Below are 54,991 nucleotides of genomic sequence, written 5' to 3' on the forward strand. Positions count from 1 at the left end.
CGAGGTTTTTGGCATTTGACATTGTGCACGCTGTTGAGTTCTCAAGGAACGGACGCTCCCGGTGCCCCACCTTCCGGCGGCAGCTGCCGAGGCAACTTCCCAAACTTACCACCCTCTGCGCTGGAGTTCTGACGGCCCAGTGGCCATGCAGACCCGCTGCGTACTCCGTGAAGAAGTCGAGAGTGGGAAGGGTTTTCTATCCTAGACCCGAAGATCGTGGCTTTGCAACTGGAGTTGCGGGCCGGAATCTTCGGCGGCTTGCGCCTTCGGATTGTGTCCCACGTGAGGCCGGGAAGCTCTGCGGCTTTCCGCACCTTTGGGGTGACGAGTGATTACTTTACGCAGCCTTTCGGAGCCGCACCAAATCCGGTTGCGCCCCGGGCGTGTCGCGGGTCATTCGCCTGTGTTGGCGGGCGCGCAATACTCCGTGACGTGCGCCTGCACAGCCTCGATTTCCGCTACTGCCTGCAGGTCGAGGAGGTCTCCTGCTCGATGCGGCTCCGGAAGATTCGCGGCACTCGCGACGATCTGGTCGATCTGCGCGCTGGCCGACGTCACCTGCTCCGCGATGACCGCCGGCGCGAGAGGAACGAGGCCCTGCCACGACGCGGCATAGGCGGAGATCGCGGGGACGTAGCCGGCAGGGTCGTCTGCCGCGGGCCAACCGAAGTCCGCGGCATCCGTCGCCAGTACGGGCGATCCCGCCAAGGCCCCACAGAACGCGGCGCTCTCCTCGACCAGCGCCGCATGAGCCGCGGCGGCGGCTTGTGCGCTCTCCTCATCGGCGAGCTGCTTCTGCTGCTCAGACCAGAGGAAGACACCGGCAACGATGAACACGAAGGTCATGCCGACGGCCACCCAGAGTGAGGCTCGCGCAATGGCGGATGACCACCCTCGGTAGGCGCGACCGCGTGCGGATGCGACCAGGCCCAGCACGAACCCGACGGGCGGGAGCACGATCGAGGCGGCGAGGGCGATGCGGTCGAGGAGATCCACTTCCTGCGGAGTCTCGTGGGCTCGGGGGGCCAGCGGCCCGAGGACGGGGTGTCCCGGAGGGGATGCAGTTGCGGTGGTCGGCCGGGGGGTGTCCCCTGCCGACGGTATTGGCGCGAGGTCGTGCGATGGAGCAACGGCTGGGACGATCGGGGCCGACAACGCGACGGACGGGTTTGCCTCTGGCCGCGACGGCGAGCCTGGTGGGACCGGTGCGCCACCGAAGGGCGAGGTCGCCGGTGCTGCGGTGGGAGGCGTGGGCGATACCACTGGGGCGGCGACGGCGGGCGGCGAGTACAGCTCGGCCGCCGAGGGAGCCCGAGTCGGCGTTTCGGCGTCGGGGCGCGGGGGAACGGTGAACGCTGCCGGACGAAGACCATACGCCGCAGCATCCGGAAGTCCTGTACCGGGGTCGGCCCCGGCGGACGGGTCGGCGTGGGGCGCGTCCTGCGGGTGGGTGGACTTCGTCGGCTGCGAGAAGGGGCCATGCGACGCGAAGGCGTGGGTCACGGGAGGTACGGCGGGGCGCGGCGGTTCCTCGAGGGGTGGCGGCTGCAGGGGCGGCGTCGCGGACGCATCCGGCTGGGGAGTAGTCGGCGGGGCAGTAGTCGACTGAGCAGCAATTGGCGCGGAGGGCTGCGACTGAGCAAAGGGTCGCGCGGGCTCGGAGCCATACGCGGGCGGGGTGACGCCGGAGTACTGCGGCGGTGTCAGCGGCTCAGCTGCCGCAGGAGACGCCGGCGCGGGGATGTCGCGGAAGCGCGACGTGTCGACGGGAGCCGGCTCGTGAGCCGACGGTTCGAAGGAGCGGCGTTCGAAGCCCAGCGCCTCGAATGCGCTGAATCCTCCCGTGTCAGGGCCCACCGTCGGGGGCGTCGACTGCTCGCGGGAGACGGTCTCTCCCACCTCTGCGCGGGCGCTCTCGCGGAGTCGCCTGCGATCGCGACGAAGTCCGCCGTCGGGACTGCTCGGGGCACCAGTCCCCTGACCGACATCAGGCTTATCGTCCACGCTCTCCCCTCAAAAGTTCGCCCCATCCTAACGAGGCGAAACTGTGCTTACCGTGCGACGACGCCCGCAAGCGTTTTCTTGCCGCGACGCAGGACAGCGAAGCGAGAGAACAGGAAGCGATTACCGATCGCCTCCCCGACATCCGTCACCTTCACGTTGTTGCAGTAGACGCCGCCCTGCTCGATCGCCCGACGCGACTCACCCAGGCTCTTGGTGAGCCCTGTGTCGACCAGGAGCTGGGCGAGGGAGGAATCGACCGTCGCCTCGGCGCGTGGCAACTCCGCTAGGGCGGCGGTCAACGTGGGCTCGTCGAGCGCTGTGAGGTCGCCTTGGCCAAACAAAGCCTCTGCTGCGGCGATCGCGGCGTGCGTTGCCTCTGCCCCGTGCACGAGCGAGGTTACCTCGAACGCGAGGGTGCGCTGGGCCTCACGGCGGAAGGGCTCGGTTGCGACCGCCTCGGCCAGCTCCTCGATGCCTGCACGCGACAGGAAGGTGAAGACCTTGAGCCGGTCGATGACATCCGCGTCGTCGGTGTTGAGCCAGAACTGGTACATCGCGTAGGGGCTCGTGAGCGAGGCATCCAGCCACACGGCGTTGCCCTCGCTCTTGCCGAACTTGGTGCCGTCGGAATTCGTGATGAGCGGCGTGCCGATGGCGTGGACGCTCGCTCCCTCTGCCTTGTGGATGAGATCCGAGCCGCTCGTGAGGTTGCCCCACTGGTCGGAGCCGCCCGTCTGGAGCACGCAGTCGTACTTGCGGTAGAGCTCGAGGAAGTCCATGCCCTGGAGCACCTGGTAGCTGAACTCGGTGTAGCTGATGCCTGCGTCGGAATTGAGTCGGGCGCTCACCGCGTCCTTCTTGAGCATCGTGCCGACCCGAAAGTACTTGCCGACGTCGCGCAGGAAGTCGATCGCGGAGAGTGGCGAAGTCCAGTCGAGGTTGTTGACAAGGCGTGCCGCGTTCTCCCCCTCGAAGCTCAGGAATCGAGACACTTGACCCTGCAGGTAACCGACCCACTCGGCGACGACCTCTGGCGTGTTGAGGGTGCGCTCGGCCGTGGGCTTCGGATCGCCGATGAGTCCCGTCGAGCCGCCGACGAGGGCGAGCGGCCTGTGACCCGCCAACTGGATGCGGCGCAGCAGCAGCAGCTGCACGAGGTTGCCTAGGTGCAGGCTCGGCGCCGTCGGGTCGAAGCCGCAGTAGTAGACGATGGGCGGGCCATCCAGCAATTGCTTGAGCGCCTCGGCGTCTGTCGACACGTGAATGAGACCTCGCCACGACAGCTCGTCCCAGAGGGACTCGAATGAATCGTCGTTGCTCTGCTGCTCTAGATCCTGCGCGCTCGCTGACACTCGACCAAGGCTACCAGCGGCGAAGCGGCCGCCTCACGCACCCGACGAGTCGGCGAGGGTCGTGCGGTTGCGCCCGGATGTCTTCGAAACATAGAGCGCGGCATCCGCTCGCGACACCAAGCTCGCGAGGCCGTCGCCCTCGTTCCACTCGGCAACGCCCATCGAGACCGTCACCGCACCCGTGATTTGGATATCGCGGCCGCTAATCGCCAGGCGAAGTCGCTCCGCAAGAGCGAAAGCAGCCGCAGCGGATGTCTCGGACAGCACCAACAGGAACTCCTCTCCTCCCCAGCGAACGACCGAATCGCCCGCGCGCACCCCGCCGTCGAGGACACGCGCCACCTCAATGAGCATCTGGTCGCCCACCGCATGCCCGTGGGTGTCGTTGACAAGCTTGAAGCGATCGATATCGCACATGAGGACCGAGAATGTCGTGTGCGCGGCGTCCGATGCTGCCCGCACGCCGACAAGTGCCTCTTCGCCGCCACGGCGGTTGTAGAGCCCGGTGAGCGGGTCGCGCTGGGCTTTCTGGTGCTCGTCGAGCCTCTGCCCGATCTCCTGCGTGACGTCCTTCCCGACGTGGACGACATGACGCGTGCCCATGACGGGGTCGAAATACGACCGTCGTCGCGATATCGAGATAGAGGGCCCCTTCGCGCCGACCGCGCGTGCGTATGAGATTGCGGGCCGAGTTGCTCGGCTCGGCTATGGGTTGCACCGTCCGCCAGTCGAGGATCTCGATGTCGAGCACATCGGGACCCTGCCCCAACACGTCCTCGTCGCGGAGGCCGCTCAGGCGTCGAAATCCGTCATTGACAAAGACGATTCCGGTGTCGTCGGAGATGATGACGGAGTCATCGGAGAGGTTGACAGCCTCGAAAAGGGTGTCGCGCATCTGTTGGGCCCCGATCTCGCGCGAGGCATCCCTCTGCAGCCAGACGAAGTACTCCGGATGGCCATGCTTGTCATGAACGGGGGACATCGTCCAGTCGACCGCGTAGAGGGAGCCATCTGGCCGCACCTGCACCGTTCGGGACTCGTGCACGCGGCCCTCCGCGAACGCGTCGCGCACCTTGGCAAGGCGCACGGGATCGGCATCCGGCCTCGCAAACATGAGTGGCGACCTGCCCTCCATCTGCTCAAGCGTGTAGCCGGTGAGCCGCACGACCGCGTCGTTGGCGAAGAGGATGCGCGGCTTGCCGGTCTCCTGGCCGGCGTCGGTCACAAAGGCAGAGGTGGGGATGTGCCGTACGGCCTCGCTGATGACGGCAAGGCGAGTCTCGGTCGCGAAGACCCCCGGTTCGTGCACCATGCGGCCGACGGTACCACCGCCGGCCGCAGAGAGAACCCCCGCCCTCGCGGGCTACTGCGCGCGCTCGGGGCTGCGAAGCACGCTCGTCACGACGGGCCGAGTCGCGACGAGCGATAGGGCGACGAGCGCGATTCCGGCGACGAAGGCGAGAGCGATGACGAGCAGCGACGTGGGAGCGACGACGAGCGCGTACCCCGCGAGCGGGAAGACGAGCAGTCCGCCGAGTGCCGCCGACCCCAGCGAGACCCAGCACAACGGCACGAGGATGGCGCGAGCCCGCGCCTGCTCCTGCACCTCGCGCGGCATACCGACCCGGTCGAGCCCAACATAGAGGTCACGGCGGTCGAGCACGGCGGATGCCTGGTTCACCCCGACCGAGCAGGCGACCATGAGGAAGGATGCGACGAGGGTGATGATGATGCCCGTGCGCACATCGACGTAGAGCGCCAGCTCGTTGGCCGGTCCACCCTCCTCGATCAGGAACGAGACGCCGGTGCCACCCACGACCGCGACGAAACTGGTCATTGCAAGTCCGCTGACCTGACGCCACGCGACCTTGGGCGCCTCGAGGGTCGTGCGCGCGGCGATGAGGCGCGCTGCAGTGCGGGCGCGGGCGACCTGCAGCCGAGCGAAGACCCAGATGAGCCATGGGCCGACCAGGTTGAGCACGGCAACGCCGACCGCGAAGCTCGCGGCGATGGCCACCGCGACCGCTGTGTAGTCGGGCAGTACGCCGAAGCTCTGCAACACGACGACAGCGATGATGATGACGACTCCTCCGATGAGCCCGCGGAGCCAGCTCATGCGCGGCGCGCTCTGCTTCAGTCTCACGCCCAGCGGCGAAATGACAACCTTGCGAAGGCCGACGACAGCACTCACAGCAGCGAGCAGCACGATCCCGGCGATCACAACGGCGATGGTGAGGGGATTCAAGATGATCGATGCAGCGCCGATGGGCTCGCCCCCGAAGGGGATGAGCCCGACCAAGGGAGAGGTCGCAAAGTAGAGGATGACGCCCACGAGCGCGCCTGCCGCGGCGACCATGACCGACTCGAGGACTGTGATCGCAACGACGTTGCCGGGAGTCGCGCCGAGCAGGCGCAGGGTCGCCAGGCGGTCATCACGCCGACGCGCCGAGAGTCTGGCGGCAGCGCCACTCAGGCTCGCAAGCGGAATCACGAGCAGCGCGAGGGCGAGCCCGCTCAGCACCTGGTACGTGGCCGCATTCAACTCGTCGGGCCAGTTCCAAAACATCACGCCACCGCCCGCGACCGTGAGGAGCAGGGCGGAAGTGATGGCGAAGGCGACGCCGGGAAGCACGAGCGTCGAGACCGAATCGGCGCTGGGCCGGGCGAGCATCCACGTCAGGGTGACGATTGGGGCGCGGCGCCTCGATGGCGCGAGGCGCACTGGGGCGGGAGCGCGCACATCCGTCATGCTGCTCATGCCGTGACCTCCGAGACGGTCGCCGCAGCCCGGACATCGAGGCGGCCGTCGCGCAGCCGCACGACGCGCGAACAGCGGGCGGCGACATGGTCGTCGTGCGTGACGACGACGAGCGCACGGCCGTCTTCCGTCGCGGCACCGAGCAGTGCCGTCATCGTCTCCCCCGAGGTCACGGAGTCGAGGGCTCCCGTCGGTTCGTCGGCGAAGATGACCCTGGCACCCGTGACCTGGGCGCGCGCGATCGCGACGCGCTGCGCCTGCCCACCCGAGAGCTCACCGATGCGGCGTCGCTCAAGACCCCCGAGGCCGAGCCGGGCAAGCCACTCGACCGCGTGGGCCTCAGCGGTCGCCCGTGTGCGCCCCGCCAGGAGGAGGGGAAGGGCGACGTTCTCGACGACCGTGAGTTCGGGGATCAGCAGGCCCTGCTGGAACACGAAGCCGAACTCCTCGCGGCGCAGCCTCGACCGCTCTGACTCCGCGAGGGCATTCACGGCAATGGCACCGTTTGGCGTGTACACGACGACCTCGCCGCTCGTCGGCGTGATGATGCCCGCGAGCGCGTGGAGGAGCGTCGTCTTGCCCGATCCTGAGGGCCCCATGATGGCGACGGACTCGCCGGGATAGATGGCCAGGTCGACCCCGTCAAGGGCGCGCGTTCCCGGGTACGTCATCGAGACGCGCGATGCCGAGAGGAGAGGTGTTGAGACGGAAGAATTCATGCTTCCAGCCTCGCCGACACAGCACGCAACCACATCGGTCGGGCGGCGCATCCCGCATCATCCTCGCGATGTATTCCGGGGCTTCGGCACGTGCCGCTTGTAGGCCGAGGCCGCGGGGTCGACCGGGCCCCGCCACCGGGTCACCGTGCTGCTTCAGGGCGAGTGATAGCGTCGAATGATGGCAACGAGGCGCTGGATCTCTCTGTTCGCACTCTGCACACTCCTCCTGACCGGGTGCACCGCATCCGGCGCACTGAACGGCTCACCCGAAGCACTCGAATGCACCGTCATGTATCGCGCGGGCGAGGACGCCCAGCCCGAGCAGGCCACCGTGCGGGTAGAGCGCCAGATCGGCCCGGAAGGGGACACCGAATCGGTGACCTTCGGCGCTGAGACTGACGCAGAGGTGACCGTCTCGGTCAGCTACCACGCGAACTCGCCCGCTCACGGGCTAGTCCAGGCCTGGGTGACGTCGAACGACGGCGAAACGCACCGGGAAATCGTCGAGTTCGAAGGCGAGTACCCCGGCGGGCCTGAAAGGCGCCAGGACAGTGGAAATCGGCCAGTCGTCACGTACGTTTGCGACGCCGCTGGCTGACGACACACGCCGACGCAGACTCACGCCTTGCGGGGGACGCTGCGGCGATATGGAGAAACTGTCGGGTCGTTTGGAATCCAGAAGCGCCACGGGAAGGCATCCGTGCCGCCGGGCCCGGACACACCGGTTCTGGGGCCGCTCTGGTACTCCACGGGACCCTGCGAGAACTCCAGGCGAATATCGCCCGTCTCGAGGTCTTGCCCACCATCGCTGAGCATGATTCCCAGTGCGACTGTGAGCCTGCCGGGACCGCGGGCGAGATCGGCATCAGTCTTGCTGCTGTGACGCCGGGACCGAGCGGTTTCGACCCCGTCGATCACCTCACCAGCACGAAGGAGAACACCCGACGAGGTCCCCTCCGTGCCTGTCACGATGTTGGCACACGTGTGCATTCCGTACGTGAAATAGGTATAGAGATGACCCGGCGGGCCGAACATCACCGCGTTACGGGCAGTCTTGCCACGGTGTCCGTGCGAGCCCGGATCCTCAGCTCCCAAATACGCTTCGACTTCGGTGATCCGGATGGTCACGCCGCGGCCGATCAGGCGCGCCCCGAGGAGCTGCGGAGCCACGTCGGGAGACGGACGGGCGAGAAAGGAACGGTCAAACACGTGGTGCGCTTCAAGCTCCTCCGACATCACCGCACTGTCAGGTCGCGCACCCGTGCTGTGAGGGCGCCGAGTTGCTCCGCGACGCGTTCCGGTGCGGTGCCGCCGACACCGTTGCGGCTCGAGACGGCACCCTCGATCGAGAGGACCTCGCGCACCTGGCCCGTGAGGCGGGGATCGATCGACACATAGTCATCGTCGCTCGGCTCGTGCAGCTCGAGCCCGCGTGCCTCGCAGAAGGAGACGAGCGCACCGCTGATCTCGTGTGCCTCGCGGAACGGCACATGCTGGCGCACGAGCCACTCCGCGACATCCGTTGCCAGGGAGAAGCCCTGCGGCGCGAGCTCCGCCATGCGCTCGGTGTTGAACCGCAGGGTCGCGAGCATCCCCGTGAAGGCGGGCAGGAGGACCTCGAGCGTCTCGACGGAGTCGAAGACCGGCTCCTTGTCTTCCTGCAGATCGCGGTTGTAGGCGAGCGGCAGGCCCTTGAGCGTCGTCAGCAGACCCGTGAGGTTGCCGATGAGTCGGCCGGACTTGCCGCGCGCGAGTTCCGCGATGTCAGGGTTCTTCTTCTGCGGCATGATCGACGAACCCGTCGAGTAGCCGTCGTCGAGGGTGACGAAGTCGAACTCGCGCGTGTTCCAGAGGATGATCTCCTCCGCCAGGCGCGACAGGTTGATGCCGATCGTCGATGCGATGAAGGCGAACTCGGCGACAACGTCGCGGCTCGCGGTCGCGTCGATCGAGTTCTCGGTTGGCGCGGAGAGCCCGAGTTCCTTCGCCACGAGGGCGGGGTCGAGCCCGAGGGAACTGCCCGCGAGTGCCCCCGAGCCGTAGGGAGAGGCGGATGCCCGCACGCCCCAGTCCCGCAGGCGCTCGAGGTCTCGCACAAGCGGCCAGGCGTGAGCCAGGAGGTGGTGCGCGAGCAGCACAGGCTGCGCGTGCTGCAGGTGTGTGCGCCCCGGCATGATCGCCGTGGGGTGCGCATCCGCTTGGGCCGCGAGCGCATCGATCAGCTGCACGACGAGGTGGCGGATGTTCGCCGCGTGGTCGAGCAGGTAGAGGCGCACGAGCGTCGCGATCTGGTCGTTGCGGCTGCGGCCCGCCCGGAGCTTGCCGCCGAGTTCCGGCCCAGCGATCGTGATGAGGTGACGCTCGAGCGCGCCGTGGACATCCTCGTCAGACTCCTCCGCCGTGATCTGCCCCGACTCGACCTCGGAGGCGAGGCGGTCAAGGGCCGCGAGCATCCGCGCAAGCTCGTCCTGGTCGAGGTAGCCCGCCGCCGCGAGCGCCTTGGCGTGGGCCTTGGATCCGAGGATGTCGTAGGCCGCGAGCTGCCAGTCGAATTGGGTCGACTTGCTGAGGCGTGCGAGCTCGGGCGAGGGCCCGTCGCTGAACCGGCCGCCCCAGAGCGAGCCCGTGTTGGTCTCGCCCGCCATCAGCCCTGCACCCCGTTGCGCTCCAGGAGCCAGACGAGCAGCGCCTTCTGGGCATGCAGGCGGTTCTCCGCCTCGTCCCAGATGACACTCTGGCCGCCGTCGATCACGTCGGCCGTGACCTCGTAGCCGCGATCGGCCGGGAGGCAGTGCATGAAGATCGCATCGTCCTTCGCGAGCGCCATCAGCTCCGCATCGACTCGGTAGCCTCCGAGGAGCTTGACGCGCTCGGCCTTCTCCTCCTCCTTGCCCATGGACACCCAGGTGTCGGTCACGACGACATCCGCCCCCGTGACGGCCTCCTTGGGGTCATAGAAGCACTCGACCGAACCGCCCGTCGTTGCCGCGATCGCCACCGCGTCGTCGATGACGGACTGCGTCGGGTGGAAGCCCTCCGGTGCCGCGATGCGCACGTGCATGCCGGCCGTCGCACCCGCGAGCGCGTAGGACTGCGCCATGTTGCAGGCGCCGTCGCCGATGAAGGTCACGGTCTGACCCTCAAGCGCACCGCGGTGCTCGCGAATGGTCAGCAGGTCTGCGAGGAGCTGGCACGGGTGGAAGTCGTCGGAGAGCGCGTTGACGACGGGGACGGTCGTGCCCTCCGCCATCTCCTCGAGCCCAGCCTGGCCGTAGGTGCGCCACACGATCGCGGCAACCATGCGCTCGAGCACCCTCGCGGTGTCGGACGCGGTCTCCTTGCCACCGAGCTGGCTGTTGGCCGTGCTGATGATGAGCGGCACTCCCCCGAGGTCGGCGATGCCCACCGCGAAGGAGACGCGCGTGCGCGTGGACGACTTGTCGAAGATCACGGCCACGGTCTGCGGGCCCTCGAGGGGGCGTCGTGAGAAGCGCTCCGCCTTGAGAGCGACAGCGAGGTCGAGGATCTCGCGCTGCTCCGCCTGGCTCAGGTCGTCATCGCGAAGGAAATGCCTGGTCACTGTGCGGCCTCCAATGCCGTGCTGAAGAGTCTGCCGAACTCGTCGATCTCGACGTCGCCGACAATGAGGGGCGGCGCGATCCGCACACTGTACTCGTTCGCCGCGTTGACGATGAGGCCTGCTTCGAGCGCGGCCGCAGACACCTTGTTCGCCACCGGCTCCGTGAGGCCGACGCCGATCAGCAGGCCGCGTCCGCGCACCTCGTCGACGAGCGGGGAGCCCATCTCGCGGATCAGTTCCCGCAGCTGCGTGCCGCGCTGCTCCGCGTTGCCGATCAGGTCGGATGCCTCGATCTCGCCGAGCACGGCGTTGGCCGCCGCGGTCGCGAGCGGGTTGCCGCCGAAGGTGCTGCCGTGGTGGCCCCGCTTGAAGAGCTCGGATGCCTCACCGAAGGTCACGAGGGCGCTGATGGGCATGCCGCCCGCGATGCCCTTCGCGATCGTGACGGCATCGGGCTCGATGTCGAACTGCTGGTAGGTGAACCAGGTGCCCGTGCGGCCGACGCCCGTCTGGATCTCATCGAGGATGAGCAGCGCGCCGTGCTCCCGCGTGAGCTCGCGGGCCCGCACGATGAAGCCCTCCGGCAGGTCGACCACCCCGGCCTCGCCCTTGATGGGTTCGAACACGACGGCGGCGACGGTGTCGTCCATTGCCGCTTCGAGCGCCTCAATCGTGCTGTCGATGTGTTCGACGCCGTCGAGGAGCGGGCCGAAGGGATCGCGAAGGGCAGCCTTGCCCGTGAGGGACAGGGCGCCCATCGTGCGGCCGTGGAATGCGTTCGTGAGGGCGAGGATGCGGCGCCGCCTACCGCCGTCGTTGTTGAGTCGCGCGAGCTTGAACGCGGCCTCCATCGCCTCCGCGCCCGAGTTGCCGAAGTAGACGCGGCCGCGCTCCCCCGCCCCCGTGATGCGCTTGAGCCGCTCAGCGAGCTCGATCTGCGGGGGCGTCGCGAAGTAGTTGGAGACGTGCGCGAGCGTCGCGACCTGGCTCGAGACCGCGTCGACGAGCGCCGGATGCGCGTGCCCCAGCGAGTTCACGGCGATGCCGGCGAGGAAGTCCAGGTATCGCTTGCCGTTGGTTCCCCACACGTAGCAGCCCTCACCCCGCTCGAGCATCGTGAGGGGTGTCGCGTGCGAGCCCATCATGGCCGCACCGAACCTGCTGCTCCAGTCGTGATTCACCACTACCCTGCCTTCGCTGTCGAGTCGTTGTCGTGTGGGGTGGCGTCGGGCACGACCTCCGTGCCCACGCCGCTGCTGCGGAACACCTCGAGGAGGATCGAGTGGGCGACGCGCCCGTCGATGATCGCGGCCTTGTCCACCCCGCCCGCGACGGCTTCGAGGCAGGCCGTCATCTTGGGGATCATGCCGGACTCGAGCGACGGGAGCATCGCGGAGAGCTCAGACGCCGTGATCCGAGACACGAGCGAGTCGCGGTTCGGCCAGTCGGAGTAGAGCCCCGCGACATCCGTCAGTACCACCAGCTTGACGGCGCCGAGCGCGACGGCGACGGATGCCGCAGCCGAGTCCGCATTGACGTTGAGTGCCTGCCCCGGCACCTCGCCATCGGGTGCGACGGAGGAGACGACGGGGATCTTGCCCGCGTCGAGGAGGGCGTGGAGCACAGAGGGATCGACATCGACGACCTCACCGACGAGCCCGAGATCGACCTCTTGCCCGTCAACGACCGTGCCGCGCCGACGGCCGCGGAAGAGGCCCTGCGTCTCACCTGAGACCGGCTGCGCCAGGTCGCCGTGCTCGTTGATGAGGGCTGCGAGTTCCCCGCTGACCTCCCGCGTCAGCACGTCACGCACGACCTCCATCGCCTCGGGGCTCGTCACCCGCAGGCCGCCGCGGAATTCGCTCTCGATGCCACGCTCCTTGAGTGCGCGGGAGATCTGGGGGCCGCCACCGTGCACGACGACAGGACGGATGCCCACGTGGTGCAGGTAGACCATGTCGGCCGCGAAGGCCCGCTTGAGGTCGTCGTCAACCATCGCGTTGCCGCCGAACTTCACGACGATGATGCGGTCTCGAAAGAGGGTCAGCCACGGCAGGGAGTCGATGAGCGTCTGCGCCTGCACGGCGTTGAGGTCGGTCGGTTCGGCCATCAGCTTGAGTACGCGCTGTTCTCGTGCACGTAGTCGTGCGTGAGGTCGTTCGTGAGGATCATCGCGCCAGCATGCCCCGCGTGGAGTTCAAGCTGCAGCAGCACATCGCGACCGCTCAGGTCGACCTCCTCGCGCGGCCGGTCCGGGCCACCCTTCGTGCAGACCCGCACGCCGTTCATCGACACGTCGACGTTGTAGGGGTCGAACTCGGCCGAGGTCGTGCCGATCGCGGCCAGCACCCGGCCCCAGTTGGGGTCGTTGCCGAAGATGGCCGCCTTGAAGAGGTTGTTGCGGGCGATCGACCGTCCGACCTCGACGGCGTCGTCCTCGCTCGCGGCGCTCATGACCTCGATCACGATGTCGTGGCTCGCGCCCTCGGCATCCCGCTGCAGCTGGAACGCGAGGTCGACACAGAGCGACTGCAGCTGCACCGTGAACATCGACAGGTCAGGACGGACTCCGGATGCCCCGCTCGCCATGATGGTCACCTGGTCATTGGTCGACATGCAGCCGTCGGAGTCGAGCCGATCGAAGCTGATGCGTGTGGCCGCGCGGAGGGCCTCGTCGAGTTCGGCACTCGTGAGTTCAGCATCCGTCGTGATGACGACGAGCATGGTCGCGAGCCCGGGCGCGAGCATCCCGGCGCCCTTCGCCATGCCGCCGATCGTGTAGCCGTCGCCCCGCACCGTCGCGCGCTTGGGCCGGGTGTCGGTCGTCATGATGGCGCGGGAGGCGTCGTCGCCGCCCGTCGCGCTGAGCGCCTTCGCCGCGACATCGACGCCCGCGAGCACGCGGTCGCGGAAGGTCTGGTCACCCACGCCGATGAGGCCCGTCGAGCAGACGAGCACGTCACCCGCCGAGACATCGAGCGCCGTGCCGACCGCCTCGGCGGTCGCGTGCGTCGTCTGGAACCCGAAGGACCCCGTGAAGCAGTTCGCCCCGCCCGAGTTGAGCACGATCGCAGAGACGACACCATCCTGGATGACCTGCCGCGACCAGATGATCGGGTTGGCGACGGCCCGGTTGGAGGTGAATACGGCGGCCGCCGACTGCAGGGGGCCGCGGTTGACGACCAGCGCGAGGTCGAGTCCGCCCGAATCCTTGAGGCCGGCCTCGATACCGGCGGCTTCGAAGCCCGCGGGCTCGGTCACTCCCCCGACGCCACTCTCCACCGGCTGCCTCATGGCGCCACTCCGTTCGTCTCAAGACCCGTTGCCTCGGGCAGCCCGAGGGCGATGTTCATCGACTGCACGGCGGCGCCCGCCGTGCCCTTCACGAGATTGTCAATCGCGCTCACGACGACAAGCCGGTTGGCCGCCTCATCGACAGCGAGTCCCATGATCGCCGTGTTCGCGCCCAGCACGTCGGCCGTCTTCGGGAACTGCCCCTCGGGCAACACGTGCACAAAGGGTTCCGTGCCGTAGGCGAAATCCCAGGCGGCCCGAGCATCCGAAAGGCTGACGCCCGGTAGCAGCTGCGCCGTGCTCGTCGCGAGGATGCCCCGCGACATCGGCACCAGCACGGGCGTGAACGAGACCGTGGCGCCCTCCGCGCCGGCGACCGTGAGGTTCTGCACGATCTCGGGGGTGTGCCGGTGCGTTCCCCCGACGGCGTACGGCATGGCCGAACCGTGGATCTCGCTCGCCAGCAGGTGCGTCTTCAGGCTCTTGCCGGCGCCGCTCGTGCCGACCGCGAGCACCGAGACCAGGTCCTGCGGATGCACGAGCCCGGCCTGGATGCCGGGGGCCAGGCCCAGCGTGATTGCCGTGACGTTGCATCCGGGCACCGCAATGCGACGTGCGCCGACGATCCGTTCCCGCTGGCGCGAGCCGTCAGCGAGGAGAAGTTCTGGCATGCCGTAGGTCCAGGCACCGTAGAACTCGCCGCCGTAGAACTTGGTCCAGTCTGCCTCGGACGTGAGGCGGTGATCCGCCCCGCAATCGATCACCAGGGCGTCGTCACCGAGGTGATCGGTCAACTCCCCCGATTTGCCGTGCGGGAGAGCGACGAAGACGATGTCGTGGCCTGCGAGATTCTCGGGCGTCGTGTCGACGAGCGTCAGGTGCTCAAGCGAGCGGAGGTGAGGTTGCGCCGCAATGAGCGGCTGCCCGGCATTGGAGTGGGCGGTGACGGTGCTGATCGTGACATCCGGATGGTGAGCGAGAATGCGCAGCAGCTCGCCACCCGCATAGCCGCTCGCGCCGGCGACGGCAACGGAGAGGGTCATGGGTTCTACCTTAAATGAGGAACGGACGATGAAAGGCCGGAGGCGGCGACGCGGCGGCTGAGCGAACGGCTCAGCGAGGCGACGTCGCCGAGAGTCGGCGCACGCGGAACAGCTCGGGGCGACGCTCGCCGAGCAGGGTTCCACGGATCATGTCCACCCGAACACTGTAGCGCGTGCCCGGGTTCCTCACCGCTACTCGCGCAGGGTTGCCCCGAAACGCTCCGTCGCAACCGCGACGCCCGCGAGACGAGCATCGGATGCCTCGGCCGCCGTCAGCGTGCGGTCAGGCCCGCGGAACCGCAGCGCGAACGTGAGCGAACGACTGCCCTCAGGAATCCCCTGTCCGCGATAGTCGTCGACCAGCTGCGCACTCTCGAGCAGCGCACCGGCACCCTCGGTGAGCGCCGCAAGTACCTCGCCCGCGGGAACCTCGAGAGGCACCACCAGCGAGACATCCTGCGTCGCCGCCGGGTATCCCGAGATTGGCGAGGTCACGACCTCGCGGGCGCCGAGCTCGATGAGTGCGTCGAGGTCGAGCTCCAGGAGCGCGACAGTCCGCGGGAGGTCGAGATCATCGGCAATCGCCGGCAGCAACTCTCCCGCGATTCCGACGACGCGGTCGCCCGCGAAGATCTCGGCGGTGCGGCCCGGGTGGTACGCGGGGTGGTTGCCCTGCTCGACCCGGAATTCGACCGCGAGGGCGAGTGCGAGCTGGCGGGCCGCGTCGATGGCGTCCGACACGGATGCCGGCACAGCGCCGATGCCCGGCTGGCGCACAACGCGGTCGCCGAGGAACAGCGCCGCGATATGCCACGGCTGCGGCGGGATGCCGTCGTTCAGCGTCGCCAGAACCTCGTCGCCCGGGTGAGCGTTGCCGACGGGCAGCGCGCCGCTGCCGTAGGTGCGACCGGCCTCCGGCAGGAACACCGTGCCGACCTCGAACAGCGCCAGGTCGGTGAGACCGCGCGAGAGGTTGCGACGGGCCGTCTCGAGCAGGCCCGGCACGAGGCTGCGGCGCAGCAGCGGCACGCTCGCATCGAGTGCGTTCGCGAGCCGCATGGCCGGGGCATCGCCCGAGAAGCGCGCGTGCGTCGCCTCCGAGAGGAAGGGGTACGACTGCACCTCGGTCAAGCCATTCGCGGCGAGCATGTTCGACGCCGCGCGGCGCAGGCGCTGCGAGCGGGACAGACCACGACCGGGAGGGGCGACGGGCAGAATCGAGGGGATGCGGTCGTAGCCGACGAGTCGGGCGACCTCCTCCGCGAGTGTGGGCTCGTCGGTCAGGTCGGGGCGCCACGACGGCGGCGCCACGGAGAGCCCCCCGGCCACCTCCTCGAGGCTCGCGCCGATCGCCTCGAGCGAGGAGCGCACCTCCTCGGCCGTGTACTCGACGCCCAGCAGCGACGTCGTGAAGCCATCGCGCAGCATGATGGGCGAAGGGGCGGATGTCTCGAACAGCGTTGAGCCAAGGGTGTCGACCGTGCCACCCGCGAGCTCGACGAGAAGCTGCGCCACGCGCGCCGCGGCCGCCTCGGCAACCAGCGGATCCACACCACGCTCGAAGCGCTTGGATGCCTCGCTCGGCAGCTTGTGCCGGCGGGCCGTGCGCGCGATCGAAACGGGGTCGAAGTTCGCGGCCTCGATCAACACGTCGCTCGTGGCATCCGAGATCTCGGTCGTCGCGCCGCCCATGACGCCCGCGAGGCCGATCGGGCCGGACTCATCGGTGATCAGGAGATCTTCCGTGCTGAGCCTGCGCACCTGGTCGTCGAGCGTCGTGAGGGTCTCCCCCTGGGTCGCGCGACGCACCGTGATACCGCCCGTGAGCTTGGCGAGGTCGTAGCCGTGGATCGGCTGGCCAAGCTCGAACATGACGTAGTTCGTGATGTCGACCGCGAGGGAGATGGAACGGACACCCGCGAGCTTGAGTCGCGAGACCATCCAGGCCGGGGTCGGCCGGGTCGGGTCGATGCCGCGCACGACGCGCGTGACGAAGACCGAGCATCCGACGTTGCCGCGGATCGGTGCCTGGTCGTCAACCGTCACCGGGAAGCCCTCGTGCGTGGCCTCGACGAGTTCGAGCAGCTCGGGCGAGAGCGCGGGGTCGCGGAAGGCCGCCCCCGTCGAGTTGGAGTATTCGCGAGCGATGCCGCGGATCGAGAAGGCGTAGCCACGGTCGGGCGTGACATTGACCTCGACCGCATAGTCGTCGAGGCCGAGGAGCGCGATCGCGTCGGTGCCGGGCTCCGGGTCGAGGCCGAGCTCGGTCAGGCGCAGGATGCCGCCGTGCTCGTCGCCGAGGCCGAGCTCCTTGGCGGAGGCGATCATGCCGTCACTCACGTGACCGTAGGTCTTGCGCGCCGAGATCGGGAAGGGGCCGGGGAGTACGGCACCCGGGAGCGACACGACGACCTTGTCGCCGGCGAAGAAGTTGTGGGCGCCGCAGACGATGCCGCGCGGCTCCGCCTCCCCCACGTCGACCTGGCACCAGCGGATCGTCTTGCCGTTCTTCTGCGGCTCATCGACGAACTCGAGCACGGTGCCGACCACGATGGGTCCGCTCAGCTCGGCGCGGTGGATGTCCTCCTCCTCGAGCCCCACGCGCACGAGTGCGGCATGGAGGTCCTCGGGGGTCGAGCTTGCGGGGACCTCGACGAATTCACGAAGCCACGAGGCTGGGACGCGCATCAGACCACCATTCCGAACTGCTGCGAGAAGCGGATGTCGCCCTCGACCATGTCGCGCATGTCATTCATGTCGTTGCGGAACTGGAGCGTGCGCTCGATGCCCATTCCGAAGGCGAAGCCCTGATACTCCTCGGGGTCGATGCCGGCCGCGCGGAGCACATTGCGATTGACCATGCCGCATCCGCCCCACTCGACCCAGCGGGCGCCGCCCTTTGCATTGGGCTGCCACACGTCCATCTCGGCGCTCGGCTCAGTGAAGGGGAAGTAGTTGGGGCGCAGGCGGATCTTCGCCTCCTCGCCGAACATCGCGCGGGCGAGGTGCTCGAGCGTGCCGCGCAGGTGCGCCATCGTCAGGCCTTTGTCGATCGCGATGCCCTCGATCTGATTGAAGACCGGGGTGTGGGTCGCGTCGAGCTCATCCGTGCGGAAGGTGCGGCCCGGTGCCACAACGTAGACGGGCAGCGGGCGCTCCAGCAGAGAACGGATCTGCACGGGCGAAGTGTGCGTGCGCATCACGAGGTGCGAGTCGACCGGGTCGATGAAGAAGGTGTCCTGCATCGCGCGCGCGGGGTGGTCCTCATCGAAGTTGAGCGCGTCGAAGTTGAACCACTCGTTCTCGAGCTCGGGGCCCTCCGCGACCTCCCAGCCCATGCCGACGAAGACATCCGACATCTGCTCCATGAGGAGGGTGAGCGGATGCCGCGCCCCGGGAGTCCAGCGGGAACCGAGGGCCGTGACATCCACCGCCTCAGCCGCAAGCCGCGCCGTCTCTTCGGCCGCCGCAACCTCGTGCTCGCGCGCCGTGAACGCCTGGTTCACGCGGCCGCGGGCCTGGCCGACGAGCTTGCCGAGGGCGGCCTTCTGGTCGTTGGGCACGTTGCGCAGCTCGCCGTTCAGCCTGGCGAGCGCGGATGCCTCGCCGAGGTGGGCAGAGCGGACCGACTTGAGCGCGGCGGTGTCGCTGGCCTCCGCGATAGCGGCGAGGGCGGCATCCACCGCCTCGGCGACACTGGACTCGGTGATCAGGGGTTCAGACACGAGGCTCAAGTTTAGTCTGCCTCGTACCGAGCCCCCGTCTACTTGATCTCGCCCTGGTTGGTCGCTTGGACGGCCGGCGCGACCTTCGTGACCCTCGGGTTGCGTCTCGAGCGCACTTCAACCCACTTCGCGACCGCAGAGAGCGCGAGGCAGAGCAGGATGTAGATCGTGCCGAAGACGATCGTCGACGGGATGATCGGCGAGCCGTAGGTCACCTGCCCGCCGTAGAACTTGGCAAGGTACAGCAGCTCCTGGAACGTCACGATGAAGCCGAGCGCTGTGTCCTTCAGCACCACAACGAGCTGCGAGATGATGACGGGCATCATTGCGCGGATCGCCTGCGGGTACTGGATCAGCAGCATGACGGCGGACTTTCGCATCCCGATCGCGTATCCGGCTTCGGTCTGGCCCTTGGGCAGCGACTCAATACCAGCCCGGAAGACCTCAGCGAGCACCGAGCCGTTGTAGAGGGTAAGCGCGATCACAACTGCCAGGAACGGGGTCATGAACGTGACACCGAGCGGCGGAAGCCCGTAATACATGATCATCATGAGGATCAGCACGGGGATCGCACGGAAGAGCTCCGTGAAGAGCATGACCGGCACGCGGATGATCGCGTGATCACTCAGGCGACCGATCGAAAGCAGCAGTCCGAGCACGAGGCTCGCGACCGCTGCGACAGCGAAGGCTGAGAGCGTACGCAGCGTTGCGTCGATGATGTTCTGGTGAACGAGCGGGAAGGTGAAGATGCGCCACTTCTCCGCGGTGAACTGGCCAGTCACCGCGAGGCGATAGACGATGAAGCCGAGGATCGCCAGCACGACGAGCACGGTGACGACCGCGAGAATGCGGTTGCGCACGATCGCCTTCGGTCCGGGGACGTCATAGAGCACGCTGCTCATCGGGCCACCCTCCACTTGTTCTCGAGTCGTCGCTGCACGAGCGACAGGACCGTCACCAGCACGACGAAGATCGCGGCGACCCACAGCAGCACGACGATCGCCGGTTCGCCGCGCTCAGAGAGGTACGCGCGAATGGCGCCGGCCTCAAAGACAGAGAAGCCAGCTGCGACCGTCGTGTTCTTGAGGAGTGCGATGAATACGCTCATCAGCGGCGGGATGACCGCCCGGAACGCCTGCGGCAGGATCACGAGCGACATGGTCTGCCCGAAGGGAAGCCCGATCGCCCTCGCGGCCTCAGCCTGGCCCACGGGAACCGTGTTGAAGCCCGAGCGGATGACCTCGGCGACATACGTCGCCGTGTAGAGGCTCAGCGCCATCATTGCGAGCGTCATGTAGGAGAGGTTTCCGAGCTCAAGCTTCGGATAGCCAAAGGCGAAGAAGAACATGAGCAGGGTGAGCGGGGTATTGCGGATGAAATTGACGTAGACCGTGCCGACACCGCGCATGATCGGTACTGGCGAGACCCTCATGCCGCCGACGATCGTGCCGAGGATGAGCGCGGCAACGCCCGACACCACGAACAGGATGATCGTGTTCCTGAACGCGGGAACGAAGATGTCGAGATTGTTGATCAGTGGATCCACGTCAGCGACAGTCCTTTCGAAGTGCGGGAAACGGCGGGAAGGAATGGCGGCGCCGCCTGAGCGGCGCCGCCATCCGTTGAGGGCTTAGTAGTCCTCGATCTCAGGCTGCTCGACCTCGGTGCCGGACTGGCCGAGCGTCGCGTCGTAGATCTCCTGCCAGCGGTCGCCACCCTCGGTGAACATGTCGTTGATCTGGCCGCGGAGCTCGGAGCCCTTCGGCAGGCCAACGCCGTACTTCTCCACCGTGAACGGCTCACCGACGACCTTGAGGTTGTCGGGGTCCTGCGAGGCGTAACCAAGAAGGATCGCCTGGTCGGTCGTCACTGCGTCGACCTGCCCGTCAAGAAGCGCCTCGACACACTGCGAGTAGGTGTCGAACTCGACAGTCTCGGTGTCGGGGAAGTTGTCCTTGATGTTCTGGATGGGCGTGGATCCCGTCGCGGAACAGACCGTCTTGCCAGCAAGATCATCCTCGCTCTGGATCGTGTCGTCATCCGCGGCCACCAGGATGCCCTGACCTGTGATGAAGTACGGACCCGCGAAGTCAATCTGCTCCTTGCGGCTGTCGGTGATCGAGTAGGTGCCGACATAGAAGTCAACGTCGCCGTTCACGAGAGCAGACTCACGGTTGGCACTCGGGATGGCCTCCCACTCGATCTGGTCCTCGGCGTAGCCGAGCTCCTCGGCGACCCACTTCGCGATCTCGATGTCGAAGCCACTGCGCTCACCGGTCGCTGCATCGAGGTAACCGAGACCCGGCTGGTCCTCCTTGACACCGATCGTGATCGAACCCGACGCCGTACCCTCGCCATCGGTCGTGTCGCCGCCGTTGCCGCTGTCGCCCCCAGCGCATCCGGTCAGGACGAGCGCAGCCGCGGCGAGCGTGGCCACAAGTGTTGATCTCTTGTGCATGTTGTTCCTTTCGTAAGGAGTCGCGGCGAAGCGCGACTCCGCCCTGTGTGCAGGTCTCAGTGGGTCAGGAGCTTGGAGAGGAAGTCTTTCGCGCGGTCGCTCTTCGGGTTGCTGAAGAACTCCTCCGGCGCCGCCTCCTCGACGATCTCACCGTCCGCCATGAACACGACCCGGTCGGCCGCCTTGCGAGCGAAGCCCATCTCGTGGGTGACGACGATCATTGTCATGCCCTCGGCCGCGAGGTGCACCATGACGTCGAGCACCTCGTTGATCATCTCGGGGTCAAGCGCGGACGTCGGCTCGTCGAAGAGCATGACCTTCGGCTTCATCGCGAGCGAGCGCGCGATCGCCACGCGCTGTTGCTGACCACCCGAGAGCTGGGCAGGCATCTTGTCTGCCTGCACCGCCACGCCGACGCGCTCGAGAAGCGCACGCGCATCCTTCTCAGCCTCCGCCTTCGCCCGGCGACGCACCTTGATGGGGCCGAGCGTCACGTTCTGAAGGATCGTTTTGTGTGCGAAGAGGTTGAACGACTGGAAGACCATCCCGACATCGGCACGGAGCGCAGCCAATGCCTTGCCCTCCTTGGGCAGCGCCTTGCCGTCGATGCGGATCTCACCCGAGGTGATGGTCTCGAGGCGGTTGATCGTGCGGCAGAGGGTCGATTTGCCCGAGCCTGAGGGCCCGATGACCACGACGACCTCGCCCTTGTTGACCGTCATGTTGATGTTCTTCAACGCGTGGAAGTCACCGTAATGCTTCTCTACGTTCTCCAGGACGACGAGAGGTTCACCATGTGCCGCGTGAATCGGGTTGCTCGTGGTCTCAAAACTCGAGGTCATGTGCCCAAGGTAGTCCGGTGGGACCCTTGTCGGGGAGATCCGGCGCGCCGTTACTTGTTCGTAACCGATGAGCTCCGCTGCGCGAATGCGCTCTCATAGAGACAGACGGATGCTGCGGTCGCGAGGTTCATCGACTCTGCCCGCCCATAGATCGGCACCGAGACGGCCCGGTCAGCCAGGGCGAGGTAGTCATCGCTGAGGCCCCGGGCCTCATTGCCGAACAGCCACGCGGTCGGCTGCGACAGCACGCCCTCCTGCCGGGCGGCGAGCAGGTCGTCACCCTTGATGTCGGCGGCGAGGACGTTCAAACCCGCATCGCGCAGGCGCTCCCGCAGCGCGGGGAACTCCGCGCCCACCGCGACGGGGATGTGGAAGAGGGAGCCCGTCGTCGAGCGGACCACCTTCGGGTTGTAGAGGTCGACCGTGCGACCGCTGAAGATCACGCCGTCCGCGCCCGCGGCATCCGCTGCCCGGATGATCGTGCCCGCGTTGCCCGGATCGCGGACCTCCTCGAGCACGACCACGAGTCGCGGACCGTCAGACAGGAGATCCTTCACCGAGACGGGGAACTGTCGACAGACGGCGACGACGCCCTGCGGCGTGACCGTGTCGGCCATCGCCTCGAGCACCTGCTCCGTCACGAACTCGACCATGACATCCGCCTCCTCCGCCGCAGCAGCGAGGTCTGAGTGCCGCTCGAACGCCGTGGGCGTGGCGTACAGCTCCTGCAGGAGTTCGGGGCGCCAGGCAAGCGCCTCCGACACGGCCTGCGGGCCCTCCAAAAGAAAGAGCCCGGTCTCAGACCGGGCGTCTCTCTTGCGAAGTTTCGCTACGCCACGCACACGGGGTGAGCGCGGGTTGTCAAGCATGGCCTAAGTCTAGGCCGGGTGTGCGGCTATGCCGACACCTTGGGAGCCGACGTGTCGGCAGGCAGCGCCGCCTTGGCGGTCGCGACGATGGCCGCGAACGTCTTGGGGTCGTTCACTGCCATGTCGGCGAGCATCCGACGGTCAACCTGCACACCCGCGAGGCCGAGGCCCTGGATGAAGCGGTTGTACGTGAGGCCGTTGGCGCGCGACGCAGCGTTGATGCGCTGGATCCACAGGCGACGGAAGTCACCCTTGCGGGCACGACGGTCACGGTACGCGTAGACGAGCGAGTGGGTGACCTGCTCCTTCGCCTTGCGGTAGAGGCGCGAACGCTGGCCGCGGTAACCGCTGGCGCGCTCGAGGATGACCCGACGCTTCTTGTGGGCGTTGACGGCCCGCTTTACTCTTGCCATTTTCTCTGTTCCTTAGTTCCGAATGCGGGGGCGGCTCAGCGGCCGGCCTTGCCAAGAAGGCGCTTGATGACCTTCGCGTCCTGGGGTGCCAGCACCTGGTCGGCGTTGAGGCGGCGCTTGCGCTGCCCCGACTTGACCTCGAGGTTGTGGCGCATGCCGGCCTGCTGCTTCATGACCTTGCCGCTACCGGTGACCTTGAAACGCTTCTTGGCCCCTGAGTGGCTCTTCTGCTTAGGCATCTCTCTCCTTGTTCACTGTCGTGCTTCATCACGCCCGTGCGGGCGAAGACTGGGGGTACGGACTACTCCGCAGGCGTTGCCTCGCTGGACTCGTCCTTGGCCTCGCGGGGCTCCTTGGACGACGCCTTGCGGGCATCCGTCTCGATCTTGATCTCGGCCTTCGTCTTGTGCGGGCCGATGACCATGACCATGTTGCGACCGTCGATCGTCGGGGTGGACTCGACCGTGCCGAGCTCCGCGACATCCTCCGCGAAGCGCTGCAGGAGGCGTACACCCTGCTCGGGACGCGACTGCTCGCGACCACGGAACAGGATCATGGCCTTGACCTTGTCACCCTGCTTGAGGAAGCCCTCGGCGCGCTTGCGCTTGGTCTCGTAGTCGTGCTTGTCGATCTTGAGCCGGAAACGAACCTCCTTGAGGATCGTGTTCGACTGGTTGCGCTTGGCTTCCTTCGCCTTCTGCGCCGTCTCGTACTTGAACTTGCCGAAGTCCATGATCTTGACGACCGGAGGCCGGGAATTGGGAGCAACCTCAACCAAATCCAGGTCGGCCTCCTGAGCGAGGCGCAGGGCCTCCTCAATGCGGACAACGCCGACCTGCTCGCCCCCGGGGCCAACGAGACGGACTTCCGGGACGCGGATTCGGTCATTCGTTCTGGGATCGCTGATGCGGTCCTCCTCATGTACTCGTCTGCGAAAACTGTGTGCCTGGCCTGCGGCGGATGCCGTGGCGACGAGAGGGAGGATTCACCCAGAGAGACCCCGCACAGGATGCGGAACTGCACTGGCACGGCACCCTTCAGTACTACCGACGAGCACGAGGTGCGCGTCAGCGGGGTGCCAACAACCCGGTAACCTTTAAAGCACGGCGGTCAAGCGCGGGTGGGAGAATCTCCACTTTCGTATCCGGAACCGACAACGGTTCCAGAGCCCGGACGATTCTAGCAGAGGAAATCTTGATGAGCGATACCCCGCGTCCCGGTGGACACGAGGCCCACGACAACGACATCTACGACATGCCGGCCGGCGCCGCACGCGACATCGCCGATGTGCCTGCAATCGAGGTCATCAACACTGTGGCCGTGCATCTCATGAGCGCCGCGGCCGTCAAGTGCGGCCTCGCTGACAACCCCGACACCGAGACGGACCTCGATGAGGCCCGCAAGCTCATCACTGCCCTCGCGGGACTCATCACGGCCGCTGCCCCCGACCTCTCCGACTCGCACGCGCGGCCGCTGCGCGACGGGCTCCGTTCATTGCAGCTCGCCTTCCGCGAGGCATCCGCATTCCCCGACGCACCGGGCAAGGGCCCGGGCGAGAAGTACACCGGCCCGGTCTCCTAGGCTCAGCCCGCAGCGGGCACGACGCGGACAGCGAGGGAGTCGACCCCGAGGGCAATTCCCTCGCTGCGTGACCACCGCTCCTGCAGGCGCGACAGCAGCTCCTGCAGTGCACGTTCGTCGAGGCCGGGCTTGAGCGCCAGCTCGACGAGCAACTCCGGACCCTGCAGCCGCGCCGCGGGATCGCCCGCCCGCAGCGTCACCGCCGCGACATCCGCTTCTGACGCGACGGATGCCTCGAACTCGCCAATGATTGCTGTGCTGTCGAACGGCGCCAGCCACGGCAGCGACTGGGCTACCGCCCAGAGCGCCGGCCGGCGGATGACGAACTCCGTCTCGCTCGTGGGGTCGACAACGACGAGCTCGGTCGACTCATCCGCCGCCGCAAGCGCCACCCGCACCGCGTCAGCGGGCACGGGTCGAGCCGAGGGATTCCATGCCTGCATGGCCGCCACCGAGCTGAAGACGGGAAGCACATTGCGCCCGTCTGGGCCAGCGACCGTCACGATCGCAAGGTCTGCGCTCTTGTCGACCGTCACGCCGTGCTCGTTCGTGCCCGCCTCGCCAAGCGACGCAACGAGCGGGATGAGAAGACGACATCCGCGGATCGCGTCGACGACCTGCGCGGACGAGGTCTCCCCCCGCCGGAAGGAGGAGATGGCGGCGATGAACTCGGCCGGCGCCGAGCCATCGTCATCGGCAAATGGGGTCTCGCTGAACGAACGGCCCGCCCAGGGCTGGCCGGCCGAATCGGTGCCGCCGATGTGGTGGCTGTGTGAGGGACCCGCGGTCACGCGCCCGCGACGTCCAGGGCCTCGGCGAGGGTGAAGGCACCGTTGTAGAGGGCCTTGCCGACGATGGCACCCTCGAGTCCGAGCGGGACGAGCTCCCGCAGTGCGATGAGGTCATCGAGGCTCGAGATGCCGCCGGAGGCGATGACGGGCTTCGGAGTGTGCTCGAGCACCTGGCGGAGGAGATCGACGTTCGGCCCCTGCATGGTGCCGTCCTTGGTGACATCCGTCACGACGTAGCGCGCACATCCGGCCTCTTCGAGACGGTCCATGACCGACCAGAGGTCGCCGCCATCCTGGGTCCAGCCGCGGGTCGCGAGGGTCGTGCCGCGCACGTCGAGCCCGACAGCGATCGCCTCGCCATACTCCGCGATGACATGCGCTGCCCATTCCGGGTTCTCGAGAGCCGCCGTGCCGAGGTTGAGCCGCTTCGCGCCAGTCGCCAGCGCCGCCTCGAGAGAACGGTCATCGCGGATGCCACCGGAGAGCTCGATGTTGAGCGAGCCACGCACCTGGCGGATCACCTTCTTGATGATGCCGTGATTGTCTCCGCGCCCGAACGCCGCGTCGAGGTCGACGAGGTGGATCCAGTCGGCCCCCTGATTGGCCCAGGCCTCGGCGGCCGCGACCGGATCGCCGTAGCTGGTCTCGCTGCCGGCCTCGCCGCGCGTAAGACGCACAGCCTTGCCGTCAGACACATCGACGGCGGGGAACAGGGTCAGGCCGGGTGTCGTGTTGAACTCGCTCATCATGGGCTTTCTTCGGGGGCATGCCAGGGGAAGGAAAAGAAGGCTCGCGCTAGGGCGCGCAACAAGTCACCGATACTACTCCGGAAGCCAGCGGCGGCGAATTCGATGACTCAGAGCGTGCGAAGCCAGTTGCTGAGCACGCGGATGCCCGCGCCGCCGGACTTCTCGGGATGGAACTGCGTCGCGCTCAGCGGGCCATTCTCAACCGCCGCGAGGAACCGTCCGCCGTGGTCGGCCCACGTGAGTCGCGCAGCCGGGAAGGGCGGCATCGCGTCGATGCCCCACTCCTTCGCCGCGTAGGAGTGCACGAAGTAGAAACGCTCATCCTCGACACCGTCGAAGAGCACCGAATCCTCGGGCACCTCGACGCTGTTCCAGCCCATGTGGGGAACGACGGGAGCGTCGAGCTCGTCGACCGTGCCCGGCCACTCCCCCAGCCCCTCGGTCGTGACGCCTCGTTCGACGCCCTTCTCGAACATCACCTGCATTCCGACGCAGATCCCGAGCACGGGGCGCCCTCCCGCAAGGCGACGATCGATCATCTCGCCGCCGCCGACCTTTTCGAGCGCCGCCATGACGGCGGAGAACGCACCGACTCCCGGAACCAGGAGGCCGTCGGCCTCGGCGACCCGCTTGGGGTCAGCCGTCAGCTCCACGTCAGCGCCGGCGAGCTCCAGGGCCTTGACCGCGGAGTGCACGTTGCCGCTGCCGTAATCGAGTACGACGACACTGGGCTTGACGAGACTGGGCTTGGACGCGAGCGTCACAGAGCACCCTTCGTCGACGGCACCCCGCTCACGCGGGCATCCCGCTCGATCGCCTTGCGCATTGCGCGCGCGAAGGCCTTGAATTCGGCCTCGGCAATGTGGTGGGGGTCGCGGCCGCCGAGCACGCGCACGTGCACCGTCAGCCCAGCGTGGAACGTGATGGCCTCGAACACGTGGCGGACCATCGACCCCGTGAAGTGGCCTCCGATGAGGTGGAACTCAAACCCCGCGGGTTCGCCCTCGTGCACGAGGTAGGGCCGACCGGACACATCGACGACGGCACTGACAAGCGCCTCGTCGAGTGGCACCATCGCGTCGCCGAAACGCGAGATTCCAGCCTTGTCGCCGAGTGCCTGGGCGAGCGCCTTGCCCAGCACGATGCCGATGTCCTCGACCGTGTGGTGCACGTCGATCTCCACGTCGCCCTTGGCGCGCACCGTGAGGTCGATGAGCGAGTGCTTGGCGAAGGCCGTCAGCATGTGGTCATAGAAGGGCACCGAGGTACTGATGTCGGCGCGCCCCGTGCCGTCGAGGTCAAGTGAGAGCTCGACGCTCGACTCGCTCGTCTGGCGCGTCAGCTGCGCGACACGACGACCCGATGTTTCGGCCTGCTCTGCCATTGCTGCATCCTCATCTCGCGGCATCGCCGACGTGCGGCGAGCCAATTGGGGTGGGCGAATGCCCGCATCAAGTCTAGCGAGCGGCGGACGCTGCGGCCGCGGTGTTCACCGAGCGCCGAATGATGCTCCGCCGAGGGCGCGGAGCGCGTCAAGGAACAGCGTCGTCTCGCGCTCGGTGCCAGCCGTCACCCGCAGGTGGTGCGGGATTCCGAGGTCACGGATGATGATGTCGCGTTGCAGTAGCGCCTCGAAGAGCGCGTGGGGTTGGTGGACTCCCCCGAACAGCACGAAGTTCGCCTCGCTCGGCCAGACCGTGAAGCCCAGTTCGGGCAGCTCCCGCAGGAGTCGATCGCGCTGCCCGCGGATGTCACCAACCATCGCGAGCATCTCGCTCGTGTGGTCGAGCGCCGCCACCGCCGCTGCCTGGGTGAGCGCAGAGAGGTGGTACGGCAGGCGCACGAGGCGGATCGCATCGCAGACCGCAGGATCCGCGATCATGTATCCGACGCGAGCACCCGCGAAGGCGAAAGCCTTGCTCATGGTGCGAGAGACGATGAGCCGCTCGCGGCCCTCGAGCAGTGAAAGCGCCGAGAGCGATCCTTCAGGTGCGAACTCCGCGTAGGCCTCGTCGACGACAACCATCCCGTCGGTCGCGTCGTATGCAGCCACGATCGTGTCGAGGGAGACGGGCGTGCCGGTCGGATTGTTGGGTGCACAGAGGAAGACGAGGTCGGGCTTCGTCTTCTCGATCCACTCCGTCACGAGCGTCGGCGAGAGTTCGTAGCCGGGATCGCGCTCTCCCGTAACCCAGGTGGTGTCCGTGCCCGCGGCGATGATCGAGTGCATCGAGTAGGTCGGAGGGAAGCCGAGCACGGAACGCCCGGGGCCTCCGAAGGCCTGCAGCACCTGCTGGAGCACTTCATTCGAGCCGTTCGCCGCCCAGATGTGCTCAGGGGTCGCGCCGTGGCCGACATAGCTCGCGAGGCGCTCGCGCAGCGTCGTGAACTCCCGGTCGGGATAGCGGTTGATGCCGATGAGGGCCTGCGCGAGTGAGGTGACGACGTCGTGCGCGACACTCTCCGGAATCGGATGGGTGTTCTCGTTGACGTTGAGCGCCACGCTCACCTGCTCCTGGGGAGCTCCGTACGGAGTCAGCCCGCGGAGGTTGTCGCGAATGGGGAGGTCTGCGAGTGATGCCACCGCCCCATTCTAGGAGCGGGCGAACCGAGCCTGCTCAGTAGCGAGCGGGGACGAGGAGTTCCTGGCCGGGCACGACGTCGAGCGAGTCGAGCTGGTTCACCTGCACGAAGGATGCGATCACGTCGCGCGGGTCGGCGTCGGGTGCGACCTCGCTCGCGATCGACCAGAGCGACTGGCCGGATGAGACGGTCACGGCTTCAAGCGGAGCGCCCGCCGTGCCGCTCGCGGTCGCCATGCCGCCGTTGAGGCCGAGCAGGAGCGCCGCGATGACGAGAGGGGTTGCAGCGAGCGTCGTGAAGACGACCCGGCCGCGCCGGGTGAGGCGAAGGCGAGGGCGGGCGGCGATCGACTCGACCGGGCGCAGCCTCGGGTACTCGCGGGTGGGTGATGCGGTGGTGCTCATTGCTGACTCCTTTCGCCGTCGTGCTGCCCAGTTGGCCGCTGTGGCCTCGGGAGAAGGTTCCGCACCCGGCACTCGGCCGGGAGCGCCGGGGTGCGGAACTTTGTACCGAACATATCTTCGAATTGGTCGAAGCGCAAGCACCGGAAATCCAGAAGATTCCGCGATATATACCGCGACACACTCGAACAGATGTTTGTATCTGGGCATCCAGGCGGATACAGTTTCGATTGTTGAGAGACAGCACACCAGCACCCACCGACATTCGGATCGCGTGACGAGGAGACCATGGACGAGAAGCCCTCACCCCGCAGGCGCAAGAGCCTCAGCGAGAAGCAGCTCGCCATCCTCGAGTTCATCCAGCGCGCGGTGTCGACCAAGGGGTACCCGCCGAGCATGCGTGAGATCGGCGATGCCGTCGGCCTTGCGTCACTCTCAAGCGTCACGCACCAGTTGGGGCAGCTGGAGCTGAGCGGTTACCTCCGCCGGGACCCCAACAGGCCTCGCGCGATCGAGGTGCTGATCGACCTGCCACAGAACGACCGCAGCGAGAGCCCCGACGACGCGATCCTGTCGGTGCCGCGCGGCGACGCGGCAATGGTCCCCTTGGTGGGACGTATCGCGGCCGGTGTTCCGATCACGGCCGAGGAGCAGATCGACGAGGTGTTCCCCGTGCCGCGGCAGCTCGTCGGCAAGGGCGAACTCTTCATGCTCAAGGTCGTCGGAGACTCGATGATCGACGCCGCCATCTGCGACGGCGACTGGATCGTCGTGCGGCAGCAGAAGACTGCCGAGAACGGTGACATCGTCGCGGCGATGCTTGATGACGAAGCCACCGTCAAGGTCTTCCAGCAGCGCGACGGTCACACGTGGCTCCTGCCCCGCAACAGCGCCTTCGCCCCCATCCTCGGCGACTACGCCGAGGTGCTCGGCAAGGTCGTCGCTGTCCTCCGGGCGGTCTAGCGTCTCCCCCGTGCGGCGGTACCCGGAGGCGTAGCCCGCTTCGCGAAGACCATCCGTGCGATGGATGCCCCAGCAATGCGCGGTGCCCTAGCGTGAATGCCGCGGGACGACAGTCCCTGCAAGACAACAGAGAGGGGCACCTTGATCAAGGCGACAGCGCTCACGAAGCGCTATGGAAGCCGAACGGCGGTCGACAATGTCGACTTCACCGTGCGGCCCGGCACGGTGACGGGCTTTCTCGGCCCGAACGGTGCCGGCAAGTCAACCACCATGCGCATGATCGTGGGGCTCGACAAGCCGAGTGCCGGCAGTGTCACCGTCAATGGCAAGGCGTACCGCGAGTACCGAGCTCCCATGCGCGAGGTCGGTGTACTGCTCGACGCCAAGGCTGTGCACACGGGTCGCAGCGCCTACAAGCACCTGCTTGCAATGGGGGCGACGCACGGCATCGGCAAGGCCCGCGTGCAGGAGGTCATCGAGCTGACCGGCCTCGCGAGCGTCGCGCGCAAGCGTGTCGGCGGTTTCTCCCTCGGAATGGGGCAGCGACTCGGCATCGCGGCTGCGCTGCTCGGCGACCCGGCGACGCTCATCCTCGACGAGCCCGTCAACGGCCTCGACCCGGAGGGCGTGCAGTGGGTGCGCAAGCTCGTGCGGCATCTCGCCGCCGAGGGACGCACTGTGCTGCTCTCCTCCCATCTCATGAGCGAGATGGCACAGACCGCCGACCACATCATCGTGCTCGGGCGCGGCCGCGTGCTCGCCGACGCGCCCGTCTCCGACATCATCGCGGGCGCCGGTGGCTCAACCGTGCGCGTGCGCACACCGCGTCCCGAGCTGCTGGCCCAGGCACTTCCCGATGCGCAGCAGACTCCGCTCTCCGACGGTGCAATCAGCCTGAACGGCGTCACGGCGGAACAGGTCGGCGAGGCCGCTGCCGTCCACGGGGTCGTGCTCCATGAGCTCACGCCCGTCGCGAGCTCACTTGAAGAGGCCTACATGGCCCTCACCCAGGACGAAGTCGAGTACCGCGCCGGTGGCGCCGTGCCCGTGGGAGGTACCCGATGACCGCGACATCCGTCTCCATCCCGCGGGGCGCACGACTGAGCTTTGGCGGCCTCGTGCGCTCCGAGTGGATCAAGTTCACGAGCCTGCGCTCGACCTACTGGAGTTCCGGCATCATTCTCCTGCTGTGGGTGCTCCTCGCGCTGCTGCTCTCATCCGTCGCCAACTTCTCGGCGATCGATCCCATGACCGGTGAGGACCTCCCCGCCACCGATGAGACTCGCCAGAGCGCGACGATGTCGGCGGTCACGAGCGGCGTCATGTTCGGGATGCTCGTGGCGGGCATCCAGGGCGTGCTGAGCATCTCGGGCGAGTACTCGACGGGCATGATCAGGTCGAGCCTCGCGGCGGCACCGGGGCGTCTCAGCATGTACGCGGCCAAGGGCGTCGTGACGTTCGTCTGGATGTTCCTGCTCGGAGCGGTCAGCGTGCTCGCCGCCTACCTTGTGGCGATGCCGTTCCTCAGCGCGGACGACATGCTCGCGCCCCTCGGGGCCGAGGAGCTGCTGGCCATGCTGGGTGCCGCGACCTTCCTCGGCTTTGTCGGGCTCTTCGGTCTCGGCATCGGCACCCTCGTCCGCTCGGGCGCGGGCGGGATCGCGATCGTCGTCGGCGTGCTGATGGTGCTGCCGATGGCGCTCGGCATCTTCTCCATCTGGATCGAATGGATCTCAGATGTCATCCCCTACATGTTCGACTCTGCGGGCAACGCCATGATGACGATCCCAGGCGGCGAGGCCACCCCGACGCCGACCGGGATGATGTCGACACTCGAGCCGGGCATGGCCACGCTGGTCGCGCTCGCGTGGACTGCCGCCAGCCTGCTGCTCGGAGCACTCGCTCTCAAGGGGCGCGACGCCTGATCATGCAGGAGCGCGTGCGGGGCCCCGGTCGGTTCGTCGACCGGGGCCTCGCCCGTTCGCGGCCGCAGAGGGCGGCGACAGCCAACTAGGAACTCGGCGTCGACTCGCCCCGGACTGCCACGTCCACCGCGCGCAGCTGGGAGGCGAGTTGCCCGTCAACCATGGCGTGAAGCTTCGTGCCGTGCTCACCATACGTCGACGCGAGCACGCGCCCCCGGTCGTGCGCGAGCGCGACGAGGTCTCCCCTGTCAAAGGGCACGACGACCTCGATCTCTTCAGCAAGATCGGGCAGCACGTCCTGGATGCGCGCGAGGAGCTCCTCCACGCCCTCCCCCGTGCGTGCCGACACGAAGATACCGTCGGGCTCGAGGCCGCGAAGCAGCAGCCTCTGGTCGTCATCCGCCAGGTCGGCCTTGTTGAAGGCGACGATCTCGGGGATGTCCCGCGCACCCACCTCGCCGATGACGTCACGCACGGTCGCGAGCTGGCTCGCGGGATCCGGATGCGAGGCGTCGACAACGTGCACGATGACATCAGCCTCGGCGACCTCCTCGAGCGTCGAACGGAACGCCTCGACGAGCTGGTGGGGCAGGTTGCGGACGAAGCCGACCGTGTCGGTCAGCGTGTAGTTGCGACCATCGGCCGTCACTGCCTTGCGCACCGTCGCATCCAGCGTCGCGAAGAGGGCGTTCTCGACGAGCACGCCGGCCCGCGTGATGCGGTTGAGCAGGCTCGACTTGCCCGCGTTGGTGTACCCCGCGATCGCCACGCTCGGCACCGCGAAACGGTTGCGGTTCGCGCGCTTCGCCTCACGCGCCGGCTTGAACTCCTTGATCTGGCGCCGAAGCTTCGCCATGCGGGAATGGATGCGGCGACGGTCGAGCTCGATCTTCGTCTCACCCGGACCGCGGCTTCCCATGCCCGCCCCGGCGCCACCCACCTGGCCACCCGCCTGGCGGGACATCGACTCGCCCCAACCGCGAAGACGCGGAAGGAGGTATTCAAGCTGCGCGAGCTCCACCTGGGCCTTGCCCTCGCGGCTCTTGGCGTGCTGGCTGAAGATGTCGAGGATGACGGCCGTGCGGTCGATGACCTTGACTCGGATGACGTCTTCCAGGGCCCTCCGCTGGCTTGGGGACAACTCACCATCGACGATCACGGTGTCGGCGCCGACCGCGGCGACGACATCCCGCAGTTCGTGCGCTTTGCCCTTGCCGAAGTAGGTGCTGGGGTCGGGCGTCGCCCGCTTCTGCAGCAGCCCGTCGAGCACGACAGCACCGGCCGTCTCGGCCAACGCGAAGAGCTCCCGCATGGAGTTCTCCGCCTCCTTGAGCGTGCCCTGCGAGTAGATGCCGATCAGGACGACCTTCTCGAGGCGCAGCTGCCGGTATTCGACCTCTGTGACGTCTTCGAGCTCGGTCGAGAGGCCGGAGACCCGGCGAAGCGCCTCGCGCTCCTCGCGGTCGAACTGCTCGCCATCCGTCTCACCGGTCGGGGCAGCGCCCGGATCTGATTGGAGCGCCTGGGCACGTTCACTCGTGAAGATCGTGGAACCTGCAGGTCGGGTCGCCGCGTTGGCCAATACGCGCTCGATGACATCTTCGTCACGACGCTCTTCAGATTCAGCTTCAGTCATTGGGTTAACCCTAGCTCCTCGCTATTCGATAGGTTTCTCTCCATGGCCAACGAGCACTACTTCTCCGCTGAACCGGAGAGTGAGCTCAAACTACGCCCGCTGACTGTGAACCTCGCGGGGTTGCCCCGCACACTCACGACCGCGGGTGGAGTATTCAGTCCCGATCGCATCGACGTCGGCACCCAGGTGCTTCTCGCCAACACTCCCCCTCCGCCGCCGGGAGGGCACCTGTTGGATCTCGGCAGCGGTTGGGGCCCCATCGCCCTCACCATGGCGCTCGAATCACCTCACGCGACCGTCTGGGCGGTCGACGTGAACGAGCGTGCGCTCGACCTCGTGCGCCGGAATGCCGAGGCCCTTGGTCTGTCGAATGTGAACGCAGTGCTGCCCCAGGATGTTCCCGACGACGTGATCTTCATGGGCATCCGGTCGAACCCGCCCATCAGGGTGGGCAAGAACGTGCTCCACGACATGCTGCTGCACTGGCTGCCGCGGCTCGAGGCTGCGACCGACGCCTGGCTCGTCGTGCAGAAGAATCTCGGTTCCGACTCGCTGCACCGCTGGATGGAGGGCGCACTGCCCGCGGGCTTCACCGTCACGAGGGCGGCCACGAACAAGGGCTTCCGCGTGCTGCGCGTTCGCCGACGCTGAGGGCGTCAGACGCTCAGGTCACCCTCGAAGACAAGCACCGCTGGACCGCTCAGCGAGACGTGCTCGCCATCCTCAGCCGCCCACATCCGCACGCCGAGTGATCCGCCCGGCACGTCGACGCGCCAGTGGTCGGGGGCACCCGCCCCTGCCCAGTGACGCGTCGCCAGCGCAGCCGCCGCGGCACCCGTGCCGCAGGAGAGCGTCTCGCCGCTCCCACGCTCGTGCACCCGCATTGTGATGCGCCCGACACCATCCACGACGAGCGGGTCGTGCGGCACGACGAACTCGACGTTCGCCCCCTCCGGCGCCTCCGGCTCGAGGACGGGCGGGGCCGAGAGGTCCGCAGCATCCAATTCCTCCTTCGACGACAGCGCCACGACGACGTGCGGGTTGCCGACGTTGATGCCGAGAGCCGGACGGGCGACGGGCACGCCTGCGGTGCGGACAAGGGGGTCGGAGCCGTCGAGGCGCCAGCGGCCGAGGTCAACCTGGAATCCGCGCTGGTTGCGCTGGAGGTCACGCACGCCGGCCCGCGTGCCCACCGTCAGGGTGTCATTGCGGCCAAGCTCGACGAGGCCGTTCGCCGTGAGGTACTCCGCGAAGACACGGATGCCGTTGCCACACATCTCCGAGGGCGAACCATCCGCATTGTGGTAGTCCATGAACCACTCGGCAGCCTCATCCTCTGCGAGGGCAGCCGCCCCCTCCGGAAGCTTGGACGAGCGGACCGCCCGGATCACACCATCGCCCCCGACACCGAAGCGTCGGTCGGCGATCGCGGCGAGCTGCTCGGGGCTCAGCTCGATCGTGCCGTCTGGGTCGGCGAACAGCACGAAGTCATTGCCCGTGCCGTGCCCCTTGGTGAAATGGATCTCAGGCATTGTCCAAGGATACGTGCGCGGCTGCGCCTGCCAGTGCGTGGGCAGCCGCGGCATCGGCCCGCTCGGGGTCGTCGTGCTCGAGCCACAGCGCCGAACGATAGCGGCGGAACCAGCCCACCTGTCGCCGTGCGTAGCGCCGGGTGAGCGCCTGCGTCTGCTCGATCGCGGCGTCGCGGGAGAGCTCGCCCCGCAGTTGGGCGATCGCCTGCGCGTAGCCGATGGCGCGCTGTGCCGTGACGCCGCGCTCGATTCCGGCGGCCATGAGCGACTCGACCTCGTCGAGCATGCCGGCGCGCCACATGCCCTCCACCCGCGCATCGAGTCGCTGCACGAGCACGTCGCGCGGCGCAGTGAGGCCCAGGATGCGCGTGTCCGGCCACCAGGGTGCGTCCTCGGGCAGGCCCGCACCGAAGGGCTCCCCCGTGATCTCGATCACCTCCAATGCCCTCACGATGCGTCGCCCGTTGTGTGGCCCGATCGACTTCGCCGCGTCGGCGTCGTGCTCCTGCAAGCGACGGAAGAGCACGCCGGGCCCGGATGCCTCGAGCTCGGCCTCCAGGCGCTCGCGCACGCCAGCATCCGTTCCGGGGAAGCGGAAGTCGAAGAGCACCGAGGAGATGTAGAGGCCCGAGCCGCCCACGAGGATCGGCGTCGCGCCTCGCTCCGCGATCTCGGTCACGGCCGCGCGTGCCTGCTCCTGGAAGGCAGCGACGCTCGCCTCCTCATCGACGTCGAGCACGTCGAACATGTGGTGCGGGATACCTCGACGCTCCCCCGGGGGAATCTTCGCCGTGCCGATATCCATGCCGCGGTAGAGCTGCATGGCGTCGCCGTTGACGATCTCGGCCGAGCCACCGGCATCCGCGATCCGCTCGGCCAACTCGAGCGAGAGTTCACTCTTGCCCGTGCCGGTCGCGCCGACGATCGCGATCAGGGGCGGCTGCTCGGCCACAGTGCTCAGCGCTCTCCGTCAGCCGAGTCGTAGATCGGCACGGTCGCCACGCGGAGGGAGGGCAGGCCCAGTGAGACCCGGCCCGGCGTGCTCGTGCCTGTCGGCGCCGGCACACCGCACGACGCTGCCTCCGCACGGTCCCAGGCATCGCCGGAACGGGTACGACGGATGCTCGGCGCCGTTCCCGGGGCGGAATCCGCGATGAGGTAGAACGGCTTGGCGTCGCTCACGACGACCGTCACGATGTCACCGGGCCGCGGCGTCGGCGAATCTTCGGGAAGCGCGAAGTGCACGAGGCGGCTGTCCTCGGCGCGACCGGAGAGCCGGTGCGTCTGCGCGTCCTTCGTGCCCTCGGCCGAGACCATGACATTGACCGTCGTGCCGACGAGCTTCTGGTTCTCCTCCCAGGAGATGCGGTCCTGCAGCTCGACCAGCCGCTCATACCGCTCCTGCACGACTGCCTTGGGCACCTGGTCGGGCATCGTGGCCGCAGGGGTGCCGGGTCGGATGGAGTACTGGAAGGTGAAGGCGGAGGCGAACCGCGCCTGCTCGACCACTCGAAGCGTCTCCTGGAAGTCTTCCTCGGTCTCGCCCGGGAAGCCGACGATGATGTCGGTCGAGATCGCGGCGTGCGGGATGCGATCGCGCACGCGGTCGAGGATACCGAGGAATCGCTCCGAGCGGTAGCTGCGCCGCATCGCCTTGAGGATGCGATCGGAGCCCGATTGGAGGGGCATGTGGAGCTGTGGCATGACGTTGGGCGTCTCCGCCATGGCGTGGATCACGTCGTCGGTGAAGGCGGCAGGGTGCGGACTCGTGAAGCGCACGCGCTCGAGCCCGTCGATTTCTCCCGTTGCACGGAGCAGTTTGCTGAAGGCCTGGCGGTCGCCGAACTCGACGCCGTAGGAGTTGACGTTCTGGCCGAGCAGCGTGACCTCGATCGCGCCGTCGTCGACGAGCGCCTGGACCTCGGCAAGGATGTCGCCGGGACGGCGGTCCTTCTCCTTGCCGCGGAGGGCAGGCACGATGCAGAAGGTGCAGGTGTTGTTGCAGCCCACGGAGATGGACACCCAACCGCTGTGGGTCGATTCGCGCCGCGTCGGGAGCGTCGAGGGGAACACCTCGAGCGACTCGAGGATCTCGATCTCGGCCTTGCCGTTGTGCCGCGCACGCTCGAGGAGTGTGGGAAGGGACCCCATGTTGTGCGTGCCGAAGACGACATCGACCCAGGGGGCCTTCTCGAGGATGACGTTCTTGTCTTTCTGGGCGAGGCAGCCGCCCACCGCGATCTGCATGCCCTCATGGCGGCGCTTGATCGAGGCGAGCTGGCCGAGGTTGCCGTACAGCTTGTTGTCGGCGTTCTCCCGCACAGCGCAGGTGTTAATGACGACGACATCCGGCTCAGTGCCGTCGGCCCGCACGTAGCCCGCCGCTTCGAGCGAACCGCTGAGCCGCTCGGAGTCGTGGACGTTCATCTGGCACCCATAGGTGCGCACCTCGTAGGTGCGCGGCGATGTGCTCTGGGGCGATGCGGGAGACGGAGCGAGCGAGGTCATGATCACGCTAGCCTAACGCCGCTGGGCCGCCCCGGTGGGGCGCTCAGGAGCGCTCGAGGGTCACCGTGAGCGTCCGCTCGCTCAGCGTCGAGGTGGCCGTCGCCTCGAGCGTGTCGGCGGATGCTGCGTAGTCGGCCCGGTAGACGAGATCACCGTGCACGGCGTCGACGTGCACGGTGATCGTGAGCACTCCTGCGTCGAGCTGCCAGGTGTCGCGCGGGTCGTGCCACTCGCCGTCGTTGAAGGCGACGACGACCGTGTGGTCGGGCTCGAGCGTGAAGGAGGTACGGTCGCCCGCACTGTCCATCCCCCGCCACGAGGTGCCGACGAGGGATTGCTCCTGCAGCGTCTCTTCAGAGACCACGCTGGGCGAGGGGGGTTGCGGACTTGCGGACTCGACGGCGGGAGGCATCGTCGAGCATCCGGCGAGGGCAGCGACCGCGAAGCCGCACAGGATGGCCCGGCCCAGATGCGTAGCTCGGCCCGGTTGCATGACCCCATGGTAGTCGCGGGCTGTTGCGTGGACCTCAGCGGAAGCGGACGCCTCCCGGACGGGAGCGCGGAGAACCGAGAGCCTGGTCGACGGCGTCGCGGATGACCTCGGACGAGTAGCCCTTGCGCTGGAGGAAGCCCGTGAGACGGCGCTTGGCGGTCTCGTGATCGTAGGACTGCAACTGGGAAGCTCGCTTCTCGGCGAGTTCGATGGCACGTTCACGCTCGTCATCCCGCCCAAGTGACTCGAGGGCCGCGTCGATGATCTCCTGGTCGATGTGCCTGCGCCGGAGCTCCGCCACGATCCCCTGCCTGCCGAGCCCCTTGCGTTCGTGCTGCGTGCGCACGAGGGTCTCTGCGAGGGCAGAGTCATCGACCAGCCCGACAGACTCGAGCCGAGAGACCTCGTAGTCGATCGTCTCGTCGTCAAGGTCCCTGGATCGAAGGAGATTCTCAACCTCCCAACGAGACATGTTGCGACGGCCGAGCCCCGCAAGGCTCACGTTGGACGCGCGCTTCGCCTGGCGCTCAGGAACCGGCGGCGCCTCGTCTGGGGCCTCATCGACCCCCGGCACCGCCCACCCTGCGTCGGCGGCGCGGGCGCCGGGGAGGTAGGCGACGGGGGCGAGACGCTCGCCCCCGTCACCGCTGCTCGGGGACACTACGTCAGGCCCCTACGGCCTTGCGGCCGGCGACCTTGGGCGCGATCGGCTCGACGTTGTCTGCCGGTGCTGCGGCAGCATTCGGGTCTTTCGTGATGCCGAGCTTGACGAGGATCTTGTCTTCGATCTCCTTGGCAACCTCGGGGTGCTCGATGAGGTACCGCCGGGAGTTCTCCTTGCCCTGCCCGAGCTGGTCACCGTCGTAGGTGTACCAGGCACCCGACTTGCGGACGATGCCGTGCTCGACGCCGAAGTCGAGCAGACTGCCCTCGCGGGAGATGCCGACGCCGTAGAGGATGTCGAACTCGGCCTGCTTGAAGGGCGGCGCCATCTTGTTCTTGACGACCTTGACCCGCGTGCGGTTTCCGACCGCGTCGGTGCCCTCCTTGAGGGTCTCGATGCGGCGGATGTCGAGGCGAACCGAAGCGTAGAACTTGAGCGCCTTACCACCCGCAGTGGTCTCGGGGCTGCCGAAGAACACGCCGATCTTCTCGCGGAGCTGGTTGATGAAGATCATGGTGGTGCCGGTCGAGTTGAGACCACCCGTGAGCTTGCGGAGTGCCTGGGACATGAGTCGCGCCTGCAGGCCCACGTGGGAGTCTCCCATCTCGCCCTCGATCTCGGCCCGCGGCACGAGTGCGGCGACGGAGTCGATGACGATCAGGTCGATCGAGCCCGAGCGCACGAGCATGTCGGCGATCTCGAGCGCCTGCTCACCCGTGTCTGGCTGGGAGACGAGGAGCGAGTCGATGTCGACGCCGAGGGACTTGGCGTACTCCGGGTCGAGCGCGTGCTCCGCGTCGATGAAGGCCGCGATGCCGCCGGCGCGCTGCGCATTGGCGATTGCGTGCAGCGTGAGCGTCGTCTTACCCGAGGACTCCGGGCCGTAGATCTCGACGATGCGGCCGCGGGGCAGGCCGCCGACGCCGAGCGCGACGTCGAGGGCGATGGAACCGGTGGGGATGACCTGGACGGGTGCACGATCGTCACTGCCGAGGCGCATGACCGAGCCCTTGCCGAACTGCCGGTCGATCTGCGCGAGTGCGGTGTCGAGTGCCTTCTCGCGGTCGGCTGCTGATGCCATTGTGAAGCTCCTGTCGTTGCGCACGCCCGGAATGTCTTCGGCCGTGACGAGGTGATGTGCCTGTCTTCTGTCGCCTTGCAGGAGGACCGATGGTGCAAGGTCCGACTGCGTACGACAAGGCTGGTTGTCGGCGTATCGCCAGCACCACAGACACTAGGAGGCACCACCGACAGTCATCGGGGGTGCAGCCGAAAGTGTGAGAACTGCCTTCGATCCACCGCTGTGAAGGAGCCTACTCTCGACCGAACACATGTTCGAGTAGATGTTCGGCGTGTCGTCCCTGAGATCCGAGCCGATGTGCTCCGGTCAGGGCTCGCGCAGACGGCCGACGCCGTGCCACCGGTCCTGGGGCACGTCGGATGCCTTGCACAGGGCAACCCAGATGTCGCGCGGGGAAGCGCCCTGGCGGAGCGCGACCTCGCCGGTGACGCCGCCGAGCTCGGTCAGCACCAGGTCGTGCACGAGCATCCGGCCATAGGCCTCGCCGAACTCCTCGCTGACGGCGATCCAGAACTCACTCAGGCGCACGATGCCCCCGGGAACGGCAGGGCGAAGAGACTCAGCGGACCGCCATGTCTGGCTCGATGGACGACTCGAACCCGTCGCGCGAGAACTCGCGCTTGAAGGCGCTGCCGAAGTCTTCCGGAACAGTGTCGGGAATGACATTGAGGCCCTCGATGATCGCCATGCGATCACCGACCTCGTGCATGATGACGGAGATCGGAGTGTCAAGCGCTTCTGCGACTGAGGCGAGGATCTCGGAGCTGGCCTCTTTCTGACCGCGCTCCACCTCACTCAGGTAGCCGAGCGCCACACTGGCTCGACTGGCAACCTGACGGAGGGTGTGCCCCTTCTGCAGGCGGAAGTCCCGCAGAACGTCCCCGATTTCCTGACGAACGAGAACCATTGGACCCTCCCCAAAATGTACGTGACTGGAAGCCTAGCGTGGGTGAAACTCTAGTCATCGCAGTCTGTGCGGTGCTTGTGAATGTACCTGCTGTAACCGGATCGTAGCGAGGGGTATTCCCAGAAACGATCAGCGGAGTCGCTCGAGCACCGCCAGCACAGCGGCATCCGCTGCCTGGCGACGGATGGCGTCGCGGTCACCCTCGAACTCGTGGGCCGAGACGCGGAGGTCGGAGTCGATCGCGACGCCGATGAACACAGTGCCCGGCTCCCGGCCGTCCTGCCAGTCTGGGCCCGCGACGCCCGTCGTCGAGACCCCGATGTCGGCGGGCACGCCATCGACCGCGAGCACTTCACGAACGAGGGATGCCATCTGGCCCGCGACATCCGGATGCACGGCCCCGTGCACATTGAGTATCGAGGCGTCGACGCCCAGCACGCTGCGCTTGAGTTCGGTGTTGTACGCGACCACCCCGCCCAGCACGGTCGCGGATGCCCCGGGCGTCGCGATCAGGTCAGACACCAGGAGGCCGCCCGTGAGCGACTCCGCAACGGCGATCGTGAGCCTGCGCTCGATCAGCAGCTCGACGAGTTCGCCGGAGGCGCTCACGCCGCCCTCCCCTGCCGCGCCTTGAGGAGATAGTCGAGGCCCGAGAGGAGGGTCGCCGCGACCGCGGCCGCCATGAGCACGCCGTTGACCCAGTGGATCCAGTCCCCCACGACCGTCCACAGCGGCACCAGGAAGAAGGAGATCGCGACCGACTGCAGCACGGTCTTGAGTTTGCCGCCGCGCGAGGCCGGGATGACCCGGTCCCGCAGCATCGCGACCCGGTAGAGCGTGATGCCGATCTCGCGGACGAGGATCACCGCGACGACCCACCACGCGAGCTCGTCGAGCAGGGCGAGGCAGACCAGCGCGCCTCCCGTCAGCAGCTTGTCGGCAATCGGATCCATGAGCTTGCCGAAGTCGGTCACGAGATTGCGTCGGCGGGCAATATGCCCGTCGATGCTGTCGGTCGCGATACCGACGACGAAGACCGCAGCAGCGGCCCAGCGGAGCGGCGAATGTGTTCCCGCGTCGGCCAGGAGCATCCAGAAGAACAGGGGCGCCATGAGGATGCGCACGATCGTGATGATGTTCGGCACGTTCAGGACGCTTGCCGGCGTGTCTCCCGCGCGAATGACGCGGCCACGCAGTGAATCGGGGAGCCCCACGTGCGTTACTCCCTGTCGGTCAGCTGCCAGGCATCCTCGTTGCCAGACGCCTCGACCTCATCGTAGCCGCTCGTCATGGCAGCGACAGGGTCTTCGGCGTGCGAAGCCTGAGCGGAGGGGACGGCGGGCGCGGCCGAGGAAGCCGGCGGCTCCTCCCCGCGCAGGCGCGCCAGCACGCCGGGGAGCTGCTCGGGCGTGACCAGCACGTCGCGCGCCTTGGACCCCTCCGAGGGGCCCACAATCTCGCGGGACTCCAGGAGGTCCATGAGGCGCCCCGCCTTGGCGAAGCCGACACGGAGCTTGCGCTGAAGCATCGAGGTCGAGCCGAACTGCGTGCTCACGACGAGTTCCGCGGCCGCGAGCAGCACCTCGAGGTCATCGCCGATGTCGCTGTCGATCTGCTTCTTCTCGGCAACCTCGGTGACGTCCTGCCGGTATTCGGGCCGCGCCTGCTGCGTCACGTGCTTGACGACCGCGTTGACCTCGTCTTCGCCGACCCAGGCACCCTGCACGCGGATCGCCTTGTTGGCCCCCATGGGGAGGAACAGGGCATCGCCCTGGCCGATGAGCTTGTCGGCACCGGGCTGGTCGAGGATGACGCGGGAGTCGGTCATGCTGCTCACCGCGAACGCGAGTCGGCTCGGCACGTTGGCCTTGATGAGGCCCGTGACGACATCGACGCTCGGCCGCTGCGTCGCCAACACGAGGTGGATGCCGGACGCGCGGGCGAGCTGCGTGATGCGCACGATCGAATCCTCGACGTCGCGAGGTGCGACCATCATGAGGTCCGCAAGCTCGTCGACGACGACGAGCAGGTAGGGGTAAGCCTTGAGCTTTCGCTGGCTCCCCTCCGGCAGCACGATCTCGTTGTTGATGACCGCAGCGTTGAAGTCGTCGACGTGCCGGTAGCCGAAGCTCGCGAGGTCGTCGTACCGCATGTCCATCTCCTTCACGACCCACGCGAGCGCCTCAGCGGCCTTCTTGGGATTCGTGATGATGGGCGTGATGAGATGCGGAATACCGGCATAGGGCGCGAGTTCCACCCGCTTCGGATCAATGAGCACCATGCGCACCTCGGATGGCTTGGCGCGCATGAGGAGCGAGGTGATCATCGAGTTGACGAACACCGACTTGCCCGAACCCGTCGAACCGGCGACAAGGAGGTGAGGCATCTTGGCGAGGTTGGCGACGACGAAGCCACCCTCGACATCCTTGCCCACACCGATCGTCATGGGGTGACGGCTGGCGGTGCTCGCCTTCGACCGCAGCACGTCGCCGAGGGAGACGATCTCGCGGTCGGTGTTGGGGATCTCGATACCGATCGCGCTCTTGCCGGGGATGGGCGAGAGGATGCGCACCTCGTTGCTCGCGACCGCGTAGGAGAGGTTCTTGCTGAGCGCCGTGACGCGCTCGACCTTCACGCCGGGACCCAGCTCGATCTCGTAGCGCGTCACCGTCGGACCACGGCTGAATCCCGTGACCTTCGCGTCGACCGAGAACTGTTTGAGCACCTCGGTGATCGCTGCGACAACATCGTCGTTGACCTGCGACCGCGACTTGGGAGGCGTGCCCTGCTTCAGGGTCGACGATACGGGGAGCCGGTAGGGTGCCTGCGGACGCTCGGACTCTGCGTCGAACTCCCCCTGGCGACCCTTCTCCGACGCCGTGTCGCTGAAACCGGGAAGGAGCTCGACGGCAGAGTCGCCGTCGTCGCGGATGCCCGTGCCCTGGCCAGCGGCCGGCGGCACCTCACCCGTGAAGCGCTTGACCGCATCCTCCGCCTTCGCGAGTTCCTCGAGCAGCTCGACGCCGCCGAAGGGGTTCTCGGTCACGGGAGGCGCATCCGTCGGCACGATGTCGGTCTCGTTGGCGCGCGCAACGACGGGGCTGTCGAAGGCGGGATCGGTCTCGCGCTGCGACTTGTTGCGGCGCCACCAGGGCAGCGTTGCCGCCTCCTCGGGGTCGATGCCCAGGTCGCCGAAGTCTGTGATCTCGGTTGTGGCATCCGCCTTCGAACGTTCCGCACCCTCGGGGAGCTGCTCGCCGAAGAGGTAGGCGTAGAGCTCGCGGAAGCGGCGACCGATGCGGTTCGGTGGCGTCTTGGTGATGATGAAGATCGACAGCAGGAGCAGTACGCCCATGAGCGCGACGCCCAGCCAGGCGACGCCGAGCTGCACGAAGGGCTGGCCCGCGATCCAACCGAGGATGCCGCCCGCGTAGGCGAGCGCGACAGGACCGTCGGTCGGCTGCGGCGTGCCGCCGAAGATGTGACACAGGCCACTCACGCTGACGAGGAGCACGGCGAGCCCGATGCCGATGCGGCCGTTGTCATTGACGGAGGCCGGATGCCGGAAGAGCCACAGCGCGAAGAGCACCATGATCACCGGGAGCGCGTAGGCGACCCTGCCGAAGAGCCCGCCGAAGGTCCAGGCGTCGAGCGCCATCGCGACCGGGTCATTCGGCATGAACCACTCGACCACGGCGCCCGCGATCGCGAGCAGGAAGATGAAGAAGGGCACGCCGTCGCGGCGCTCCTCCTTGGCGAGCGTCTCGCGCCCGAAGAGGCGGGCGGCAGCGCCCACGACGTGGGCGGCACCGAGCCAGGCGCTCGTGACGACGCCGCGCTCCGGCGCAGGTGGCTGCGCGGGGAGTTTCTTCGTTGCCGCCGTGCGCGCGGGAGCCTTCGCGTTGCGCGCCGAAGCGTTCCGCGCGCGCGACGTCGACTTGGTGCTCGTAGCCATGCGACCACGGTACCTGCGGCCACCGACGAAGGCCGGTTAGGGGTGCGGCGTGGTCGGGATACCGCTCTAGGCCTCGATCACGACCGGGACGATCATGGGCCGGCGACGGTGCTGCGTGTTGACCCAGCGGCCGACCGTGCGACGGATGACCTGGCTGAAGGCGTGAGCGTCGCGCGTGCCGTTCTCGGCGGCCTCCGCGAGGGCCTTCACCACCTGTGGCTTGACGGCGTCGAACACGGCCTCGTCCTCCGCGAAGCCGCGGGACTGGATCTCCGGCCCGACGATGACGCGGCCCGTCTGTGCGTCGATCGCGGCGAAGATCGAGATGAAGCCCTCCTCGGCGAGGATGCGGCGATCCTTGAGGTCGGCATCCGTGATCTCACCGACGGTCGAGCCGTCGACGTAGACGTACCCGAGGTCGAGCTGGCCGACCACGGTCGCCTCGCCGTCGCGCAGGTCGATGACCGTACCGTCCTCGGCGATGATCGTGTTCTCCTCCGGGATGCCCGTCTGCACCGCGAGCTGCTGGTTGGCGACCAGGTGCCGGTATTCACCGTGCACGGGAAGCACGTTCTTGGGCTTCAGGATGTTGTAGCAGTAGAGCAACTCCCCCGCGCTCGCGTGGCCGGAGACGTGCACCTTGGCATTGCCCTTGTGCACGACGTTGGCGCCCAGCTTGGTGAGACCGTTGATGACGCGGTAGACCGCATTCTCGTTGCCCGGGATGAGGCTCGACGCGAGGATGACAGTGTCTCCCTTGCCGATCTCGATCTTGTGCTCGAGGTTCGCCATGCGGGCCAGCACCGCCATGGGCTCGCCCTGCGACCCCGTGCTCATGTAGACGATCTTGTCGTCTGGCAGCTGGTCGGCCTTCTTCTGGTCGATCAGCACCCCCTCGGGCACCTTGAGGTACCCGAGCTCGGCCGCGATGCCCATGTTGCGCACCATCGACCGGCCCATGAAGGCGACCCTTCGCCCGTTCGCGTGGGCGGCATCCAGCACCTGCTGCACGCGGTGCACGTGGCTCGAGAAGCTCGCCACGATGACCCGGCGCGGCGCCTTGGCGATGACCGACTCGAGCACGGGACCGATGCCCCGTTCGGGCGCGGTGAAGCCCGGGACATCCGCGTTGGTGGAGTCGGGGAGGAAGAGGTCGACCCCCGCCTCGCCGAGGCGCGCGAAGGCGCGCAGGTCGGTGATGCGGTCATCGAGGGGCAGCTGGTCCATCTTGAAGTCGCCCGTGTGGAGGACGGTGCCGGCGACGGTCGTGATGTGGACGGCGAGGGCATCCGGAATCGAGTGGTTCACGGCGACGAACTCGAGATCGAAGGGACCGAACGTCTCCTTCTGCCCCTCCTTGACCGTGAGGGTGTACGGCGTGATGCGGTGTTCCTTGAGCTTCGCCTCGATGAGCGCGAGCGTGAGGTTCGAGCCGATGAGCGGGATGTCCTGCCGCAGGCGCAGCAGGTAGGGAACGGCGCCGATGTGGTCTTCATGGCCGTGCGTGAGCACGACGCCCAGCACGTCGTCGAGTCGGTCGCGGATGGGTGTGAAGTCGGGAAGGATGAGGTCGACGCCGGGCTGGTGCTCCTCGGGGAAGAGCACGCCGCAGTCGACGATCAGGAGCTTGCCGTCGATCTCGAAGACCGTCATGTTGCGGCCGATCTCGCCGAGACCGCCGATCGGGATGACCCGGAGCGTTCCTGGCTTGAGCTTGGCGGGTGCGTAGATGTGTGAGTTCATGGCGTCCTGTGGTGTCGCGGCCCGCAGGCCGATGGAAGGGCCGCTAGCCCCCGGTATGAAGTTGTGGGTCGCTGCTTGGTCAGCGAGTCGTGCCTGCCACCTTGGGCAGGGCACCGCCGGCCGCCGCGTTGCGGTCGGGACGGAAGTTGCCGAGGTCGAGACCAGGGATGTCGCCGACGAGCGCGAGCTCGTCTTCGATCACGGCGGCCTCGAAGTCCTCCGGGCCCACGAGGGGCAGCCGCACGCGAGGAGAGCCGATGCGCCCGAGACCGTGCAGGATGTACTTGGCTGCGACCGTGCCCGGGACGTGGGTCATCGTGGCGCGGACAAGGGGCTCGAGTGACTTGTGGGCGACAGTCGCGGTGGTCAGGTCACCAGCGTTGACCGCGTCGACGATGACGCGGTAGGGGGCGGGCGCAATGTTCGCGGTGACGCCGATGAGCCCTGTCGCGCCGATCGCCAGGTGTGGCAGCACATTGGCATCGTCGCCCGAGAAGTACATGAGATCGGTCTGGTTGAGCACCCGACTGACCTCCGAGAAGTCACCCTTGGCATCCTTGACCGCGAGGATGTTGGGGTGCTGCGCCGCTCGCAGAATCGTCTCGTAGCGGATGGGAACGCCCGTGCGGCCCGGAATGTCGTAGAGAATGACGGGAAGATCCGTCGCATCGGCGATGAGGCGGAAGTGGGTCAGGATTCCGGCCTGGGTCGGCTTGTTGTAATACGGCGTGACGATCATGACGCCATCAGCGCCAGCCTTCTCGCTCGCCTTGTAGAGCTCGATCGCGTGTGCTGTCTCGTTGGAGCCACCACCCGTGATGATCTTGGCGCGATCACCCGCAACCGCCTTCGCCACCTCGACCAGGCGAATCTTCTCAGGGTCGGTCAGGGTGCTCGTCTCACCGGTCGTGCCCGTGACGACGATGCCGTCCGCTCCCCCGCTCACGACATCATCGATGTGCTTCTCGACGTCATCCCACGCGACCTCACCGTCTGCCGTGAAGGGCGTGACGAGGGCTACCAGTACCTGGCCGAAGGGATTGTCGAGAGAGCTCACACACCGAGATTACCGCTCGCACGCGGCATCCGAGCCATCGAGACGACACCGAGACCAGTTTCAATAGTTCCAAATATTCATATATAGTGGATGCATGAACCTGCCAACCTCCGATCTGCCCGTCGCCCAGGTCAAGGCAGAGCTCTTCAAGGCCATGGGCCACCCCGCCCGTATCCGCGTGCTGGAGGCACTCTCTGAGGGCGAACGAACCGTCGGCGAGATCGCCGGCATGGTCGATCTCGAGATGTCCACACTGTCGCAGCAGCTCGCGGTGCTGCGCCGAGCGGGGGTCGTCACGACCAGGCGGCAGGGCAACAGCATCCACTACGCGCTTCGGGACGAGCGGATGTCGCAACTCCTCGCGATCGCGCGGCAGATCATCGTGAGCAACCTCCGCGACTCCCGCGAGATGCTCGAGAGCCTCGACCGCAGGCCATGACGGAGCAACAGCCGAAAGGGCGAGGGCGGCTGCGCTCACTACTGCCCGGCCCCGCAGACCTGCACGCGGCCCGCCGGTCCCCCGGGCGTGACCTCGTCGCGGGCCTCACGGTCGCGGTCGTGGCCCTGCCGCTCGCGCTCGCCTTCGGCGTCGCATCCGGCCTTGGAGCAGAAGCGGGACTCACCACCGCCGTCATCGCGGGCATCATCGCGGCCGTCTTCGGCGGCAGCAACCTGCAGATCTCCGGCCCCACGGGGGCCATGACGGTCGTGCTGCTGCCCGTCGTGCACGACTTCGGCGCCCAGGGCGTGCTACTCGTCGGCGTCATGGCCGGCATCATCCTCGTCGCGCTCGCGGTGTCGGGCATTGGCCGCGCCGTGCGCCTGCTGCCGACCTCGCTCATCGAGGGCTTCACCGCGGGGATCGCGGTCGTCATCGTGCTGCAGCAGGTTCCCTCCATGCTGGGGCTCGACCCGGGCGAGGGAGAACAGGTCTGGGCCATCGCTGGCGACGCTGTGGCGCGATGGACCACCGACATCGACGTGACACCCCTGCTCATGACGCTCGGGGTTGCGGCGGTCATCCTCCTCGGCGCGAGGCTCCTCCCCGCGGTTCCCGCCTCGATTCTCGTGATCATCGTTGCGACGCTCATCGCGGAGTTCTTCGACCTCGGCCTGCCCACGATCGGCGCGATTCCCGCGGGCATCCCCGCCCCCACTGCTGACTTCATCGACCTCTCCGCCGTTGCAGCCCTCATCCCCTCGGCCCTCGCGGTGGCCGCCCTCGCGGCCCTCGAAAGCCTCCTCTGCGCCACCGTCGCCGACTCCATGAGCGTCAACGAACGGCACGACCCCGACCGTGAACTCCTCGGTCAGGGCCTTGCCAACATCGCGGTGCCCTTCTTCGGTGGTGTTCCCGCGACGGCAGCGATCGCCCGCACCGCGGTCAACGTGAGGGCGGGCGCCCGCTCACGCATCGCCGCAATCACGCACTCCCTCGTGCTCCTGGTCGTCATCTACGCCGCCTCCGGCCTCGTCGGCCACGTTCCACTCGCCGCGCTCGCGGGCGTGCTCCTCGCGACCTGTGTGCAGATGATCGGCTTCGGGTCGATCTGGGCGTTCGTGCGCGCGACGCGGGCCGACGCGATCGTGCTGATCCTCACCTTCGCCATCACGGTCGCGGTCGATCTGGTCACGGCCGTCGTTGTCGGCGTCATCGTTGCCGCCCTGCTGGCCCTCGGGAGCGTCTCGCGCAGCGCCCGCCTCGAGCAGGTACCGCTCGAGGAGGACCGTGGCGACCACAGCGCGGAGGAACTCGCCTTGCTGTCGGACCGCATCGTCGCCTACCGCTTCGACGGGCCGCTGTTCTTTGGTGCCGCCCACCGTTTCCTGCTCGAGCTCACCGGCGTCTCGGATGTCGATGTCGTGATCCTGCGGATGTCGCGCATCTCCACACTCGACGCGACGGGCGCGACGATCCTCGACGACGCCGTGCGGCGCCTCGAGGCCCGCGGGATCGCGGTGCTCATCTCGGGAGTGGACCCCGTGCACAGCCGCGTGCTGCGCACGCTCGACGTCGCGCCCCACCTGCGGGAGACCGGCAGGGTGTTCGAGCACACCCCGCAGGCGATCACCTATGCACGAGAGCTCGTCGCTGGGCGTTGACGAACGCCCTGCAGTTCGGCACGACTTAGGCGCGCTCGTAGCTCACGAAGCGGTAGGAGAGCCCCGAACGGGACTCGTGCCAGCCCTCCTCGGGGTCCGACCGCACGACCTTCCACTCCGGCCCGATCACGGGGGCCTTGGCGTCGCCCTCGAAGACGGCCCTGATCTCGGTCACCTCGAGCCGCTCGGCCTCGTCGATCACGGCAGCATAGATCTCGCCGCCGCCGATGACCCACGCCATGTCATCCGGATCGACGTCGTCAGCGGCCATGACGAGCGCGTTCGCGACCGAGGGGGCCGCCTCGGCGCCCTCTGCGGCCCATCGGCTCTGGCGCGTCACGACGATGTTGCGTCGACCCGGCAGCGGGCGGAAGCGCGGTGGGAGGGAGTCCCAGGTCTTGCGGCCCATGATGACCGGCCCGCCGAGTGTGACCCGCTTGAAGCGTGCGAGGTCTTCCGGCACGTTCCACGGCATGATGCCGTTGCGGCCGATGATGCCGCCCTCCGCCTCGGCCCAGATCAGGCCAATCCTGGGGTTCGTCATACGGCAACCGCCGCCTTGATCGCGGGGTGGTGCTGGTAGTTCTCCACCGTGAAGTCCTCGTACTCGTAGTCAAAGATGCTTTCCCGCTGCCCCGCGATGCGGAGCGTCGGGGAGGCATACGGTTCCCGCGTGAGCTGCTCGGTTACCTGGTCGACATGGTTGTCGTAGATGTGGCAGTCACCGCCCGTCCACACGAACTCACCGAGTTCGAGGCCCGTCTGCGCCGCCACCATGTGCGTCAGCAGCGCGTAACTGGCGATGTTGAAGGGTACGCCGAGGAACATGTCGGCGCTGCGCTGGTAGAGCTGGCACGAGAGCTTGCCATCGGCGACATAGAACTGGAAGAGCGCGTGGCACGGCGCGAGCGCCATCGAGGGAACGTCGGCAGGGTTCCATGCCGACACGATCAGACGCCTCGAATCGGGATTGCTGCGGATCTGCTCGATCACCTCGCTGATCTGGTCGATCTGCTCGCCGCTCGGCGTCGGCCAGGAGCGCCACTGCACACCATAGACGGGACCGAGTTCGCCCGCGGCATCCGCCCATTCGTCCCAGATCGTGACGCCGCGCTCCTGCAGCCAGCCGACGTTGCTCTCGCCCCGAAGGAACCAGAGCAACTCGAGCGCGATCGACTTGAAATGCACCCGCTTGGTCGTGATGAGGGGAAAGCCCTCGGCGAGGTCGAACCGGATCTGTCGGCCGAACACGCTTCGCGTGCCCGTTCCTGTCCGATCGGATTTGTGGGTGCCGTTGTCGAGGACATCGCGGAGGAGGTCCTCGTAGGGTGTGGGGATCGTCGCGCTCATCGGCTTGATGCTACCTCTCGCGATCGTTGCGGGCGAGGGCGATGGCCCTTCGCACCGCCTGGCGTGCGCGTCGGCGGTCGCCGCTCGCGTCATAGGCCAGGCCAAGGCGCAGCCAGGACTGCCACGACTCGGGAGAGGCCTCGACCTCGGCCTTGTAGGCGGGGAACGCGGCATCCGCCGCTTCGCGGATCGGCCGACCGCTCGCGCGGACCGGCACCGAGTGCTCGGGCAGTCGGCCCTCGTGCTCCAGGCGTGCCAGGAGACGTTCGCTGCGCACCCCGAAGAGCACCTCGCTGACGAGCCCCCACACTGCGATCAGGGGCAGCACCGCGAGGGCCGCTCCCATCACGGCCGCGACGGCATCGCCGCTGAGGATGAGGGTGACCGCCAGCTGGCCGACCGCCCAGATGTAGAGCACGAGGAGGGCCGCCATGACGACGACGCCGAGCTTCTTGACCACGATCAGGCCTCGTCAGCCGTGAGCGCACCGAGGTCGAGCAGGTGCTCAAGCCCGACGGTCACACCGACCGCATCGGGGAGGGCCGCGAGCGCGAGTCGGATGCCCTGCTCGTAGGCGGCGGGCGAGATCGTGTCGTGCACGACGCTCAGGAGCTCCCCCGTGCCGCCGAAGATGACCTCCTGGCGGGCGACGACCCCGTGCAAGCGCAGGCTGTGCACGGGGATGCCCGCCACCTGCTGGCCGCGAGCGAGCTGGTCGATGTGCGGCGCCTCGACGGGCCCCTGCGACCTGCGCGCCTTCGCCATGAGCTCGGCGGTGCGCACGGCCGTGCCGGAGGGCGAGTCGACCTTTCCGGCGTGGTGGGCCTCCAGGATCTCGATCGAGTCGTAGAAGCGGGATGCGACCATCGAGAGCCTGGTCGCCAGCACAGAGCCGAGCGAGAAGTTGGGGATGATGATGACGCCCGCCTCGGGCGCCGCTGCGAGCGCGCCACTGAGGCCCTGGATGCGCTCCGCCGACCAGCCCGAGGTGCCGACGAGCACCTTCCGCCCGTGCTGCACCGCGAACTCGACGACGTCGGCGCTCACGTCAGGGCGCGTGACATCGACGACGAGGTCGGCCGCGAGCATCTCCTCGAGGGATGAGGACGAGTTCATGGACGCCACCAGCTCGAGGCCGGGCTCCTGCTCGACGATGCGTGCGATGAGTGAGCCCATCCTGCCGTTCGCGCCGACGACGGCGACCTTTGATGCCATGGGGCAAATCTACCAAGGACCGCCCGACGTCGATCTCGGCTCCTAAGCTGGAGGCATGCCCGTCTTCCGCGAAGCGAGCGTCGCCGACGACGACGCCCTCGCCCTCCTGACCGAGTATTTCTCCGCCCGCGCGGAGTCATTCCCCGCCGGCCCGGAGGCGTACCGCACGGTCTTCCCCTCCCCCGACGACTTCGTGCCGCCGCGAGGCGTGTTCCTGATCGTCGAGGGCGAGGACCTCGCAGGGGACGCCGCGGATGTCGGATGCGGTGGCATCCGGCGCATCGCCCCCTCTGAGACGGGTGCGGCCCGCTTCGAGGTCAAGCACCTCTACGTGCAGCCGCACACGCGCGGCACCGGGCTCGGAGCGGCCCTCCTCGCAGAGCTTGAGCGGCGGGCCGTCGAACTCGGCGCCGACGAGGTCGTGCTCGACACGAACGCGAGCCTCGAGTCAGCCGCCCGCCTCTACAGCAAGGCCGGCTATCAGACGATCGAGCCCTACAACGACAACCCCAACGCCAACAATTGGTACGGGAAGGCCGTGCGCGACACCCCTCAGTAGGGCTGGTCGACGGGCAGCCCCGTGCGCAGCTCCGGCGGGAGATGGCCCAGGTCGTTGTGCGTGATGAGCTCGGGAGCCTTCACGGTGCGGACCCGGATGATCGTGAGCCCGCAGTTCGCCTGGTTGATGCCCATCCATCGCCACGAGGAGGCGGAGAAGACCTCGCGCACGAAATTAGCGATCACGAAGTTGTGCGTGATGAGGAGCGTGTGACGGTCTTCGAGCGACGGGGTCATCCACTCGCCGATCGCGTCGGCCATCTGGGCCTCGCCTGCCTCGATCTGCGCCTCCGTCACGGAACCGAAGAACGGCTCGAAGGCGGCGGGCATGTCTGCGCCGGGCCCCGAGGGCACGCAATCGAAGAGAAGAGCAGACGGCTCTGAGGTGATGCCCGGGAGGCGCTCCGTGATGGTGTTCGCCGTGTCCTCTGCCCGCTGCAGCGGCGAATGGAACACGCTCGTGAACGGAACCCCGCTCAGTCGATCAGCGATGAGCGTCGCCTGACGCTTTCCACGCGCCGAGAGCGGCCCGTCGGGGAGGCCGTGCTCGGCGTCCTGTTGCTCGCCGTGACGGACGAGATAAATGAAGTGGGACATCGTCGTCTCACTCTCCTTCGATTGTGGTGAACTGCGGGCGGGTTCGAGCGTGGATGCCCTCGAAGGTGGCGTCGTCGACCCGGCCGACCGCCGCGAGCGCGACAGGGCCTCGCGACAATTCGTCGGCCAACTCGGCCACCGCATCCGTCGTGACGAGAGAGAGTCGACGCAGCGCCTCATCGAGGTCGAGGAACTCGCCGAGCATGATCTCTGCCCGGCCGAGCCGCGACATCCGCGTGTCTGAGTCCTCAAGGGCGAGGGCGGATGCTCCTGCCAGCTGGCCGAGGGCACGATCGAGTTCGCCCTGGGTGATGCCACCGCTCGCGACGCCGCGGAACTCATCGAACATGAGCTCGGCCACCGTGCCTGCCTTGGCGGGAGAACAGGCGGCGAAGAGGCCGAACACGCCCGCATCGGAGTAGCTCGAGGCGAAGGAGTACACGGCATAGGCAAGGCCCCGCCGTTCGCGCACCTGCTGGAACAGGCGAGACGACATGCTGCCGCCCAGCACCGAGTTGAGCACCGTGAGCACGCTGCGGCGGTCGTCGCTCGCCGGTAGTGCAGGGACGCCGAGGTAGAGGTTGACCTGCTCGCTCGGACGCTCGACCACGAGGCTCCGCGCCTGGGGAACCCAGGCACCTGCGGCAGGCGGGCGCCTGGGGGCGGAGGCGCGCTCGACGCCCAGGTCCCACCCGCCCGCCGACAGGTGACGCTTGACCGCCGCGACCAACTCGTCGTGGTTGACCGCTCCCGCGACCGTCACGACGAGGTCGTGGGGCGCGTAGTGCGCGCGGTAGTGCGCGTGCACGGCATCGCGCGAGACGGCGGCAATCGTCTCGGGGTTACCGCCGATGGGCCGGCCGAGCGGATGCTCGCCGAAGATCGCCTCGTAGAATCGCTCGCCCGCGTAGTCGCCGTTGTCATCGTCGGCCATCGCGAGCTCTTCGAGAATGACGCCGCGCTCGGTCTCGAACTCGACAGGGTCGAGAAGAGACGAGGTGATCATGTCGGCAAGCACCTCAACTGCCATCGGCAGGTCGGTGTCGCGCACCTTCGCGTAGTAGCAGGTGTATTCCTTGGCCGTCGCGGCATTGTGTTCGCCGCCAACCTCGTCGAAGGCGACGGCGATGTCGAGCGCGCTGCGAGAGCGGGTGCCCTTGAAGAGGAGGTGCTCAAGGAAATGCGTCGAACCGACCGCGTGCGGCTCCTCGTCGCGCGAGCCGACCGCCACCCAGAACCCCACTGTGGCGCTGCGAGCGGACGGCACCCGCTCCGTGAGGATGCGCAGGCCGGATGGCAGGACACTGCGCCTGACGAGGCATCCACCTGCCGCCTCGTAGGTCTGATCTCCCGCCGAGAGGGGTAGCTGCATCGCGCCGTTCATCACTTCGAGCCTACGGCACGTGCTTCGCACGACGTCCCCGCTCCGCCCCGCGCTCGCGATTGTCCGGGTGCGAGCAAATGCCCCCCGGAAACTGGGAAATGTACCCCGGAACGCCGACATACAGAGCTGTCTGTCCCCGTCGATCTTGCTAGCCTGAA

At 67.5% G+C, this 54,991-nt stretch carries 57 protein-coding genes and 1 pseudogene; 9 read left to right on the plus strand and 49 right to left on the minus strand.

Annotated elements, in window-relative coordinates; all coding sequences use genetic code 11:
- Nucleotides 1-393: 393 nt before the first annotated feature.
- The 6 genes and pseudogenes from ACIQK7_RS00005 to ACIQK7_RS00030 form a co-directional block, all read right to left on the minus strand.
- The gene (locus tag ACIQK7_RS00005) at nucleotides 394-996 is read right to left on the minus strand and encodes a hypothetical protein (RefSeq protein ID WP_403019954.1); all 603 of its coding nucleotides are present in this window, start codon (nucleotides 994-996) and stop codon (nucleotides 394-396) included.
- A 1,055-nt stretch (nucleotides 997-2,051) separates the two neighbouring features.
- Complete coding sequence (gene tyrS / locus ACIQK7_RS00010; protein ID WP_403019957.1) at nucleotides 2,052-3,356, minus strand: tyrosine--tRNA ligase; 1,305 nt, start codon at nucleotides 3,354-3,356, stop codon at nucleotides 2,052-2,054.
- A gap of 33 nt (nucleotides 3,357-3,389) precedes the next feature.
- Nucleotides 3,390-3,959 (minus strand): GGDEF domain-containing protein, encoded by a 570-nt coding sequence (locus ACIQK7_RS00015; RefSeq protein ID WP_403019959.1) that lies wholly within the window; start codon nucleotides 3,957-3,959, stop codon nucleotides 3,390-3,392.
- A gap of 190 nt (nucleotides 3,960-4,149) precedes the next feature.
- A pseudogene (locus tag ACIQK7_RS00020) lies at nucleotides 4,150-4,668 on the minus strand (PAS domain-containing protein); the annotation flags it as partial.
- A gap of 51 nt (nucleotides 4,669-4,719) precedes the next feature.
- Nucleotides 4,720-6,114, minus strand: coding sequence for an FtsX-like permease family protein (locus ACIQK7_RS00025; RefSeq protein WP_403019962.1), 1,395 nt, complete (start codon nucleotides 6,112-6,114; stop codon nucleotides 4,720-4,722).
- On the minus strand, nucleotides 6,111-6,833 hold the full coding sequence (locus ACIQK7_RS00030) for an ABC transporter ATP-binding protein (RefSeq protein WP_403019963.1): 723 nt from the start codon (nucleotides 6,831-6,833) through the stop codon (nucleotides 6,111-6,113). Before ACIQK7_RS00030 ends, ACIQK7_RS00025 begins: the two co-directional genes overlap by 4 nt.
- A 178-nt stretch (nucleotides 6,834-7,011) precedes the next feature.
- Between ACIQK7_RS00030 and ACIQK7_RS00035 the strand changes: the two genes are divergently transcribed.
- Nucleotides 7,012-7,431, plus strand: coding sequence for a hypothetical protein (locus ACIQK7_RS00035; protein WP_403019965.1), 420 nt, complete (start codon nucleotides 7,012-7,014; stop codon nucleotides 7,429-7,431).
- A gap of 20 nt (nucleotides 7,432-7,451) precedes the next feature.
- On the opposite strand, the gene ACIQK7_RS00040 is transcribed toward ACIQK7_RS00035, so the two are convergent.
- The 17 genes from ACIQK7_RS00040 to infC form a co-directional block, all read right to left on the minus strand.
- Nucleotides 7,452-8,069, minus strand: coding sequence for a DNA-3-methyladenine glycosylase (locus tag ACIQK7_RS00040; protein WP_403019968.1), 618 nt, complete (start codon nucleotides 8,067-8,069; stop codon nucleotides 7,452-7,454).
- Nucleotides 8,069-9,478 (minus strand): argininosuccinate lyase, encoded by a 1,410-nt coding sequence (gene argH, locus ACIQK7_RS00045; protein ID WP_403019970.1) that lies wholly within the window; start codon nucleotides 9,476-9,478, stop codon nucleotides 8,069-8,071. The genes ACIQK7_RS00040 and argH overlap by 1 nt, the downstream gene beginning before the upstream one ends.
- Nucleotides 9,478-10,413, minus strand: coding sequence for an ornithine carbamoyltransferase (gene argF / locus ACIQK7_RS00050; protein WP_403019971.1), 936 nt, complete (start codon nucleotides 10,411-10,413; stop codon nucleotides 9,478-9,480). Before argF ends, argH begins: the two co-directional genes overlap by 1 nt.
- A complete protein-coding gene (locus ACIQK7_RS00055) occupies nucleotides 10,410-11,558 on the minus strand; it encodes an acetylornithine transaminase (protein ID WP_403019973.1) in 1,149 nt (382 codons plus the stop codon). Before ACIQK7_RS00055 ends, argF begins: the two co-directional genes overlap by 4 nt.
- A 38-nt stretch (nucleotides 11,559-11,596) precedes the next feature.
- Nucleotides 11,597-12,523: an acetylglutamate kinase gene (argB, locus tag ACIQK7_RS00060; protein WP_403019975.1), complete on the minus strand. Its 927-nt coding sequence runs from the start codon at nucleotides 12,521-12,523 to the stop codon at nucleotides 11,597-11,599.
- Entirely contained in the window at nucleotides 12,523-13,707 is a 1,185-nt protein-coding gene (argJ, locus tag ACIQK7_RS00065) for a bifunctional glutamate N-acetyltransferase/amino-acid acetyltransferase ArgJ (RefSeq protein WP_403019977.1), read from the minus strand. The genes argB and argJ overlap by 1 nt, the downstream gene beginning before the upstream one ends.
- Nucleotides 13,704-14,750, minus strand: coding sequence for an N-acetyl-gamma-glutamyl-phosphate reductase (gene argC, locus ACIQK7_RS00070; RefSeq protein WP_403019979.1), 1,047 nt, complete (start codon nucleotides 14,748-14,750; stop codon nucleotides 13,704-13,706). Before argC ends, argJ begins: the two co-directional genes overlap by 4 nt.
- A gap of 192 nt (nucleotides 14,751-14,942) precedes the next feature.
- A complete protein-coding gene (pheT, locus tag ACIQK7_RS00075; protein WP_403019982.1) occupies nucleotides 14,943-17,438 on the minus strand; it encodes a phenylalanine--tRNA ligase subunit beta in 2,496 nt (831 codons plus the stop codon).
- On the minus strand, nucleotides 17,438-18,475 hold the full coding sequence (pheS, locus tag ACIQK7_RS00080) for a phenylalanine--tRNA ligase subunit alpha (RefSeq protein WP_325210350.1): 1,038 nt from the start codon (nucleotides 18,473-18,475) through the stop codon (nucleotides 17,438-17,440). Before pheS ends, pheT begins: the two co-directional genes overlap by 1 nt.
- A gap of 38 nt (nucleotides 18,476-18,513) precedes the next feature.
- Nucleotides 18,514-19,377 (minus strand): amino acid ABC transporter permease, encoded by an 864-nt coding sequence (locus ACIQK7_RS00085; RefSeq protein WP_403019984.1) that lies wholly within the window; start codon nucleotides 19,375-19,377, stop codon nucleotides 18,514-18,516.
- Entirely contained in the window at nucleotides 19,374-20,021 is a 648-nt protein-coding gene (locus tag ACIQK7_RS00090) for an amino acid ABC transporter permease (protein WP_403019986.1), read from the minus strand. The genes ACIQK7_RS00085 and ACIQK7_RS00090 overlap by 4 nt, the downstream gene beginning before the upstream one ends.
- An 84-nt stretch (nucleotides 20,022-20,105) precedes the next feature.
- Nucleotides 20,106-20,933, minus strand: coding sequence for a glutamate ABC transporter substrate-binding protein (locus tag ACIQK7_RS00095; RefSeq protein ID WP_403019987.1), 828 nt, complete (start codon nucleotides 20,931-20,933; stop codon nucleotides 20,106-20,108).
- 56 nt (nucleotides 20,934-20,989) lie between these two features.
- Entirely contained in the window at nucleotides 20,990-21,775 is a 786-nt protein-coding gene (locus tag ACIQK7_RS00100; protein ID WP_403019988.1) for an amino acid ABC transporter ATP-binding protein, read from the minus strand.
- 50 nt (nucleotides 21,776-21,825) lie between these two features.
- Complete coding sequence (locus ACIQK7_RS00105) at nucleotides 21,826-22,644, minus strand: TrmH family RNA methyltransferase (protein ID WP_403019990.1); 819 nt, start codon at nucleotides 22,642-22,644, stop codon at nucleotides 21,826-21,828.
- 26 nt (nucleotides 22,645-22,670) lie between these two features.
- Entirely contained in the window at nucleotides 22,671-23,057 is a 387-nt protein-coding gene (rplT, locus tag ACIQK7_RS00110) for a 50S ribosomal protein L20 (protein ID WP_325210344.1), read from the minus strand.
- 35 nt (nucleotides 23,058-23,092) lie between these two features.
- Nucleotides 23,093-23,296, minus strand: coding sequence for a 50S ribosomal protein L35 (gene rpmI / locus ACIQK7_RS00115; protein ID WP_147721638.1), 204 nt, complete (start codon nucleotides 23,294-23,296; stop codon nucleotides 23,093-23,095).
- Between the two features lie 62 nt (nucleotides 23,297-23,358).
- The gene (infC, locus tag ACIQK7_RS00120; protein ID WP_403023881.1) at nucleotides 23,359-23,964 is read right to left on the minus strand and encodes a translation initiation factor IF-3; all 606 of its coding nucleotides are present in this window, start codon (nucleotides 23,962-23,964) and stop codon (nucleotides 23,359-23,361) included.
- Between the two features lie 347 nt (nucleotides 23,965-24,311).
- Between infC and ACIQK7_RS00125 the strand changes: the two genes are divergently transcribed.
- Nucleotides 24,312-24,638, plus strand: coding sequence for a DUF1844 domain-containing protein (locus tag ACIQK7_RS00125; RefSeq protein WP_325209018.1), 327 nt, complete (start codon nucleotides 24,312-24,314; stop codon nucleotides 24,636-24,638).
- Between the two features lie 2 nt (nucleotides 24,639-24,640).
- Here the strand turns inward: ACIQK7_RS00125 and ACIQK7_RS00130 are convergent, their stop codons facing one another.
- From ACIQK7_RS00130 to ACIQK7_RS00155, 6 genes are all read right to left on the minus strand, one after another.
- A complete protein-coding gene (locus ACIQK7_RS00130; RefSeq protein ID WP_403019994.1) occupies nucleotides 24,641-25,429 on the minus strand; it encodes an SseB family protein in 789 nt (262 codons plus the stop codon).
- On the minus strand, nucleotides 25,426-26,175 hold the full coding sequence (priA, locus tag ACIQK7_RS00135; RefSeq protein WP_403019997.1) for a bifunctional 1-(5-phosphoribosyl)-5-((5-phosphoribosylamino)methylideneamino)imidazole-4-carboxamide isomerase/phosphoribosylanthranilate isomerase PriA: 750 nt from the start codon (nucleotides 26,173-26,175) through the stop codon (nucleotides 25,426-25,428). Before priA ends, ACIQK7_RS00130 begins: the two co-directional genes overlap by 4 nt.
- A 110-nt stretch (nucleotides 26,176-26,285) precedes the next feature.
- Nucleotides 26,286-26,942 (minus strand): imidazole glycerol phosphate synthase subunit HisH, encoded by a 657-nt coding sequence (hisH, locus tag ACIQK7_RS00140; RefSeq protein ID WP_403020000.1) that lies wholly within the window; start codon nucleotides 26,940-26,942, stop codon nucleotides 26,286-26,288.
- Nucleotides 26,939-27,562: an imidazoleglycerol-phosphate dehydratase HisB gene (hisB, locus tag ACIQK7_RS00145; protein WP_403020001.1), complete on the minus strand. Its 624-nt coding sequence runs from the start codon at nucleotides 27,560-27,562 to the stop codon at nucleotides 26,939-26,941. The genes hisH and hisB overlap by 4 nt, the downstream gene beginning before the upstream one ends.
- 105 nt (nucleotides 27,563-27,667) lie before the next feature.
- The gene (locus ACIQK7_RS00150) at nucleotides 27,668-28,762 is read right to left on the minus strand and encodes a histidinol-phosphate transaminase (RefSeq protein WP_403020002.1); all 1,095 of its coding nucleotides are present in this window, start codon (nucleotides 28,760-28,762) and stop codon (nucleotides 27,668-27,670) included.
- Nucleotides 28,763-28,796: 34 nt separating this feature from the next.
- Complete coding sequence (locus ACIQK7_RS00155) at nucleotides 28,797-29,165, minus strand: LysM peptidoglycan-binding domain-containing protein (RefSeq protein WP_325208986.1); 369 nt, start codon at nucleotides 29,163-29,165, stop codon at nucleotides 28,797-28,799.
- 285 nt (nucleotides 29,166-29,450) lie between these two features.
- On the opposite strand from ACIQK7_RS00155, the gene lexA reads away from it, so the two are divergent.
- The 3 genes from lexA to ACIQK7_RS00170 all read left to right on the plus strand — a co-directional run bounded on the left by lexA (nucleotide 29,451) and on the right by ACIQK7_RS00170 (nucleotide 32,050).
- Complete coding sequence (lexA, locus tag ACIQK7_RS00160; RefSeq protein WP_403020004.1) at nucleotides 29,451-30,125, plus strand: transcriptional repressor LexA; 675 nt, start codon at nucleotides 29,451-29,453, stop codon at nucleotides 30,123-30,125.
- Nucleotides 30,126-30,266: 141 nt separating this feature from the next.
- Nucleotides 30,267-31,190, plus strand: coding sequence for an ABC transporter ATP-binding protein (locus ACIQK7_RS00165; RefSeq protein WP_403020006.1), 924 nt, complete (start codon nucleotides 30,267-30,269; stop codon nucleotides 31,188-31,190).
- Nucleotides 31,187-32,050, plus strand: coding sequence for an ABC transporter permease subunit (locus ACIQK7_RS00170; RefSeq protein ID WP_403020008.1), 864 nt, complete (start codon nucleotides 31,187-31,189; stop codon nucleotides 32,048-32,050). The genes ACIQK7_RS00165 and ACIQK7_RS00170 overlap by 4 nt, the downstream gene beginning before the upstream one ends.
- 85 nt (nucleotides 32,051-32,135) lie before the next feature.
- Here the strand turns inward: ACIQK7_RS00170 and hflX are convergent, their stop codons facing one another.
- Nucleotides 32,136-33,686 (minus strand): GTPase HflX, encoded by a 1,551-nt coding sequence (gene hflX / locus ACIQK7_RS00175; protein WP_403020009.1) that lies wholly within the window; start codon nucleotides 33,684-33,686, stop codon nucleotides 32,136-32,138.
- Between the two features lie 42 nt (nucleotides 33,687-33,728).
- Here hflX and ACIQK7_RS00180 point away from each other — a divergent pair, with 42 nt between their 5' ends.
- Nucleotides 33,729-34,337 (plus strand): class I SAM-dependent methyltransferase, encoded by a 609-nt coding sequence (locus tag ACIQK7_RS00180; protein ID WP_403020011.1) that lies wholly within the window; start codon nucleotides 33,729-33,731, stop codon nucleotides 34,335-34,337.
- Nucleotides 34,338-34,342: 5 nt separating this feature from the next.
- Here the strand turns inward: ACIQK7_RS00180 and dapF are convergent, their stop codons facing one another.
- The 13 genes from dapF to dapA all read right to left on the minus strand — a co-directional run bounded on the left by dapF (nucleotide 34,343) and on the right by dapA (nucleotide 47,626).
- Nucleotides 34,343-35,218, minus strand: a complete 876-nt coding sequence (gene dapF / locus ACIQK7_RS00185) for a diaminopimelate epimerase (RefSeq protein WP_403020013.1) — start codon at nucleotides 35,216-35,218, stop codon at nucleotides 34,343-34,345.
- Nucleotides 35,211-36,170: a tRNA (adenosine(37)-N6)-dimethylallyltransferase MiaA gene (gene miaA, locus ACIQK7_RS00190; RefSeq protein WP_403020015.1), complete on the minus strand. Its 960-nt coding sequence runs from the start codon at nucleotides 36,168-36,170 to the stop codon at nucleotides 35,211-35,213. The genes dapF and miaA overlap by 8 nt, the downstream gene beginning before the upstream one ends.
- A gap of 5 nt (nucleotides 36,171-36,175) precedes the next feature.
- On the minus strand, nucleotides 36,176-37,726 hold the full coding sequence (gene miaB, locus ACIQK7_RS00195) for a tRNA (N6-isopentenyl adenosine(37)-C2)-methylthiotransferase MiaB (RefSeq protein ID WP_403020017.1): 1,551 nt from the start codon (nucleotides 37,724-37,726) through the stop codon (nucleotides 36,176-36,178).
- A gap of 43 nt (nucleotides 37,727-37,769) precedes the next feature.
- Nucleotides 37,770-38,219: a hypothetical protein gene (locus ACIQK7_RS00200; RefSeq protein ID WP_403020019.1), complete on the minus strand. Its 450-nt coding sequence runs from the start codon at nucleotides 38,217-38,219 to the stop codon at nucleotides 37,770-37,772.
- Between the two features lie 34 nt (nucleotides 38,220-38,253).
- On the minus strand, nucleotides 38,254-38,880 hold the full coding sequence (locus ACIQK7_RS00205) for a regulatory protein RecX (RefSeq protein WP_403020020.1): 627 nt from the start codon (nucleotides 38,878-38,880) through the stop codon (nucleotides 38,254-38,256).
- 4 nt (nucleotides 38,881-38,884) lie between these two features.
- Complete coding sequence (gene recA, locus ACIQK7_RS00210) at nucleotides 38,885-39,964, minus strand: recombinase RecA (protein WP_403020021.1); 1,080 nt, start codon at nucleotides 39,962-39,964, stop codon at nucleotides 38,885-38,887.
- Nucleotides 39,965-40,270: 306 nt separating this feature from the next.
- Complete coding sequence (locus ACIQK7_RS00215; RefSeq protein WP_403020022.1) at nucleotides 40,271-40,492, minus strand: DUF3046 domain-containing protein; 222 nt, start codon at nucleotides 40,490-40,492, stop codon at nucleotides 40,271-40,273.
- Between the two features lie 31 nt (nucleotides 40,493-40,523).
- Nucleotides 40,524-40,871 carry a helix-turn-helix transcriptional regulator gene (locus ACIQK7_RS00220; RefSeq protein WP_325208999.1) on the minus strand — a complete coding sequence of 116 codons (348 nt, stop codon included), beginning with the start codon at nucleotides 40,869-40,871 and terminating at the stop codon, nucleotides 40,524-40,526.
- 129 nt (nucleotides 40,872-41,000) lie between these two features.
- Nucleotides 41,001-41,480, minus strand: a complete 480-nt coding sequence (locus ACIQK7_RS00225) for a CinA family protein (protein ID WP_403020024.1) — start codon at nucleotides 41,478-41,480, stop codon at nucleotides 41,001-41,003.
- Entirely contained in the window at nucleotides 41,477-42,016 is a 540-nt protein-coding gene (pgsA, locus tag ACIQK7_RS00230) for a CDP-diacylglycerol--glycerol-3-phosphate 3-phosphatidyltransferase (RefSeq protein WP_403020025.1), read from the minus strand. Before pgsA ends, ACIQK7_RS00225 begins: the two co-directional genes overlap by 4 nt.
- A 74-nt stretch (nucleotides 42,017-42,090) precedes the next feature.
- Entirely contained in the window at nucleotides 42,091-44,826 is a 2,736-nt protein-coding gene (locus ACIQK7_RS00235; RefSeq protein ID WP_403020028.1) for a DNA translocase FtsK, read from the minus strand.
- Between the two features lie 66 nt (nucleotides 44,827-44,892).
- The gene (locus tag ACIQK7_RS00240; protein WP_403020031.1) at nucleotides 44,893-46,569 is read right to left on the minus strand and encodes a ribonuclease J; all 1,677 of its coding nucleotides are present in this window, start codon (nucleotides 46,567-46,569) and stop codon (nucleotides 44,893-44,895) included.
- A gap of 79 nt (nucleotides 46,570-46,648) precedes the next feature.
- The gene (gene dapA / locus ACIQK7_RS00245) at nucleotides 46,649-47,626 is read right to left on the minus strand and encodes a 4-hydroxy-tetrahydrodipicolinate synthase (RefSeq protein ID WP_403020034.1); all 978 of its coding nucleotides are present in this window, start codon (nucleotides 47,624-47,626) and stop codon (nucleotides 46,649-46,651) included.
- A gap of 94 nt (nucleotides 47,627-47,720) precedes the next feature.
- Here dapA and ACIQK7_RS00250 point away from each other — a divergent pair, with 94 nt between their 5' ends.
- Entirely contained in the window at nucleotides 47,721-48,065 is a 345-nt protein-coding gene (locus ACIQK7_RS00250; protein WP_325209005.1) for a metalloregulator ArsR/SmtB family transcription factor, read from the plus strand.
- Nucleotides 48,062-49,729, plus strand: a complete 1,668-nt coding sequence (locus ACIQK7_RS00255; RefSeq protein WP_403020038.1) for a SulP family inorganic anion transporter — start codon at nucleotides 48,062-48,064, stop codon at nucleotides 49,727-49,729. Before ACIQK7_RS00250 ends, ACIQK7_RS00255 begins: the two co-directional genes overlap by 4 nt.
- A gap of 25 nt (nucleotides 49,730-49,754) precedes the next feature.
- On the opposite strand, the gene ACIQK7_RS00260 is transcribed toward ACIQK7_RS00255, so the two are convergent.
- The 4 genes from ACIQK7_RS00260 to dapB are packed head-to-tail and all read right to left on the minus strand — an operon-like array spanning nucleotide 49,755 to nucleotide 52,294.
- A complete protein-coding gene (locus tag ACIQK7_RS00260) occupies nucleotides 49,755-50,273 on the minus strand; it encodes a dihydrofolate reductase (protein ID WP_403020041.1) in 519 nt (172 codons plus the stop codon).
- Complete coding sequence (locus ACIQK7_RS00265; RefSeq protein ID WP_403020043.1) at nucleotides 50,270-51,079, minus strand: thymidylate synthase; 810 nt, start codon at nucleotides 51,077-51,079, stop codon at nucleotides 50,270-50,272. Before ACIQK7_RS00265 ends, ACIQK7_RS00260 begins: the two co-directional genes overlap by 4 nt.
- Before the next feature lie 10 nt (nucleotides 51,080-51,089).
- Nucleotides 51,090-51,539, minus strand: a complete 450-nt coding sequence (locus tag ACIQK7_RS00270) for a hypothetical protein (RefSeq protein ID WP_325209019.1) — start codon at nucleotides 51,537-51,539, stop codon at nucleotides 51,090-51,092.
- A 2-nt stretch (nucleotides 51,540-51,541) separates the two neighbouring features.
- On the minus strand, nucleotides 51,542-52,294 hold the full coding sequence (gene dapB, locus ACIQK7_RS00275; RefSeq protein WP_403020046.1) for a 4-hydroxy-tetrahydrodipicolinate reductase: 753 nt from the start codon (nucleotides 52,292-52,294) through the stop codon (nucleotides 51,542-51,544).
- A 55-nt stretch (nucleotides 52,295-52,349) separates the two neighbouring features.
- Between dapB and ACIQK7_RS00280 the strand changes: the two genes are divergently transcribed.
- Nucleotides 52,350-52,853, plus strand: a complete 504-nt coding sequence (locus tag ACIQK7_RS00280) for a GNAT family N-acetyltransferase (protein WP_403020047.1) — start codon at nucleotides 52,350-52,352, stop codon at nucleotides 52,851-52,853.
- Here the strand turns inward: ACIQK7_RS00280 and ACIQK7_RS00285 are convergent.
- Both ACIQK7_RS00285 and ACIQK7_RS00290 read right to left on the minus strand, forming a co-directional pair.
- Entirely contained in the window at nucleotides 52,847-53,449 is a 603-nt protein-coding gene (locus ACIQK7_RS00285) for a histidine phosphatase family protein (protein ID WP_403020049.1), read from the minus strand. The two genes, ACIQK7_RS00280 and ACIQK7_RS00285, sit on opposite strands and share 7 nt — an antisense overlap.
- A 7-nt stretch (nucleotides 53,450-53,456) precedes the next feature.
- Nucleotides 53,457-54,833, minus strand: coding sequence for a M16 family metallopeptidase (locus tag ACIQK7_RS00290; RefSeq protein ID WP_403020051.1), 1,377 nt, complete (start codon nucleotides 54,831-54,833; stop codon nucleotides 53,457-53,459).
- Between the last annotated feature and the right edge of the window lie 158 nt (nucleotides 54,834-54,991).

Source organism: Salinibacterium sp. GXW1014, from assembly GCF_044769865.1.
Classification (GTDB): Bacteria; Actinomycetota; Actinomycetes; order Actinomycetales; family Microbacteriaceae; genus Homoserinimonas.

What these genes read in the sequence shown, in the direction of transcription:
- pheT (WP_403019982.1), bottom strand. Translation starts at nt 17,438, where the DNA reads ATGCGCGTCCCAGCCTCGTGGCTTCGTGAATTCGTCGAGGTCCCCGCA.
- dapB (WP_403020046.1), bottom strand. Translation starts at nt 52,294, where the DNA reads ATGGCATCAAAGGTCGCCGTCGTCGGCGCGAACGGCAGGATGGGCTCA.
- rpmI (WP_147721638.1), bottom strand. Translation starts at nt 23,296, where the DNA reads ATGCCTAAGCAGAAGAGCCACTCAGGGGCCAAGAAGCGTTTCAAGGTC.
- recA (WP_403020021.1), bottom strand. Translation starts at nt 39,964, where the DNA reads ATGGCATCAGCAGCCGACCGCGAGAAGGCACTCGACACCGCACTCGCG.
- ACIQK7_RS00100 (WP_403019988.1), bottom strand. Translation starts at nt 21,775, where the DNA reads ATGACCTCGAGTTTTGAGACCACGAGCAACCCGATTCACGCGGCACAT.
- ACIQK7_RS00240 (WP_403020031.1), bottom strand. Translation starts at nt 46,569, where the DNA reads ATGAACTCACACATCTACGCACCCGCCAAGCTCAAGCCAGGAACGCTC.
- ACIQK7_RS00285 (WP_403020049.1), bottom strand. Translation starts at nt 53,449, where the DNA reads ATGTCCCACTTCATTTATCTCGTCCGTCACGGCGAGCAACAGGACGCC.
- ACIQK7_RS00255 (WP_403020038.1), top strand. Translation starts at nt 48,062, where the DNA reads ATGACGGAGCAACAGCCGAAAGGGCGAGGGCGGCTGCGCTCACTACTG.
- ACIQK7_RS00095 (WP_403019987.1), bottom strand. Translation starts at nt 20,933, where the DNA reads ATGCACAAGAGATCAACACTTGTGGCCACGCTCGCCGCGGCTGCGCTC.
- rplT (WP_325210344.1), bottom strand. Translation starts at nt 23,057, where the DNA reads ATGGCAAGAGTAAAGCGGGCCGTCAACGCCCACAAGAAGCGTCGGGTC.
- ACIQK7_RS00180 (WP_403020011.1), top strand. Translation starts at nt 33,729, where the DNA reads ATGGCCAACGAGCACTACTTCTCCGCTGAACCGGAGAGTGAGCTCAAA.
- ACIQK7_RS00040 (WP_403019968.1), bottom strand. Translation starts at nt 8,069, where the DNA reads ATGTCGGAGGAGCTTGAAGCGCACCACGTGTTTGACCGTTCCTTTCTC.
- hisB (WP_403020001.1), bottom strand. Translation starts at nt 27,562, where the DNA reads ATGGCAGAGCAGGCCGAAACATCGGGTCGTCGTGTCGCGCAGCTGACG.
- ACIQK7_RS00250 (WP_325209005.1), top strand. Translation starts at nt 47,721, where the DNA reads ATGAACCTGCCAACCTCCGATCTGCCCGTCGCCCAGGTCAAGGCAGAG.
- ACIQK7_RS00220 (WP_325208999.1), bottom strand. Translation starts at nt 40,871, where the DNA reads ATGGTTCTCGTTCGTCAGGAAATCGGGGACGTTCTGCGGGACTTCCGC.
- ACIQK7_RS00030 (WP_403019963.1), bottom strand. Translation starts at nt 6,833, where the DNA reads ATGAATTCTTCCGTCTCAACACCTCTCCTCTCGGCATCGCGCGTCTCG.
- priA (WP_403019997.1), bottom strand. Translation starts at nt 26,175, where the DNA reads ATGAGCGAGTTCAACACGACACCCGGCCTGACCCTGTTCCCCGCCGTC.
- argB (WP_403019975.1), bottom strand. Translation starts at nt 12,523, where the DNA reads ATGGCCGAACCGACCGACCTCAACGCCGTGCAGGCGCAGACGCTCATC.
- ACIQK7_RS00290 (WP_403020051.1), bottom strand. Translation starts at nt 54,833, where the DNA reads ATGAACGGCGCGATGCAGCTACCCCTCTCGGCGGGAGATCAGACCTAC.
- ACIQK7_RS00265 (WP_403020043.1), bottom strand. Translation starts at nt 51,079, where the DNA reads ATGAGCGCGACGATCCCCACACCCTACGAGGACCTCCTCCGCGATGTC.
- ACIQK7_RS00055 (WP_403019973.1), bottom strand. Translation starts at nt 11,558, where the DNA reads ATGATGGGCTCGCACGCGACACCCCTCACGATGCTCGAGCGGGGTGAG.
- ACIQK7_RS00170 (WP_403020008.1), top strand. Translation starts at nt 31,187, where the DNA reads ATGACCGCGACATCCGTCTCCATCCCGCGGGGCGCACGACTGAGCTTT.
- ACIQK7_RS00155 (WP_325208986.1), bottom strand. Translation starts at nt 29,165, where the DNA reads ATGAGCACCACCGCATCACCCACCCGCGAGTACCCGAGGCTGCGCCCG.
- argC (WP_403019979.1), bottom strand. Translation starts at nt 14,750, where the DNA reads ATGACCCTCTCCGTTGCCGTCGCCGGCGCGAGCGGCTATGCGGGTGGC.
- ACIQK7_RS00015 (WP_403019959.1), bottom strand. Translation starts at nt 3,959, where the DNA reads ATGGGCACGCGTCATGTCGTCCACGTCGGGAAGGACGTCACGCAGGAG.
- ACIQK7_RS00105 (WP_403019990.1), bottom strand. Translation starts at nt 22,644, where the DNA reads ATGCTTGACAACCCGCGCTCACCCCGTGTGCGTGGCGTAGCGAAACTT.
- ACIQK7_RS00085 (WP_403019984.1), bottom strand. Translation starts at nt 19,377, where the DNA reads ATGAGCAGCGTGCTCTATGACGTCCCCGGACCGAAGGCGATCGTGCGC.
- ACIQK7_RS00200 (WP_403020019.1), bottom strand. Translation starts at nt 38,219, where the DNA reads ATGCAACCGGGCCGAGCTACGCATCTGGGCCGGGCCATCCTGTGCGGC.
- argJ (WP_403019977.1), bottom strand. Translation starts at nt 13,707, where the DNA reads ATGAGGCAGCCGGTGGAGAGTGGCGTCGGGGGAGTGACCGAGCCCGCG.
- ACIQK7_RS00035 (WP_403019965.1), top strand. Translation starts at nt 7,012, where the DNA reads ATGGCAACGAGGCGCTGGATCTCTCTGTTCGCACTCTGCACACTCCTC.
- ACIQK7_RS00260 (WP_403020041.1), bottom strand. Translation starts at nt 50,273, where the DNA reads ATGACGAACCCCAGGATTGGCCTGATCTGGGCCGAGGCGGAGGGCGGC.
- ACIQK7_RS00235 (WP_403020028.1), bottom strand. Translation starts at nt 44,826, where the DNA reads ATGGCTACGAGCACCAAGTCGACGTCGCGCGCGCGGAACGCTTCGGCG.
- lexA (WP_403020004.1), top strand. Translation starts at nt 29,451, where the DNA reads ATGGACGAGAAGCCCTCACCCCGCAGGCGCAAGAGCCTCAGCGAGAAG.
- ACIQK7_RS00125 (WP_325209018.1), top strand. Translation starts at nt 24,312, where the DNA reads ATGCCGGCCGGCGCCGCACGCGACATCGCCGATGTGCCTGCAATCGAG.
- dapF (WP_403020013.1), bottom strand. Translation starts at nt 35,218, where the DNA reads ATGCCTGAGATCCATTTCACCAAGGGGCACGGCACGGGCAATGACTTC.
- miaB (WP_403020017.1), bottom strand. Translation starts at nt 37,726, where the DNA reads ATGACCTCGCTCGCTCCGTCTCCCGCATCGCCCCAGAGCACATCGCCG.
- ACIQK7_RS00280 (WP_403020047.1), top strand. Translation starts at nt 52,350, where the DNA reads ATGCCCGTCTTCCGCGAAGCGAGCGTCGCCGACGACGACGCCCTCGCC.
- hflX (WP_403020009.1), bottom strand. Translation starts at nt 33,686, where the DNA reads ATGACTGAAGCTGAATCTGAAGAGCGTCGTGACGAAGATGTCATCGAG.
- ACIQK7_RS00025 (WP_403019962.1), bottom strand. Translation starts at nt 6,114, where the DNA reads ATGAGCAGCATGACGGATGTGCGCGCTCCCGCCCCAGTGCGCCTCGCG.
- argH (WP_403019970.1), bottom strand. Translation starts at nt 9,478, where the DNA reads ATGGCGGGCGAGACCAACACGGGCTCGCTCTGGGGCGGCCGGTTCAGC.